Origin of the sequence: Mesorhizobium sp. M0001 (genome assembly GCF_040324255.1) — a bacterium.
Lineage (GTDB): Bacteria > Pseudomonadota > Alphaproteobacteria > Rhizobiales > Rhizobiaceae > Mesorhizobium.
The window spans coordinates 1-57,671 of record NZ_JAMYVS010000021.1 but is presented as its reverse complement, the minus strand read 5'-3'; the positions used below and the strand labels follow the sequence as shown (position 1 = coordinate 57,671).

Below are 57,671 nucleotides of genomic sequence, written 5' to 3'. Positions count from 1 at the left end.
CAGCTTGGGCAAGCAGGATGTCGGCGCGTGGCTTGTTTCCAATGGCTGGGCGACGGCCTTGGCGAGTGGCATCTATGGCAAGGCGGAGGCAGTGGCCAGAGACGCGCAGATGGGGATATTCGGCCCGCCGCAATAGCCGATAATTCGGTGTCGTTGCTTTTGCCGCCGTAGCCTTGCTTTTGAAGGGCTGATTTCGGGCCGATGGTAGGTGATTGCGCCATTACTAAAATTGTATGTTTCCTCGAAACTGAAAGTGCAGCACCTTGGCCTTATGACAGCCGATCAGGCGGGAGATTGGCTAATGATGACACCAATGGCGAATAGCTCGCCCCGGCAATGGAAAGATATCGCATGGCTGACTGCCCTGGGATCGGCGGGAATTCTGCTCCTCTCGGTTGGCCTAAATTATCTGCTTCTGTTCTCGGAAGCCTTGACGCCCTTCGGCCGCAGCATGGTCACAGCGATCCTCTTGCCGGTCATCGTCGGTGGCCCACTTTTCCTGTTCATTGGACTGCAGCGGACCGAGCTCGTCCGTTATCGAAGAGAACTCAACAAGTCGGCGACCTTTGACAGCCTGACAGGCTGCCTCAACCGGACAGTCTTCACGTCGATGGTCGAAAGGAGAGCAACCAGGCCGGAATCGTCTGGTCCAAGATCTGGCGCCTTCCTGGTCATTCATCCCGAACACATCAGGTCCATCAATCTGCGCTTCGGCCTTGGCTGGGGTGACGAAGCCTTGCGGCTCATAGCCTCGACCATCCAGTCATCGGTACGCAAGGAAGATCTGGTGGGCCGGATCGGAACCTCCATGTTCGGGGTCTTTCTGCCCGGTGCGACAGAAGACGACGCCAGGGAGATCGGCGACCGTATCCGGGCGCGCGTGGCCCAAGCCTATTTCGCGCCAAAAGGAACCGCGGACACGCTGACCATCAGCGTCGGCGGCGTGGTGTTTGAAAACGAGTTGGAATTCGAGGACATGTTCCGATCGGCGGAATCGCTGTTATCCGGCGTCGAACGCCAGCCCGGATTTCAATTGTCGCACCTCCACAACTAGCTGAAACAAGTCGTTGCCGGAGGAACACCGCCGCAAATGTCTTGCCGCACGGCTGCGGCAGCGATCATCTTGGCCCTTGTTGCCAAACCGGACGATTGACCCATGGGCGGTTTCAACCCGTGGGAGGTCTGGTTCCTGACGGTGCTGACGGCATCGCCGCGCATCGCTGGCAGTATTTGCCGGACCGACCAAGTTCTGGTTGCCGCTGGTTGCAGCAACCTTGATCGCCTTGATGGCCGGCTATCGGACCATGCTGCTGCCGCCGAACTCCTGACAGGTCGAGACACCCGCCGCGCGAGTAGCATCAGGTTCGGCGCTCAGGGTACGAGCGACAAAGCTTGAGGCACACAGATGCTGGATCCCCACGGCTCTCTCTTCATCGGTGGGGATCACAAGCGCGTCGACGTCGGAACCAGCAAGGCTGATGACCTCGTCGCCTCGCCCATTCAGCTTGTGGTCGATATTAACCGCAAGCCAGCCGGCCACAGCCCCGGCCCTCTCTCGAATATATGGCGCGTTTTGGCGTATGCCTGCCTTGAACACCAGCGTGTCCAGTCCGCCTATCGCAGCGGCCAGCGACCCGATCTCGCGTGCGATACGATAGACGAAGAGATCGACTGCTTCGGCGGCAAGAGGATCATCGGAGTCGATTAGCGTCCGCATATCACCGGATATCCCCGACACTCCGAGCAGGCCGGATTGCTCGTAGAGAAGGGTGACCAATCGTCCGTCTGCAGCTTCCGGTCATTCAGCAAATGGAGGGTGACGCCAGGATTGAGCGCGCCGCAACGCGTGCTCATGACGAGGCCGTCCAATGTCGAAAACCCAACACTTATTCCAGCATTCATGGCGCACAGACTGGCACCGCTGCCGAGATGGGCGACGATCACCTTGCCGCCAGCTGCGGGTCCGTAGCGGGTCCGAAGCTGCGAAGCGATATGGCTATAGGTAAGCCCGTGAAACCCATAGGAAATGCCGGCATCGGTCATCGCATGCGGAAGGCCATAGATCTTGGCGATCCGAGGCCGAGCGTATTCTTATGGATGACGATCTGGATGCGCCCAGGTAGTCGTCTTCATACGTGTCCTCGCCATACGGAGTTCAGAACCCGCCTAATTGCACGTGGTTGCCGCCGATTACCGCACGCATCGTTGCAGGTTCTTTCGAGACCGGGAGGCTTAGCTACTGTGACAGGCGCCAACGAAAGACCGACAAATTGACGAACAGGCCCAAAGCCATTTCACTCTAGCGGAAAGACTTAGCCAATAACGCTCAATTCAAACTTTGAGAATTAAGCGTAATCATTGATGTAGTAAGTTTGTGGGCCCGGAGGGTCAGCGTTTTCTACAGGAAATCAGTACGTTAGTGGATGGTTCGCCAAGCCGTTTCTCTCGTATTCTCTCGTATGGTCTGGCGAACCAAAGGCCCAAGAAGACAACTAGTTCCATGCGAGCTGTATTTGAGCATGGTAGTATGAGCGCTGCCGCATTTGGCCGGAAGCTGACTGGCCGCTTCTGGCGCAAAACGATAACGGACGTTTAACCTGGTCTGGTTCAAGTACCGTTGTCGGGTTCAAATCGCGTGACCACGCCAATGGTACTCCAGTATGGCGCTTCGGAACCTCCAGGTTGCGGGGCCTTGTGATCGCAAGTAAACAGTCGCGGAATTTGGTCACACGAAATGCCAATCGCCGGTTTCGAACGTCCGCAATTCGTGGCGTCAACGATATATTGCACACCGACGGGACCTTACTGACCGATGCCGGCCTGCTCGCCTGGAGGCTGGGGAGGAGCGGCCCGGGGAGTCTCTGGGCCGGCGTCGGTCACCGCTGGCATTACGCTGTTGCCGGCGGAAGCTGACAGTCATTGTGATAAGGGCAATTCGCCCACCTCGTGGTCAAACTGCGCGGCCGTGAATGACCTACTGCATTCCGCGGAGGGAATTCACGTCGGCGCAGAACTCGGCGTAGGGCTTGCTCATTGCCGCGTCATTGCATTCGCGCATGATCATTTCGCGCATGGCCTTAGGCTTGGCCATGAAGACCGCCTTGAACTCGGGCATGGACTTCAGTGTCTTCATCGAGGCATCGGTGTAGAATGGCACGATATTGTCGACGACATCAACCGCGCCGGCAACTGCCATGCTCCCCAGATTGCCGGCCGAGCACCCGCCGCGTGAACGTGCTGCTCAGGGAGAACAATAGCGAACGCGCTCATTGCCTCTCCCTTCGCTGCCCCAGCCAGGCCACGCGCCTTTCTCGTTCGCCGGGCTTTGGGCTTACAATTCCAATCTCGACATAACCAGCTGCACCATCATCACAGAGCCTGCCGCAGAACCGATGAAGCAGTTGCATGATCAACAGCCTCTCATTCTCTACCAGGCATACTATGACGTCTGGCTGGACCCGGGGACCAAAGGACCAGCCTCAAGGACATTCTCAGCCACGACATCGACGGTCAGCTGCAGTTCAACCGCGTTGGACGTGAGGTGAACACGAGCGCCGTCAACAAATTTCCCAACGACCATCCCGGCCTGGTCGGGCGGAGCCGGCGACTTTTTCTGTTCGCCGAAATCGTCAAGCACGCCCCTGCTGGGGCGAAGCTTTCTAAAGCACGCTCCGACCACATATTTTAGGAGGGCGGGATGACAGAGCGTGAGCAAGAGATCGTCGCGAATGCATGGGCACTGGCTACGGGCGCACAACAAATCCTAGAGGCGCTTCTCATCATGCTGAAAAAGTCGGGAACGTCGCGCGAGCTTCGATTGCCGGGTAGCCGGGAAGTGGACCATCAGTTAGGGGTCCGTAGCTAGAGCGTGATAAAGCAGCAAACACACTATCATAGAAACGGCGCTGCCTAGCAGCTGGTCTGCCGTCAGGCCGGAAAAATAGACAAGATGAAACGCCACCAACGCTCTACCAATCACGGTTCGGAACACTGCCGAAATAACCGTTAGTCGGCGCTAATGTTCCGGTCGGGACTCGCTACCGCTTTGGAAGCATTCTGCACTCGGGGGAGAGGGCGTGGGCAAAGTCCAGCGTCATCAAGGTGCGGATCAGGCCGACCGCTGGCGCAAGAACGCAAAGCGGCGGTGGATGTGGCGACGGCAATATCTGCCGGCGCTGGTGATGGTTCCCTGACCGGCTCATCCCAGCTGGCTGGCTGAGTGGCACCCGCACGGCCGGCGCGGGGAGCCTGCGATATCAAGGGCAACATTTCCACCAGTACCGATGAGCGATTTATCACGTTCCAGGGCAGGAGCATTACTGGAAGACGACGATCAGTTTCAGTACAGCGAGCGCTGGCTGTGCAGCGAGGCAGAGGCATGGGCCGCCGGCTGGCGCAAAGCAAGGCGGTAGCGCGGTAGCCACCACCATGTGCAGGCCCACCAGCCCGTCATCATGGTCCGAACCTGATCGCACCCGCCGACCTTGGTCTCAACGTCGTTGATTGGCACTGCCACGCGGCTTTCCTTCATTCGCATGGTTCGCAGAGATTAGCACGATCGCATACTCTCATCATCCGGCGTCGTCTCCCTCACAAAGCAGCGCCGGTAAGGCTCGGCGCCCTTCTTGTTTGTCCCGTGTGCCAAAGGAGGTCGCCGGGCCTGCCGTTGCTCATCTTTGCGGGTTGCTCCTGATGGCTCCGCTTGGCGCCGTGGCCCTGCGTCTTCCTTCGGGTAAGGCCGGCGAGGCGCTTGTCAGACGGCCTGGCATGTAGAATTATGGTCCTCGTTGCGGCGACGCCCTCAATGGAGAGCGCCAATGGCCAGAACAAACCTTCCGAACAGCTTTCCCGGGCTGAAATCGAGCGCTTCCTGGCGGCAGCCGAAGCGCTGCACAAGAGCATCGCCGGGCCGCTCCTGGCGTACCACAGGGAGCACTGCCAAGCTCTACCTGAGGCCCATGGACCCCTGTTGAAGTCGATTGAGACGGTCACCGGTCAGAAGGCGCAGTTCATCCGCTGGAACGGGACAGGACCGGCACAGCCCCGGAGAAGCCTCCGGGCTGGTTCTCCTCGCGCAACTCTCGCGCCGCATCACCTCTAAGAGCAGTTCGAAGACGCTTTCGATTTCGCCGTTGATTTGGTCGGCAGGGATGCCAGGCTTCTCGGCCGCTGTCGTCAATTGGTCTGCTAAGTCGCTGGCGGCGATCGGATCGCCCTGCGCCACAATCGCGGCGCGGAGGGGTTTTATTAGCTCCCCCTCATCTTGACGCCGGCGCCGGCTGCTCCAAAGTCTTGGGCATGGCTCGGGGAAGTATCAAAGTTGGCGACGAGGTCGCAGTCACGGCGATTGTGCGCGGCCGGGTGACGCCCGATCGCATAAGCGTGACGATCCCCTCCTACGACTTCCCGCATTCTGTTGTCGATTCGACTTGGAAGGCTGTGATTGGCCAGCATATGGAATTGATCGGCCCTGTCACACGCATCGACGGGGACAAGGTAACCGTCAGCCTCCGGCCATTGGTGACTGTCGACGCCGAGCACGTGCGCCTGGTCGAAAGCAACGTGGCGCTTCCGCGAGCGCGAAAAAGGCCGCTCGTTGACAAAGTTTAACTTGCCTGCCCACCCAAGGAACGGCCAGTGAAACTTTCCCCATCACATCGGCTCTGGTCGCCTCCCGCTAGCTGCCGGCGCGTTGCGATATCGGCGCAGTAGACGGGTCGGCATTTTCCGAACTTTCCGACATCTCGTCGCGATGACGTTGGCGAAGGCGCTTCAGCAGTTCGCGTGAGGCTTGGATCGCCCTGCGCGATTGATCCATGTTCTGGCGAAACGTGGCGCGTTCCTCCATGGACTTCTGCCACTTCAGCAAGGTAGCCGTAGTCGCAGTGGCCGCTTGAGCGATATCTATGGGCGTTGCAACCATCGCATCCTCCCAAAAAAGGCAATGGTAAACGCAATCTTTATAGGCCCGCCGAAACCCTTTCTTCAATCAAAAACGACCGTACAGATTCATACACCAAATGGTATTCGTCGGGGCGCTCGACGGCGGCTTCGTCGACCTCGGCCTCCATCTCGTCGTTGACGGTTTTGGTCTTGCCAAAACCGTCCATCGCCACACCGTCAAGCCCTGCAGCCAGCTGGCACCTCACGCTCCTTGCCATCCTTGCGCGCTTGGGCGCCGTACATCCAAGCGTAGGTGGCGCGTTCCTGATCTTTCTTAGGCATGGCCATTTGCATCATCCTCCCGGAAATCCAGCAGCCTTGCGTGCCCCAGCTTCTCTTCGCCTTTGAGGGTCTTGACCCAGCCAACCAGTCCGGGCTTCAGCCACTCGGCCTTGTCCTTTTTATGCCCCTTCGGGACCGGGCCGCCAACCTTGCCCTGGACGCGATCCCAAAGCGCTTGCCGCTCATCGGCACTGAAGTTGACGAGTGCGCCGCCTTTATAGAGGCCCTTTTCAGCGATGATCACCTGGGTAGCTTTGCCGCGCTCGCGCTGTGCACCGATGATTTGCATTTCCTTTTCCTCAAAGCACTTGATCTTGCGCCAAGCGCTCGTTTGCCGCTGCGATATGGGCTGCCCTTGAGCTTCGAGACCATGTCTTCTAGCCCGTCTCGTCGACCAGGTGGTAGACGGCGTCACCAGTGCGGCATCGCTCCGCTGAATTGAATGCGCCCGCCGGCAGGGATCATTTCGTGCAGGATCTCGCCGCGATCTTCGGTCGGCATCCCGCGCAGGTCATGATGCGTGGAACCCTGCCGGTTGCTGACCGTTCTCCGTCAATGGAAGCCCCGAACCAACAGAGCCAAACGATCCTCGTGGTTGACGGCGACGTCATCGCCCGATGCGTCATCGCGGACTATCTCCGCCACTGTGGCTACAGGGTGATTGAGGCCCATTTCGCACGTGAGGCGCAACAAGCGTTGAACTATGCGGAGTTCGGTGTCGACACCGTCTTGTGTGACGTTGACCTGCCGGGCAACATGAACGGGTTCCAACTGTCGAAGTGGGTTCGCGAGAACAAGCCCGAGGTCAAAATAGTGCTTTCCGCCGCAGTAGAACGAACTGCGATCGCGGCGGGCGACCTTTGTCAGGAAGGCCCGCACCTTGCGAAGCCGTATGAGCCGGCCAACGTAGTGGACCATATCAGGCGACTGCAGCGTGTTTGGAGCTTACGATCCAGGAACCCTGGTGCAAAGCGCAATTGATCTCTGTCCAGACGCCGAGAGGCTCGTCTGCATACCAATGGTGATTTAGCCCTGCGAACTGGACGCCGCTCAAAGGAAGAACGGCGTATAAGCCGCAGTCCTGCGTGCGGCCGCAACAGTGGACGGTTGTCGCGCGCAGGACGGAGGAAATTCGCCCTCCTGCGCGGGCGGTGAACGGGATACCGTAGGAGCGTCAGCATAGCGCCGGCCACAGGATGGGACGCGGCACCGACTGTCCCCGTCCGGTAGTCCGCATGTTTTGGTCGAAGCCGACCGGCTGAGATCGTGCGCATTTTGGTTCTCGACGGTACGGCCGCTGATCGGCGATGATGCGAGGACCGAGTTGCCTGGAAGAAATCGATCTGGTCTTGCACCTTTTTTGCTTCCTCATTCGCGGGGCAGCTTGTGATTTTCCAGCCTGACAGACCCTCCCCTGTCTATAAGAAATTTCCCGACGCATGAGCGCACGTCCAACACAGTGCGGGCTCCAATGCTCACCGGCTGCGCGAGAATGGTAACCACCTACCTTGAGGGGAGCGCCACGTGCGTAGTCAACGATGCAGGCGCTGCCAACCTCGGCATCCCCGGGAATAGCAGGCTTATAAATGAATATATCGTTGATCAACGCTATCGGCGCAGCCGCCGGGAGATGGACAGACCGCGTTCCAGCTAGGGGTATCGATGTTCCAGGCTAAAGGCATTGGCATGCCCGAATTAGAAAAAAGACCTGAATCCCGTAAAGCAGCAACAAAATGCCGAAAGCTATCCAGAAGCCGGGTCGCGTAAGCAATGCCAGATCTTTTCTTAGCTGCTCCATTCACATCAACTAACATGGCCAAGCGTCGTTCCCGTCCGCTGGGGACAAATTTCAACTAAGCTGATCGTCGCATAATGGCCGCGCCACTGCGGATCGAGACACCTCAGCGCCCCGCATGAGCACGCGCAACTCGATCGGAGGCGCAAGGAGAAAGTTCGGAACGGTTCCAAGAACCCCAAGCAAATTGAGCGCCGCAGCGGACGATAAGGTTCACGCATATCCCCGGCGAACATCCGCACAGCATTGGTCAACATCAACGGCAGAAGGGCGTCCGAAAAGAAACGCATCTCTGCGTCACCGCCTCATCGAGAGTCACCGCTGCGGCATCCTGAATACGGTCGGCGATCCGAAGAGCATGCATTGCGCAAGATTTTCCAGATGAACTGATGCCGAGACCGGCCCAAGCGTCCACCCTAGCCTCCAGCCGGTCATTGCATGAGACTTCGACAGGCTGTTCACAATTATCGTCCGCTCTCTCATTCCGGGACTGAATGCTATTGAGAGGAACTCGCCGTCGAACACTGTGCTGCGGTAAACCTCATCGCTGATGATCCATAGATTGTGCCGCTCGGCAAATGTGGCAATGGTTTCCAGATCCTCCTTGCCGAACACATATCCGCCGGGATTGTTTGGGGAGTTCAGCAAGATCGCCCGCGTTCGATCTCCTACCGCTGAACGGAGAATATCCTCGGATGCCTTCCGCCGCGCATTTTGCAGCGATAGTTTGACGGGTCGGACCACTGCTCCATCGGCGCGTATTGCCGCTTCGTATGTAGATACCAAGGCTCAAGGCAAAGCACCTCGTCGCCAGCTCCGGCAACGGAAGCTTAGTGCGATTGAGCGGCCAGGCGGCCGGTCCCCAATTCGTTCGAATGATGCGCTTGCCTCGCCAATGTCGCATGGTGAGTCAGCCGGCAAACCAAAACACTCAACCGCCGGTTAGGCCCGGCCGCCTGATGCGCCCCACAAGAGGCTGTGCCGGGCCGTTCGTCGGGGCTTCTGCACCTGAGTTGTTAATGTGCCCAGGCAACACACCATTGACGCCAAGACGATGGCAAGAAGGGGAGCCGCGCAGTCCTCAAGAATAAGTCAGCAGGCACCTAGACCGATGTAGGGCCTTCCGATCGCAGCTCTCGGCTCCTCGCGGCGCCGGCGCCCTGGCATCGTTTGATTGAACGAAGACGCTGAGTTGAGCTCTCGATACAAAAGCATCTCAGTCCTCGTGCCTCAATGGTCCGGGCATGCGGCTGCAGGGGATGAAGTCATGAAGTTCAGGGATTTGATCAGACGCGCCGAGGACAATGTGGAGAGGTCGTTCGACGATCTCGAAGCTGACTTGGCTAACGCTGTCGACCAGTGCCTCGATTTGGAGGATGTCGCCGACGTGCCAAACATGGCAGGCGAAAACAACGAACAGGATGACAGCGTACCAAGCGAGGACGGTGCCGGCGACGACGATGATAGCTCGCCGATACCAGCGCATCGGATGACCTCACATACGCAGAGCCGAATTGCTGCCGTGAGCTCGTTTAACGGCTTGTTCCACGATGCCAAGCTCCATTTCGAGGAGATCAACGCAAAAATCTCCGAAATTACAAGCACATGTCAACTGACGTCCGAGTTTTTTCACATCCTTCACGCGGACATTCTCCGTGCCAACGAACTGGAGTTGGCGAATCAAAATCTGATCGCAGATCAAAGGAACTTGTCGGAAACACTCAATGACCTGAACAGACGGTACTGTGAGCGTCAAGGCACCGTCGAGACATTGCAGCAGCGCCAGGCAAGCCTTGTTCAGGAGTGTGAAGTGCTCCGTGGCGCGTTGGCCGCGGCAAGGCTGGAGCTGGTCGAAGCGGCGAACACCACCACAAAGAACGAAGCGGAATTTGGCGACCTCACGAACATGCTTGCCGCCGCAAATGTCGAGGCCGACAGGCGCTCCCGAGAGAACAAACAGCTGCGTGAAAAGAATGTGAGCCTGTCTATTGACCTGGAAAAGGCCATGAAGCGGGAGGAAGAGGCACGGCATAGGCTGGATGCCTTCTCCACGATCCATGCCAACGAAGCTGCGCGAAATTCCGAAATGCTGAGTGCGCTCGGCAAGAGCGAAAAAGAGGCAATCAAATTGCACACCTCACTCGAGGTTGCGCAGGCGAAGCTATGGGAGGTGACCGAAGCAGCCAGGATTATGCAGGCGGACATGGATGGCGAGCTTAAACGCTGCCAGGCTGAGAACCGAGGATTGCGCTCAGAAATTCAAAGTCTCCAATCGCGCTTCGAACTCGCCTCAAACGCAAACAACGAGGCCGCGGCCGAGATCGCCAGGCTCCAGCTACAATGGAGCGACGCCCTGGCCGAAAAACAGGTGACCGACGAAAGGTTGGCCGCACTCACCGAGGAGGCCGAAACCAACAAGGTGAACCTTTCCAAGATCGCCGCAGATTTTGCACAGCTGTCCATGCAGCAGGCGTCCGATCAGATTGAACTCGATGTGAGACGGCAGGAATGCGAGGACTTGCGGGTCGAGATTGCCTCGGTCAATGCTCGGGTCAGGGAATTGCTGCCCTACAAGAGGTCGCATGGAAGCGCGAACGCCTTGCCGCATACATCTGACGTGGCAAATGTAGCGGTGACTGCAGACCGAACGGTGCATGCCGCACGCCGTGTCCGCCGCAGGGCCCTCGCCGCGTCGTAGGAGCAAAGAACCTCTCCTCGTGAGGCAATTGCCCATGTCGATGATCGTGGAACGGTATGCGCTGTTTGTTGCGCAAAAGATGACAGGACACTAACGCTGTTGTCGGGGCAGGACTTGGTGAGGCGGCCAGGAAAATCCTGTTGGGGCATCCTTGTAGCCGGGACAATGTCCCAGACGAGCCTCGCGCGTCGGCCGCAGGCGTCACCCCTGTGGCATCACGTCGCCTACCCTAATATGTCAGCAAGCACGCCTGCCGTGTTCCCGCGGTCGACCGCTCACAGCCGCCATGTCATTCCCGGAAAGCCCTCGACATCTGGTCGGTAAGCGGCTTCAGCAGATAAGACCAGACGCTGTGTTCGTCCGTACTTATGTGAACCTCCGCTGGCATACCGGGTTTGAGCACTTTGGCATCGGTCAGACAGGTGGACTTGTCTTCGACATTGATGCGCGCCGAGAAATAAGAAAGCTGGCGCTGTTGATCTTTTATCAGGTCCGCCGAGATGCGCTTGACAGACCCTTGGCAGGCAGGCGTAGTGCCGGCGTCGAAAGCCGGAAACCGGATCGAGACCCGCTGACCTGGACGAACGTCATCTATGCGCGACGGGGCAATCAGCGCGTCGACGACAAGGTTGCCGGTGTCAGGGACAATCATCATGAGAACCTCGCCCGCGGCAATCACGCCGCCGATCGTGTGAATGGAAGATTCCTGTACGGTTCCCGATTGCGGCGCGCGGATGGTGGTTTTGGCCAGTTCGTCCTGTGCCACAACCTTGCGCTCGCTGAGTTCGGTTTGCTTGGCTTCCGTTTCACGAAGTTCGCTCGTTACGTCACTACGCCTTTGTTCATCGAGCTGAAGAATCTGCAATTCGGTCTCGCTGATCCGGGCCTGCGCCTCGGCAACTGCCGCCGCGAGGCGCCCTGATTCTCCGTGCGCCCGGGTGGCATCCAGTCTGATGTTGCTAAGTCGCTCTTTGGACACCAGTTTCTTTGTAAAAAGCGCCTGTACATCGACAAGATCGCCATCCAGCAGGACCACGGATTGTTCTTCCGCGGTCTGTTGCGCCTTGAGGCCCTCAACTTGGCGTTCGAGTTGCTTTGAGCGGCTTTGCAATTGTGCCTTCTGCCCGTTGAGGGCCGTAGCGCGGCTGTCGAACAGCGTGCGCTCGCCGTTCACCAGCGCAGCCAGCTCCGGCTCGCCCATTCGCGCTTGAAGGCTGAACGGAAGCTGCATCTCCGACAGGCCTTGCCGCTCTGCCTCCAGCCGCACAAGCCGAACCGTTGCCCGATCAAGATCCTTGCTAATTATCTGCAGATTGGCTCGTGTCAGTGTGTCGTCCAACCGTGCCATCACATCGCCGGCCCGTACATGATCCCCGTCTTGCGCGAAGATGCCACCTATCGTGCCGCCCGTCAGATGCTGCACCTTCTTTATGTTGCTCTCGACCACCACGGTCGCCGGCGCAATTACCGCGCCAGCAATCTTGGTCAGACCGAGCCAGAGCCCGCCGCCGGCAAGCAACATAACCGTGACCGCCGCACCCAGGATCAGGTTGGCCCCGATTCCATCGCGCGTGCCCGAAATCGCGTTGCGCCGGCTCCCATTGCCGATCGGGGCCGATGGAGCCATCGTCGCCTCAGACAAAAAAAAAATATTCCTCATGCGTGACCGCTCACCCCTTTGTGCATCGCGACGGCCGCTGCCGGGCGTTCAACCGGCGCAGCAAAGGGGCGGATGACGTTGGCCAGGACCTCCTCGCGTGAGCCGAAGGCGTGAAGCATCCCATTGGACATTACGAGTACCCTGTCGATGTTGGTAAGGGCAGAAGGACGGTGCGCAACTACGATGACGATGCCTCCACGTCTGCGCACTGCCAGGATCGCGCCGGCCAAGGCGGTATCGCCATCGACGTCCAGATTTGAATTCGGCTCGTCCAGAACGACAAGAAACGGATCGCCGTAAAGTGCCCTTGCAAGCCCTACGAGTTGCCGCTGTCCAGCCGACAAGGCTGTTCCTCCCTCGCCCATGCGTGTTTGAAAACCGTTCGGCAATCGCATTATCATTTTGTCGACGCCCGCTGCCTTGGCAGCTGCCAGCACGCCCTTGGCGTCGCCCTTCCCGCCAAATCGCGAAATGTTATCGGCAACCGTTCCATCAAACAGTTCGACGTCCTGGGGCAGGTAGCCAATATGTGCGCCAAGGTGTTCTTGGTCCCATTGGTCAAGCGAGGCGTCGTCCAGCCTCACCGTGCCGCGAAGTGGCTGCCAGACGCCCACCAGCGCGCGCACAAGCGTGCTTTTGCCAGAGCCGCTCGGGCCGACAACGGCCATTCCCGTCCCTGCAGCCAGGCGGAAGTTGACATTGGCTACCGTCGGTTTTTGCTGGCCCGGTGGCGCTATGGTCAGGTCCTCGACCGCAAGCTCCGCTTGGGGGCGCGGAAGTTCCATATGTTCGTCCCGGTCAGGAAAAGCGGCCAGCGCCGTTGCCAGTTGCGAATAGCTTTGCCGGAACGCGGCGAAGCCTCGCCAGTTCGCGATAGCGGCGTCAACAGGAGCCAATGAGCGACCCAGCAAGATGGAGGATGCGATGATCACGCCTGGCGAGGCTTCGCCTCCTATCACCAGGTAGGCACCCAGTCCAAGAACGCAGGACTGCAAGGCCAAACGCAGTGCCCTAGAGAGTGCCCCGGTGGCGCCGACGACGTCGGAAAGCCTCTCTTGGTGCCGCAGATATGCGTTATTGATCTCGCCCCAGCGGTGGGCAAGCCGTGCGGAAAGGCCCATCGCGCGTACGACTTCCGCGTTGCGGCGTCCGGATTCGGCGAGATTGCGTTGCGACACCAGCGTCTCGGACGCGCGTGTCACCGATGTGCGGCCAAGAACTTCCGCCATGACCGTGAGCAGCACGACAATGATCGCACCGCTTGTGGACAACAGACCGAGCGCAGGATGCAGGAAATAGATGATCAGCAGGTAAAATGGAATCCACGGAGCGTCGAAGATGACAGTCGGCCCCATTCCGGAAAGGAAGCCGCGTAACTGATCGAGATCACGGAGGGGCTGTATCCGGTTCGCATCCTGCCCGCCAATGAGCGGCAAGGACAGTGAGAGGCCGAACACCCTCTGCTTCAAATTCCTATGGACACGATTGCCCACTCGAACCAGCAGGCGCAGCCGCACGAAATCCAACAGCCCGTAGACAGCGTAAAGACCCAGCATTCCGATCGTGAACCCGACAAGCGTCGGAACGCTCTGCGAAGGTAAAACGCGATCGTAAATTTGCAGCATATAGACCGAGCCGGTCAGGGCGAGAAGGTTTATGACTGCCGAGAAGACGCCGACGCCTACCAGGCCAGGCACGGTCCCAAGCATTGCGCCTCGCAGATCCGACGAACTCCTTCCACCAGGGTTCATGGGTTTCGACCTCCCGTGAGAGATCGTTGCGCAAGCTCACTGGCCCCACTGGGCACGGACAATCTCTTGCTGTTCAGGAGCGTATCCCCTTAGCCTTCTAATATTACGCCCCACTAACATGATTGGACTTTAGTCAAAATGTAGCAAAATCGTGGCGCTGACCCGAGAAACCCGGAACCCACATATTAAATCGGGGGAAAACTGCCGTTCCACCGTATTTAGACGGGCTTCATGCCGGGCGAGCCACCCAAGAAAACCGCTGCCTGCCGTTTCGGGGCTTTCTCGGGATTTAGCGCTTCCTCGCAACAACCAGGAAGTGTTGCGCCAGCTGGCCAGGAACGCGAAGCCTTCTGCAGGCCTTCTCGACAGGCTGCATCATCATTTCACAGAACCCTGGCAACAGGTTTCCCGGCCGAGGCAGGTAACCGTACGGTATCGTCTGCTCGACGGTGAATCCCGAGGCAGTCAGGAGGGCCTTGAACCTCGCTGCGCTCAGCGTGTTGCGAATGGTGCGTCGAGACACTCGATTGAGCAGCCGGCACGCCAGGCCGACGGGCGACGTCGCATTCATGTGAACGTTGCACACAAGCCGCCCGCCATCTTTAAGGTGCTCATTGATCACTTTCAGTGCATGCCATTTCAGTTCATCCTCTGCGTTCAGGAAAAAACGAAATGCGGTTACCACATCGAACGTCATACCCAACTGCTCCCTTGTCACGTCGACGTGACGCAAACTCACATTGGGCGGTACTTGAGCGCTGTCGAGCATAGTTCTGGAAACGTCGGCGCCAACCACCTCGCTGAAGAGGCCGGCGGCTACCTCGGCGATGCGACCTGTTCCGCATGCGAAATCGAGGCAGTTTCGGCTCGCTCCGCTCAAGGGGCGAAGAACGTCGAGGATCAGGGGCTTTTCGATGTTCTCCCAAAGCGCGCCATAATAGCCGGAACTGTGCGTTTTGTTGTAATGTAGGCCGTAGCCGGGCGCGCAATGGCTGGTCCTGTAGCCGTCCGACACCCAGCCGCCCTGCGCATTGCTCTCCTTGCTGGACGTAAATTCATGCCAATTTCCGGACTCACCGGCGCGCGACCTGGACCGCACAATTCGCGCTGACGGCATATGGGAAGCATAACTTGCAGACTGCGTCATCTGATCCGCGTTCGTTGAGGGTGTCAGGGTCGCTCCCTGGTTGAAAATGCGCCTCACCTTGGATCTCCGTTCAGTTGGGTTGCCCCCCGATAGAACAGTAAGCTCCGCACGGACTGCGCTGACGCCCTATTGGACTGCCACACTTTGCAGTTCACTGCTGAATCTGGCTTCGAGAGTATCCCCCGGCAGCACAATCGCATCTTCGTCAACCAACAGCTTGCGCCATTCATTGCCGATCTTGCGCACGATGGTCACCTGGGCCCGTACCGTTTCGCCGGCAATCGGCAATGGCTGTGTGGATGCTCCGGTCGGCTGCAGCTTCTCGCTGGCGGCATGGAGCCTGGCGGTGACATCCGCCAGCCGGGCGTTGGTGTCCTTCAGATCCGTCAGCAGGCCAATCCTCCTTTGATTGTCGTTGCGTTCGTGCTGTCTGACAAAGTCCTCCTGCTGGCGCCGCGCCCTCATCAGTTCGACCGAGGTTTGAAGCGCGCCGCTTGAAGATAAAAGCAACGCGCGCCTGACATCCGCGAGCCGGGTGTTGGTCAGATTGCCTGCATCGAATGCCTTCGTCACTCGCGCCAAATCTTGCTCATCCGCCTTCACGCTCTCTCCCTCGACTCGTTCGCGTTTCTGCAAAACGCCAATTTGCTCGGCAGCGTCCGTCCGGCCCTTCTCCAGAAAATCCTGCTCTTGCCGGAAATCACTCAGCGCAACCTTTAGCGCCTCTGCTTCAGCCTGAGCCATCGCGGCTACGACGCTCGGCGAAAGAGGTGATCCCTGTGGTGTCTTCTTGTCGAAATCCGCCTGGCCCTGAAGCTCGGCGCGAATGCGGGCAGCGTGAAGGTATTCTTTCGTGTAATCTCCCCAGAGCATTTCGTAATCGCGCTTGAGATCGACCGGATCAGGCCCGGCCTGGCCCGCCCGTGATCGCAAAAAACTGAAGCCGCCGGAAACGGCCAGCGCCTGCCGTACAGTCATGAGCGGACGGTAGGCCTGTTGTCCTGGGGTGAGCACATCGCCCGTTACATAGATCGGGCGATAGTCCGCTATGATTGCTGTGACATCGTCGGGCTCGACAGTAACTGTCTGCTCCCGCCCGTCAGTCAGACGCACGTGAAAAATCTTGCTTGGCAAGAGCTCTTGCATTCGCCTTTGCAATTGAGACGCCGTCAGGCCTGCGACCATGATCATCCCTGCCTCCGGAAGGGCGATATTGCCATCCATCTGGACTACGGCGCGCTGCGTCCGATCAGGGATCGGCGCTATTCCTATCTCGACCGTATCGCCAGGTGAGAGTTGATAGGGCTCGACCTCGCCTGCGCAAGCCATCGAGGTTAGCGACATCATCACGACTGCGCCAAGAACGTATCGTCTACTGAAGGTCATTTGCGACAATCTCCTTCCGGTCGAACACCGGCTTCAAAGGCCATTCAACACGAGTAACGAAATCGTATACCGGGCCACCGGGCACGCCCCAGTTGCTGGACCAGACCACCTGGGAGCCGTCTGGAGACGGAGAGGCATGCGTCTCGCTCCAGTAGTCGAAGGGCGCGTTGTGCGTGTCTGCGACACGGCGGACCTCTCCACTGCCGTCTAGACGCAGCGCAATGACTTGCTGAGCGTAAGGCGCCCAATCCGGGTGCTGCGATAGTTCGGCTGGCGTGCCGCCATAACTCAGAAACACCCAGCCGGGCCTGCCGAGCGACCTGAGTGACGCATGCATGGCCTCGCCATATTTCATCAGCGAGGTAGCCTTGCCATCAGCCAAGTGGCGCTTGATCACCTGATATTTGTCAGGATCCGATTTGCTGATCCCGACATAGATTTCGCTTCCGTCGGAATCGACCGTCATGTCGCCATGGCCTGGTCGATGGTGCTCCATCCACTTCTGGCGCAATATGCCGTCTATGGAGAAGACGAAACTCGCTTCGATTCCGTCCGGTAATTGCTGGGAACACACTATGTTGATTCCGAGTGGTGAGATTGAGCAGGAGCCGGTTGTTCCCGGGAATTCGGCAAGATCGATATCCGGGAATTTCTGCCGTAGCTTGAGATCGTAGGCAAAGACCACCGCTCGGCCGTCATTGTTCGTTGCACGCACCGCAATCCGGCTGCCGTCGCGGCTCGGATTGCCTTTGTTGGGTCCAAATTTGAGGTTGGAGTACGCTCCGGAGGCGAACACGACGTCCTCATGATCGGTACGTGGGGCCCATGTCGCAATCTGCCGGCCCCCGACGCAGATCATCAACTCGGGATCAGTGGGATGCCATTCGCATTCGGTAGCGCGGTTGCGGTGGAACAAAGGCAAGTAGGTTTGTCCGTCGAGAAAGCACAGGCCACCGCAGCCATTGGCGATCAGGAGCAGGCTCTGGTCGGCATTCCAAGCCTGTGCGCTTGAGTAACGGTGGGTGCAGTACTTCTTCCCGCATACACCCGCCCGGCCGAGAACGCCCGGTCTGGTGATCCGTGCGAAAACCATGCCAGACCAAGGATCCCTTGTTTCGTGCACATAGCCCGGCAGGTTGTCCACAACCGCTGTGGCCGCCGCCTCCGCTGCCTTGCTTTGACGGCCGCCGGCAACGTAGATGTTGGGAGATATGGCACCGGCAGCCAGCAACAGCGCCAACGCATGACGGCCGCCCAGGGTCATGTCATGTAACCCACTTCGCGCCGTACCCGGCCTTCACTAAGGCGCTCGCGCCACCACGTGATTGTTCGCTCCAGCCCATCGCGCAGGCTGGTCTGTGTCCGCCATCCAGTCTCACGTTCAAAGCGCGAGGAATCGGCGAGCAAGGCGCGAACTTCGGAATTTTGCGGCCTCAGGCGCCTTTCATCACGACGGACCGGCTTTTTGCAATCGGTCAACTCAAGAACAATGGCCAATACGTCCGAGACGGTCGCGGCGCGTTGGCTGCCAGCGTTGTAGGCGTGGCCGAACTCGAGTTGGGCGAGACCTGCGGTCAGGAACGCTGTCGCGGTATCTTCGACATAGGTCAGGTCGCGGATCGGACTGGTATCGCCGACCATGATTGCAGGACATTTCGGGTCGAGGACTTGCCGGATAATGGTCGGCACGATGGCGCGCTCACTCTGGCGCGGGCCATACGTGTTGAAGGGTCGCATGATGACCACAGGGACATCGAACGACCTGGCGTAGGACTCCGCCATCATGTCGGCGCCGATTTTGGATGCCGAATATGGTGACTGTCCCTGCAGGGGGTGTGTTTCGCCGATCGGCATGGTTTGGGCAGTTCCATAGACCTCGCTCGTCGAGGTATGGATCACCCGCTCCGTCTCCCATAGGCGCGCCGCTTCGAGGACATTCACCGTGCCTAAGATGTTGGTTTCCACATAGGACTGGGCGGCGGCGTAGGAGTATGGAATCGCAATAAGCGCCGCCAGATGAAAAACCGCGGCTTGGCCGCGCATGATCCGGTTAAGGAACGCACTGTCGCGGACGTCACCACGGACGAGCCTCAACTGGCTGCGGATGGTGTCCGGCAGATCGTCTAGCCATCCATGGCTGTCAAAGGAATTGTAAAGGGCAAGGGCTGTGACATCTGCCCCGTTGCGAACAAGCGCCTCCGTGACATGCGAACCGATGAATCCGTCCGCGCCGGTCACCAGGACTTTCTTTCCATTGTAGCTCATCACTGCGCATTCCCTTGGCTGTTTGGAACGCTTCCCTTGGATATTCAAACGTCGATCGGCGGTACCGGAACCCAACCGACCACTGCCAGCACTCCCCGCACCATCCACGCGAGGTCGGAGACGATGGTGCGTCGCGGATAATACGAGAGGTCCAGTGTTGCCTTGGCGGGGAACATGACCTCCCGGTAGAACACGATCGGATCCACGGATTGGGGGAAGTAATGTGCTTCGTGCCGAAAAACGACCTGGGCTGGACCCAGCAGGCCTGGCTTGTATTGCAGCACGGCCCTAAGCTCGCCCCGGAAACAATCGGCGAAAGCCAGGCTCTCGGGTCGTGGACCGACGATCGCCATTTCGCCTTTGAGGACATTCCACAGCTGCGGTAGTTCGTCCAGCTTCGTCGCTGCGAGAAAGCGGCCAACGGTGGTCATGCGTGTATCGCCCACGACCGTCAGCGCAAGGCCTTGAGAGCCGCAGTTCACACCGAATTTGCGAAATTTGTACATGCGGAAGGTTCGGCCGCCGGCCCCGATGCGGGTCTGAGCGAACAAGATCGAGCCACCGCCCTCGAGCAGAAGCGCTCCGGCGATCAGCAGCATCAATGGCGCCAATGCGACGGTAGCGATGCCCGCCACCGCAAGATCGATTGCGCGTCTCGCAAAGCCGTGATCAGGATTTGGAACGAACATCCGGTGAAAGGCAGGGTCTAACGCATTCATGCAGCAGTTCCTCTTTGGGCGCCTGCTTTGAGCGCGCCTGTTTTGAGCGCGGCTGCCAGGGCAGCCACGACTGATTCGGCGGCGGCGGAAGTGACCTGGGGGTGCAGCGGAATTGTGAGCTCTCGCTGAGCGAAATCCTCTGTGTGGGGCAAACTCACGCCGGGAAGGCGCTCGCGGTAGAACGTCATTTGGTGCACCGGCGGGTAGTGGATGGTGGTTTGTATGCCCTGTGTCCGCAACTCGTCGATGACATCCTGCCGGCTCACGTAGCGCGGCAGGACGATCGGCATGATGTGGTAAGCCGATGTCCGGGGTTCGCTAAATGGAATGACAATAGCTGGGCAACGGTCCGCGATCAGGCGTCGGTACAAGACAGCTATGATACGCCTGATTTCGTTCCACTCTTGCAGGTTCTGCAGCTGAACCAGGCCTATTGCCGCTCGCATCTCGTCCATTCGGTAGTTGAATCCAAGCATCGTGACATCATATTGCGGCGTACGACTGTTCAGCCGCTGATGCGTCCCCGTGGTCATTCCGTGCCCGCGGGCCAGGCGAACCCTGTCGAGCAGATCGGGGTCACGTGCAATCACGGCGCCCCCTTCGGCCGTTGTCATGTTCTTGTTGCCATAGAAGCTGAACGCGGCCGCGGCGCCGAAGGTCCCGACTTCCCTAAGCCCGGGCGCGTGCGCAGCGTCCTCGATGATATGCAGCCCGCGAAGCCGGGCGAACCGCTGCCATTGTTCCCGATCGGCGAGATACCCGGCGAAGTGAACGAGAATGACCGCTTTAGTGCGCGTCGTGCACCGCGCTTCGGCTTCCGCAACCGAGATCAACGGCACGTCGACGGACTCGATATCGACGAAGACCGGCGTCGCCCCTACATACAGCACCGCATTCGCCGTCGCCACGAACGTCAGCGAAGGAACCAGTACTTCGTCGCCAGGGCCGATGCCCAAAGCATGGAGGAGAAGATGGAGCGCTGCAGTGCAGGAACCAACCGCAACGCAATCTCGCGCGCCATGCATGCTGGCAAAGGCCTGTTCGAACTCTCGTACCCTGTCCCCCATCGTAAGCCAGCCGCTATCAATCACCTGCGACACGGCTGCCTTCTCTGGCACGCCTAGGATCGGGGCGCTCACCAAGAGCATCTTGACCTCCTGAAAGCCTTGTTAGTGGCTAGACCTCTGCATCAGACCTTCATGCGGCTGCGGCGGCAGCCGCGACCTCGATTGAGGACGACTGATCTTCCCAGGCAATTGCCTGCGCATTCTGGAAGTCATCGACACGACCGATGTCGAGCCAAAGACCGTCATGCTTGTAAACATGCACGGTCGTGCCGCCCTGCATCATCTGCAGCATCAGGTCATCGAACCCAAATGGGATCCCGGACGGAATGAACCGCAGGACATCTGGGTTCATGCAGTAAATCCCCATGCTGACGAGATGGGAAAGCGTCGGCTTTTCCCGGAAGAGCTGGACGGTATTGTCGATCTCGTCGATGACGCCGAAGTCCATCTTGATATGACGGCATGCCGTGGCGATCGTAACGGGATCCCTATGCAAGCGGTGCGCGGCTACAAACCGGCTCAGGCTTAGATCTGTGAGGACATCGCCGTTCAGAACGACAAATGTTTCGTTCAGTTCATCCCTAATCAGAGAGAGAGGTCCGACGGTGCCGAGTGGCTCCATTTCCTGGGTATATTTGATCTTCAAGTTCCATTGCGATCCGTCGCCGCAGACGCTCCGGATCAAATGTCCTAGATACCCTGTCGTAATATATACCTCTTCAATGCCGTTGCGCCGCAGCCACTTCAAAAGCAACTCAAGAACAGGCCTGGCCCCTATCGGCATTAATGGTTTCGGCAGGACCGATGTAAACGGTCGAAGGCGCGTACCCATCCCACCACATTGAATCACCGCTTTCATTCGATCCTCCTGATCTGCAGTTGGCTTTGTTCGGGATCGGTGTTCCATTGTCCGGCCAGGGCACACCCTCAAATCCGGCCAAACCTCGGCGGCAATCCGAACATCATATGCGAAAAGGTATGTGACAGCCGGGGCGGCTGTCGTCGTGCATTTGAATGGCAGGGATTCAAAACGTTCAAGGTATTAGATGGCCACGAGATCAACAGCCGATAGAAGCGCGATTGGGCACTGATCATGACGGCGATAAAACGAAAGCAGTTGCTTTCAAGAAAGCTGCGATCCGCCCGGGCCGGGCCGGCCTACAGGTCCGGCGACAGCGGGTGGCGACATAACAGATGCCACATGATTACGATGGTCCTGAACAGCTGGCTTTGGACCCAGAGATGGGAAACCGGCATCGTTTTGCGGACGGGCACCGCACGCCAGGGTTAAAAATCTATGGATGAGCTTCGCAATTTAGTATTATATTAGACGTTCTGGATGTGCGTGGATGGGACGCTGCGGACATCACTGTGATGCGTTGACCAGTGGATGGCCGCCATTTTAGGACCACCACGGATTGTCGATCATAGGCGAATGGGAGGTTCCAGCGGGTTTTCTCGTCGGGAACCGAGTAACGCGTTGGGGTAGTTGCATGGCTCGGATCGTCATTGCCGACGATCACGGCTTATATCGGCGTGGTCTCCGGCTGGCACTCATGGCTGGAATTCCAAGCGCCGAAATATTCGAAGCTTCGTGTTTCGATGCCGCGGTCAATCTTCTAGAGGAGCAGGCGTCCATCGATCTTGCGATCCTCGATCTGAACATGCCTGGGCTGTTCCATCAGGAAGTGCTCAGCGACTTTATGGCTGCCTATCCTGACACTCGCTTTGCGATCGTTTCCGGGGATGATTCCCGCTCGGAGATACTGACCGCGCTTTCGATCGGACTTCACGGGTATATCGTCAAATCGCAGAGCGACGAAGAAGTCGTGCTGGCTGTAAACGAAATCCTCGCTGGCCGGATCTATGTGCCATCTCTGCTATCTCGAACGTCTGCCGACCAGAGATCGCATGCCCCCCCACCTCCGGTTCAAAATGCCAGCCGCCGGCACGAGGGCTCGGGCGACGTCGCTAGGCTGACGTCTAGACAGAAGGACGTCCTCAAGCTGATGGCAGAGGGGTACTCGAATAAGGAGATTGCCCGCAATCTGGACATTGCCGAGGCGACAACGAAAATCCATGCCGCAGCCGTGCTGCGTGAGCTTGGGGTTAGAAACCGTACCGAAGCAGCTGTGTTGCTCCAAAGCTGGCTGACGAGACAGGCGAGTTGACGTATGCCCCTCGAACCGGCCCGAGTTTGCTTGCAGGAAATCGCAGCAAAGGGCCCACACCATCGGTTAATTGGCCAATTCGGCTTCGACTTGGAGGGGCTCTATTGCAATCCAAATTCCTCAATTTCTTTGCGCGATACACGCAGCGAATATCGAAGGCCATCTTCGGTTATTTCCATATTCGGGGAATGACCGACAAGCGGCGTGCTGTCCACACCGATTATCAGTGACCCGAACCCGCGGCGTACGACTTTTGAACTCTTCCGTCGGCCCGATTCCACCCAATCGAACACGAGGTCGTCACCTTCGTCCTCGGATGCAAATCGCCACTTAACTTCGACCTTGCCATTCGGGTCACCCAGCGCACCATGTTTCACCGAGTTTGTCGTCAACTCGTGAAGGATCATCGCCAAGCCCTCGGCGGCGCCGCTTGGCACAGTGAGGGAAGGTCCACTGATCGTAATGTCGCGTGTCTCCTTGAAGGGCTGCAATTCCCGGTCCACGAGTTCATGGAGCATCCCTGACAGGTTGGCATGACGAGAAAGGATGCGATGGGTCGCCTCCAGTGTTCGAATCCAATCGATCAACATCTCCTTGTATTTGGCAACATCATTGTCGGGAGTATCGATCATGTTGACCAGAGCTCTAATCACTGGAAACACATTGCTGAACCGATGGCGCTCTTCGCGCATTATGCGCTCGCGTCTCTTTACGGCGGCGCGAAGCAAAGTTGTTTGTCGACGTTCGGTCAGATCCGCCGCCACCCCGATGCGCATTTTGCGGTCGCCGTGCTCTTCCTGCCGTCCACGCAATGCAATCCAGCGTGTGTGACCATCCACTTGCCGGACGCGAATCTCGACGTCAAAGTTCAATGCCGACGAAGGCTTTGCCGAGGCGGACAACTTCGGCCAGTCGACGGGATGGATTACGGCCGAGAGTTCTTCCAAGCGGCGGACTGGGGCCGGAGGCAGACCAAGGATGTCCCAGAACTTGCCGGAGCCGGCGACTGTCCCATCCTCAATGTCTATTTGCCATGTGCCCAGGCGCCCGGCAGATACGGCGAGATCGAGCCATTCCTTCTGAGCCCGAAGGGCCTCGCGTGCCGCTTGTCGCTCGGAAATATCGTCAACCACCACGAATACGCTCTCATTTGGCGCCTCGTCCGGCCGCGACGAAGACAGGGCCAGGTGAGCCCAAAATGCCGTGCCATCCTTGCGCAAAACGCGGATATCCGTCGCCGACGCGGTCCCATTGCCCAAATCTTGCAAAAGTTTCCGCACAGTACCTCGATCGTCGGGGAAAATGAGTTCCTCCAGCTCCAGTTGGGCAAGTTCCTTGTGCGCGTAGCCGGTCATCTCCAAAAGCCGTCTGTTCGACTGCAGCAGTTCGCCATGGCGATTGGTATTAGCAAAGCCCAAGGCGGCAGCGTCGATGGCAGCGAGCCTCGCTTCTGCCACCCTGAGCGCGCCGTGCAGATCTTGTCGCAGGCGGTGGAACACGGTTGCGATCAGGCTACCCGAACCCAGAAGGAAGACGGCCCCGGTCCAGTCTCGACCAGTGAGGTGACCGTCCAACAGGTGTCGCATCCACAAGCCGGCGACCGCCATCAGAAGCGTTGCTGCGATGGCAACAAAACGGCCCTCAAGATACACGATGACAACGGTTATGGGGATAAACGCAACAAGCGGCAACGGCTGGCCGCCATATACCGTACTTATCGCCTCGAATGCTATCGATGCTGCAAACACCAAAAGCGAAGCTAGATGAGCCCACGTAGTGCTCGACACATTCGATTTGAGCCAGCGCAGGTCCGAACCCATGCGCAAAGACTACAACTTTCGGTCTAGTCCGTCGAGACTAGGCCGAAGGGGTGGCACCTAATCCCAATGCCCGATTGCCATGACTTTGCCGGCGAATAAAATCATGGTGTCAGGAGCGCTCTTCAGAAAGATATATCCAAGAGACGCTGCGGAAAAACCATTCGCAGATTTCTCGCAGTATGTGGAAATTCAAGTTGAAGCAGCAACTTCATCAGATTTGATTTGCGTCAGTAGCAATGGGTTGGGTGGAAGCGATGACACTGATTGAAACGCGAAACGATGCGCTTGCAGGCAGGCAATACATTGTATTGAACGATACCCGCCACGAAAGGCCGATAAGCCTTGTGGACCGACCGGACGCAAGGGTCGGCGGATCTCGACGACGCAGCCTGGAATCCATCACCGGCATGCTTGATCGTATGGGTTGCGGCTATCTCGTCCTGGACCGAGACAAGAAAGTAATAGAATGGAACGCTGCCGCTCGGGACACCCTCGCACGCCAGGGCGAAGCAACTGATACAGCCGTCGAGCTTGCTGCCGGGTTGAGGCGGCTGGTCGCGAATGTTCCGGTCCACCTCCAGCCGGGCTCACTCTCATGGGTAGTGATCCACAGCAGAGGCGACAGGCCGGTGACCATGAACGAGACGGGGGTCGTTACACCGGACGGGACAACCGTCGTCGCATTGCTGGACCGGGATAACAAATCGGCGGCCAACCCTCGCACGTTGCAAAGGATGTTCGGTTTGACCAGCGCGGAAACGCAGTTGGCGCTACGCCTGGCCCATGGCGACGCGCCCCTGGAGATCGCCCGCAGCTGGCATCTCAGTCGCACGACTATCCGCTCTCAGCTCGCCTCGCTGTTCGCCAAGACCGACACGAGGCGTCAGGCGGAACTAGTGGCTCTTTTGGGGCGCATTTCGGTTTTGCCATGAGAAATCGACTGCTGTCTGCATCCGCTTTGATTCAGACAGCGGCGGCCCGCATTGAGCGCGCTGTCGCGTAGATCACAAGGCCGGCGGCGCCATTTCCGATCGTTCAGGCGCTGCCGAGATGGCGCGGAACGCGGAACCTGGAACGGGAGTGACTTGCCATGGCCGAGGCAGATTCGAAGGTCAACAAGCTGGCGGATATCGTTCACGCGCTGCAGGATGGTGCTGCGTCGAACCTTACGCACACGGGGCCGATCATCGTCACGGGCGCCGCTGGGTTCATCGGATTTCATGTTGCGTCACGCCTTTTGCGGCTCGGCGCCGAGGTCATCGGCGTCGACAACTTCACGCCTTACTACGACCTGAAGCTGAAGGAGGCGCGATTTACACGGCTCTGCGCCGAGCCGAGGTTCACGCCGATGCGCTTCGACCTGGCGGACCGGTCGCTGGTGAAAGCGCTGTTCTGCGAATTCCAGCCATCGCACTTCGTGCATCTGGCCGCCCAGGCCGGGGTACGTCATTCGCTCGTGGACCCGCATGCCTATGTGGAGTCAAACATAGTCGCGTTTCTCAACGTTCTGGAGGGCTGCCGACACGCCGGCGTCAGCCATCTCGTTTATGCCTCGTCGAGCTCCGTATATGGTGCCAATCGACGCATACCCTTTTCCGAGCATCATGGTGCCAATCATCCGGTGAGCTTCTACGCCGCCACCAAGGCCGCCAACGAGTGCATGGCGCATTCCTACAGCCATCTGTTCGGCTTGCCCGCAACCGGACTGCGCTTCTTCACCGTCTATGGTCCCTGGGGGAGGCCCGACATGGCTGTCTATACTTTCACCCATGCCATCGCCGAGGGCCGAACGATCGAAATCGCCAATGCCGGGCGCGTATGGCGGGATTTCACCTATATCGACGACATCGTAGAGGGGGTTGTTCGCGTGCTCGCCAAACCACCGTGTCAGGATCCCGATTGGGACGGTCGCGCTGCCGATCCTGCCACCAGCTCGGCGCCGTATCGGCTCTACAATATCGGCAATGATCGGCCTGAAGAAATCAACCATCTGATCGCGCTCATCGAGACGGCCCTTGGCCGCCGCGCCCTTCGCGTCAACGTACCTTTACCGCAAGGTGACGTCCTGGAAACCCGCGCCGATGTCAGGGACCTCCGCCGCGCCGTTGGCTTCGCACCGGCGACAACACTGGAGGACGGCGTGCAACGTTTCGTGGAATGGTATCGGGAATTCCATGCATGCCCCGTCGGACAGGTGCGACCAACCGGCCTTACGGCAACGGCATAGTGAGCACAACAGCGGCATTTCCTTGGTGTGGCAGGGTCGCGGCTCGCCTTCAATCTGTCTTGGGATACGCCGGCAATGGAAGGGACCCAAGCTGCCGTCCTGTGCCGTGCCCGACCCCCAAAAGGCGCCGCGCATAGCGGGTGAGCGGCTTCTCGAACAGACGGTGGATGATAAATGCCACGCCCAGGGTGATCGCCAAGGCGGAACCGATGAAGGCCCACGGGCCGAGCACAAAGATCAAGCCTGTACGCCAGAACAATATGCGCATGGCGCGGATCACGAATGGATGCATGAGGTAAAGAGCGTATGACGCATCGCCAACGCCAGCGGCCCACCTCGCCGCCAGGCTGTCGTGCCTCAGTTTACCCGGGGGTGCCAAGGCAGCACTCCAAACAATTTCAGACGCCGGAATGCCATACACAACAGAGCGACCAAAGCCGGCCGAGATATCGGGAAACGCCGCCGCAAGCATCAGGGCACCCAGTCCCGTTGCGGCGACACAGGCCCTGATTGGGCCGGAAGGCCGCAGGCCCGAGGCGCACATGACCCCGATCATCGCGCCGAAAGCGAATTCGAGGATGATCGGATTGGTCCAGAAACCCCAAGGCTCTGGCAAAGGAGCCCCAAGAGCGCCCGAGAGCACCATCCCAACCAGGATCGTGAGCAGGACCGTAACTGCCCATCGCATGGGCAGCACGATCGTCGCCGTGAACAGCACGTAAAACAGCATCTCATAATTGAGCGTCCAACCCAACTCGTAGACCGGCTGAACGACGCCGTCAGGGCGACTGGCCGGAACGAATAAGTAGGATTCGACTACAAACCTGAAATCGACGTAGCTCTGGTTGAGAAGATTTGGGGCGGCCACCGCTACCGCAATGTAGAGCGAGGTGAGCGCCCAATATAGCGGGACAATTCGCGCGATCCGGCGGGAAATGAAGAGACGCGCGCCCCCGGGCTTTGCGAACAGCTGTCGCGACGTATGCACCATGATAAGGCCGGAAATCACGAAGAAAATATCGACTCCAGCGCTCCATGGTATCGGATTCCAGCTCTGAAAGGTGCGGCCGGCCTGTAATTCCAGGGTGGCCGCATCATGCTGGGCGTGTCGCAGCGCGACCGAACTAGCCGCGAGGGCGCGCAGGACCTGAACTTGGGTGAGGGTTTCGCGTTGGCTGCGCTCGACAGGCGTCGATCTCTCCGAGCGACGGCGCACTGCAGGCGCCGAGGCGCTCGCCATTCGGGCTTGTTCCATGGATGCTCCGCAGATTGTGAGCACACCCTGGGGCGCCTCCGAAACTGATGCATCCTTCAAATGACGGACACAGCCCGCGAAGTATCGGCTGCCCGCGCGGGTGTCCGGAACAGGTATACGCCGAAGCGTCTGTGCAGCCCTATGGCCTTTGTGCGATCTGGGCTTCGTGACTTCCTGCCCGAACGACGGCAATCACCGTAGCGAAAACAGTGCTCTCATTTGCTCGCCCTCAAGAACCAATGCCATTGACGGGCATCGACCGCGCTCGGCCTGATCGACAGCAAGGCAAAAACCAAGCCTGGCATGATTTTCAGTCGCTTGCGGATATAGACGGCCATGGCAATGCTCCAGATGCTCAGTGCAAGTGCCACACCCACCGCAGCGCCAAGCAGGCCGTACACCGCAACTCCGGCTGCACAGGCAATTATATTGGCCACAGCACCCGCTACCATCGTCGTTGCCGCAGCCCATTCATTTCCAGTCATGGTCAGGAGATTCTGTTGGGGCCCGCACAGCGCGACAAAGACATATCCCAAAATCAGAACCCGTGCGATCGGCGCTCCCGCGCTATAACCCTCACCGAAATAGCTCAAGAACGGCTCGACTATCACCATCATTGGGACGGCCACCAGGATGGCACCGCCAGCAGAAAGCAGGGTTGCGCGCGCGAACAGCTGTTGTAGGCCTCTGCGATCGCCTCTGACGTAGAGATCGGCTGCTGTTGGCGAAAACATGGTTGCCACGGCGATACGGGACAGGCCCACGAGCATCGCGACATTCAAGGCCAGCGCGAAAATACCCGCTTCAGCAATATGGCTTGTCCAGCCCAAAACCAGGACTCCTGCCCGACTGACGAAAACATCGAGCCCAGTGATGAGCATGAGCGGGGGGACGGCAAGCCACCATTCCCTCGAGGCATAACTTGGCTTGGCGTGTCCCAGGCCGGGTGGTTCAAACCTCCTCGCGATGATGAACACCAGCGCCGCTGTGAAAGCGGAACTCACAAGCACCGCCATCGTCACCGAGGGCGCATCCACTGTTCGAAATCCCGACAATGCCAGGAGCGCTACCAACACGAGCAGGAGTCCGTCTCGCATGATGCGCTCCGGCAACAACGCCGAGACAACGCCGCCGAAAGCACGCACAAGCGTGGCTCCGAGAGCATAGGCCGTAACCAAGGGCACAGCCATCATGCCGAGCACGATGCTTGTCTCAAGCCCTCTTTCCGTTGGATCTGAAAGGAACAGGACGGACGCAGCGCCGATCATCCCGAACAAGGTTGCCGCTATCAGCGATCTCTGCAGCGCGAATCTTATCACCCCGCGGGCTAGATCAAGCCTGCCACTGGCCCTATAGGCCGGGAGGAAACGCAACAATGATACATTAAAGCCAAGCGTTGCCAGATAGGCGAGCACTGACGTCCAAGCCTGAACGTAGGAATAGATGCCGTAGTTGTGAGGTCCGATAAGGCGTGCAATTGCCAACTGTGCAAGACTGGTCAAACCAGCGCCACCAATATAGATCAGCAAGGCGAATATGCTTGCCCAAGCCAGCCGCGAGCCCATGTCCTTGTTGCGCGGCGGTGCGGTTGCTGAACCAGTTACATCTGCGCGATGAGCCGGCAACTCAATTTGCTTTTCGCCGACCGACCTATCGAAGCGCGACAATGCAGAAAGTATTTGTCTCTCAATCCGACAAATACTTTTAAAGGTCGATGGACCATCGGTGTTTTCGACGGAGATGATTTCCCGGCCAGATGTTGTCAGGAGGTCATGCATCGCTTCAAAAACGGCGAATGAGCGCATGTTAACGCTCAAGTCGGCCTCGAAAATCCGTTCCGCCGGCGGCTCAAGCTCCATCCGCCGACGAAGGCGACTTTCCACGACCGCAGCTGGCACCAAGAGCCTGACGGTGAGATCGGCCGCCGGTGCGAGGCTGAGCGCCTTTTCCAGCGCTCTGGGGTTGGTGCTCCCATTAAACATCGCAAGCGAACCAATCGCTTGAACATATCCTTGATCGAAGATTATAATTTCGGGCGATTGCTCCGCAGACTTCCAGCAACGCGAAAGGTGCAGGATGTATCGCCAGATTCGCGCGCGCCATATTCGGTTTTTTGGCGGTATCATCCTCACTATTGCAAAGGAATTGGAAATATCATCGGCTCGCCCTGCCGAAAAAAGCAGTATTCTGGCTGTTGAAAACATCGCCGATACGATCCGTGATATGAACAGAAAGATTCCGAGATCATATTTGGCGGCCCTGGTGCTTGGCTTGTAGCTGAGAGCGACCTTGGCGTGATAGCCTTTCCCGCGCAGCTGCTGCGCAAGCGCATGTGCGAAGGTTGTTTTGCCGGATCCTGGAGGTCCGAAAAATTCAATGATCATCGTGTAGCTGGCTCGATTTAGGGGCTCGATCGCTCCCTGGAGCTTCTGTTGAAGATCGCACACGCATCTTCAAACCCTCTCCAACAGAAGATCGGCGTTGTCTCCGAGCCTGGAGCCGGCTAGCCTCTTCAGGTTCACCCGGGTGAGCACACTCCCTACTGGAACGGTGGCGGATCCGCCGGCTCCTATTGCATCCAGAGCACCACGGGCAATGCTGCGCCTCGTCCTTGCCCAGCGAACGGCAAAAAGCACCGAATCGGCCCAGCGCTTAAGCAGCCTGGTTTCAGGCCCCCCGAGGCCCAGGGGACCGTTCATGATGACCACGTCGTAGGCCGAACGCAGCTCCTCGGTGAACTGGCATTTGTCGACGGTGGACAGAAGCGTCAGGAGATCATCGGAAGGTGCTGGAGCGGCCATGAGGTCGATACCGATTTCCGGCATCCTCGTAATTGCATCCTTCAGCACGCAACGTTCATTCACATAGTCGCCGAAGGAGTTCCGGGCCTTGTCGGTGCTGAATTCACCACGAAACCCGTTCGTGAGCCGTACATCCTTGCGATCGAGATCGAGGAAAAGCACTCTTCCTCCCAGCCGCGTTGCCGCCAGCGCCAGGCTCCATGCCAACTCGGTCTTGGCATCGTCCTGGATGCTGGATGTCACGAGAATGATATGCGGCGGCTGTCCCTTTCCCTGAGTTGGCGCCGCAGTGACGAGCAGCGAAGTCACGGCGCGGCTGAACGGCAAGTTCTGCTGGCTCAGAACCAGATGCCGCAGCTTTCTGGCGTTAAGTCCCGCAACCCTGGGAAGCAGTCCTACGCACGGGACCCCAAGCTCGGCCTCGGCTTCGGCTTCACTGCGCAAGGTTTGGTTGAAACCGTTGCGGACCAGGACAATGACCGCCCCCATGAGACCAAAGACGACCATGCCGGGAGGAATCAGGAAAATTGGCGACAATGTCGTGGGGGCCGACGGCGGCCAGGCGGTCGAAAGGACCGCTACGCCTGGCGAAGGAGCGGCGATGCGACGTGTCAAGTCCTGCTGCCGGCTCAGGAGTTCGTTGTAATGCTGCGTCACGATGGCTACCCTAGGTTCAAGGGAACGCAGCCCCGAAAGTTGGCTCGCCGTGTCGGCCACGGCCGCGTCGAGCATCGCCTTGCGACTTTCAAGAGCCGTAGCCTGAGACCGGTAGACATTTGCCTCGGCAGCGATTCGGGCAACGCTTTGCTCCATTTCGCGGGCGATCGCGTTGCGCAGATCGCCGTCGGCGGCGGCACCCGACTGGCGTGCCACCAGGTCCGTCAACACGGGCGACCCGATTTCTTCAGCGATGGCCGTGACCGGGGCGCCCGCCTTGCGCAGGTCCTCAATACGGCGAAGGCGCGCTTCCGACGCGGAAAGACTGGCTTTCGATAGGAATATCTGCCGGCCGAGTTCCGCTGTCTCACTGGCTGCGTTGTTGGCCGCAGTCTGATCGACGGCGCCATGCGTGAGCCGGTATGTCTCCAGCCGATCTGTCGCTTCGACAAGATCCCTTTGTACTTGCGGAAGGCTGGCGACTATCGAATCCAGATGAACCTGATCCGATGCCCGGCTTTTTTGTACCAGATCTTGAATGTAGACCTGGGCAAACGTGTTCGCGACAAGTGCCGCACGCGCCGGACTTGGATCGGTGAAGCCGATGGTGATGACGCGCGATCGCAGCTCTTGTCCGACCCTCATTCCGTTGCGTAGCGCCTTCAGCTCGGGCGCGTCCGCTGCGTCCGGATTTTCCGCCACCTTGTTATCCTGTCTCCAGGCCCTGTTCAGGAGATCGATGAGGAACGAGCTAGCCGCGGGCGGGACGGCATTGACGACGGTCTTTCCGTTACCGTCGACTGGTTGGGCTTTGCGCAGTGCTGCCAGGACCCGACGCAGGTGGCCTTGCGAGGAGAGCATCGTCAGATGATCATCGATGTTCGATTCCAGCGAGTCCTGGGCGGATGCCACGCCGCCCGAAGCACTGCTGCTCGGGGCATCGATAATGACCTGGGTCGTTGCCTCGAACAGCACCGGGCGGGTGAAGCCCGCCAGTCCGGCCAGGATGCCGCCCAGAAGGGCCACGGCAAGCAAGAACCATTTTCGCGTCGTCAGGATGATGACGAGCTGGTGGAAGGGTGACGATTGCGTTGGCTCGCGTGGCGGCCGCATCAAGCGCAGATTGGTTTCAAGTGTCCCAACTTCCATCTGCTTGGCGCGCGGACGCCGGGCGCGGTTGGCTATGGAACCTTCCATCTCAATCCCCTGTCAGTTCGATATGGTAAGAAGGGTGCGTGGCGACCGTCGATGGCCGCATGGCTTCGTTGCGCCACGCCTGAAACATGAGCACCGGCCACAGGTCGCGGAAATTATCTTGGCTTCCATGCAGATGATTGCGCCAGCATGCGTCAACCTTCTCACGGTCGATGACCCCGTCCCCGGAGCGGCCGATCGTGGCAATGATATCGGTTGCCCAGCCGCGCAAGGGCCCTTTCAACCAAGTCCCGACCGGAACGTCGAAACCTTGCTTGGGCCGGTCGACCAGTCGGCGTGGTACATAACGATCAAGCAGTCGTCGAAGCAACCATTTGCCCTTCCCGTTTCGGACTTTGGCACGGGCTGGCAACCGCCAGGCAAATTCAACGACGCGATGGTCCAGGATCGGGCATCGCCCCTCAAGGCTGTTGGCCATGGTGGCTCGATCGAGCTTCACCAAAATGTCGCCCGGTAGATAGCCTGTCATGTCGGCGAATAGGAGACGCGAGAGCAGGCCGTCGAGCTTTGTGGTGTCGGTAGGTGCTGTCGACGGCTTGCGATGAACAAGGTCGTTGGCTGAAGATTTTGTCAGTTGCAGAAAGAGTTCGTCCTCATCTCGCGCCGCGAGCAGGCGGGCAAGGCGAGCCAGGCGGTCACCGCGCAAGCCATGCCGCATATTCGCCGAAAGCGGCAGATTGCCGAAGATATCTTTCTGAGAGGCTTGGGCCAGCAACCCAGCCCCCGATGCCAACAGCCGGCGAAATGACAATGGCAGCTCATGCTGCTTTGTGAGGCGGGTTGCCAGGAAGTGTCGAGAATAGCCTGCGAAGCACTCGTCGCCGCCATCGCCTGAAAGCGCCACGGTTACGTGTTGCCGCGCGAGGCGCGACACCAGCAGCGTCGGTATCTGCGATTCATCGGCAAACGGCTCGTCCCAAATCCGGGGCAGCTCCGGAATGACCTCAAGCGCGGCAGCCGGCGAGAGATGAAGTTCCGTATGATCGGTGCCCAGATGCCGAGCAACCGCGGCCGCATGGGGAGCTTCATCAAACCCACCTTCCCCGAACGCTATGGTGAACGTCCGAACGGGGTTTCGGGACTGTGCCTGCATCAGGGCGACGACAGTCGAGCTGTCGATCCCGCCCGACAGAAAGGCGCCCAGCGGCACATCTGCAATCATTCGTTCCTTGACGGCCAGGCGGAGCAGGCTGTCGAGCTCGGTTGCGAGGTCCTCGTCGCTGGCAGCTATCGGATCGCGCTGTCCCTTGCAGGCGACATCGGCCAGCGACCACCAAGGGTGAATGCGATGCGCAAGCGAACCGGTGCCTCGGGCGTTGGCGAATTGCGCCGCAGTGACCGACAGGACTGATCCAGGTGGCAGCTTGAACACGCCTTGCCAAATGCAACGGTCATCCGGCACCCAGCCTTTGGAAACCATTGTCGTCGCCGCATCGACATCGAGTTCCGGGGTGAAGCCTGGGAAGCGAGTGATCGCCTTCAACTCCGAGGCGAAGACGAGCGCATCACGTGTCAGGGCGACATAAAGTGGCTTCTTCCCCATTCGGTCGCGGGCAAGCTGAAGCGTTCGGTTCTTCAGGTCCCACAGCCCAAAAGCAAACATGCCAGCGAAGCGCGCGAGGGCTGCATCAAGGCCCCAGCTTTCGATCGCGCACAGCATGACCTCCGTGTCGCTGGCGCCGCGGAAATGATGGCCCGCCCCTTCCAGTTCACGGCGCAGATCGCGAAAATTGTATATCTCGCCATTGAAGGTGATGACATACCGACCGCTCGCGGAGAGCATTGGCTGGCGACCCGCTTCGGACAGGTCGACGATCGCCAGTCGCCGGTGGCCGAAGGCTACCCCCCCTTCACGGCTCACCCAGAAGGCCTCACCGTCAGGTCCGCGATGACGAAGCGCCGTCGCCATCGGTCCGATGGCCCTGAGCGCACTTGCGTTGGCTGCATCGGGCGCCAACAAAATTCCGGCGATCCCACACATTCTAGCATCTCCTCTGGCGAACAATCGCAGGGATCGCTTCCGGCGTCCCAGCGGCAAGGCAGAGGGTCAGACAGAACCACACGATCGGATGGCGGATGACCAAATGCGGAGCACTGAAAACGGCGATCGATGCCACGAGCGCCACCAGAGCGTCCAGCTTCGCCCGCCAGGCGGACAACGCAGCCGAGCCGAAGATCCACATCAGGGCTAGAACTGAAATCAGGCCGCCCTGAGTGTAGAGATCCAGGATGGTGCTGTGCGCCTCGAAGGGCCGCGGCAAAAACTGTTGATTGACCACGGGCGGACTATCTAGGTGCGGGCCCGGACCCAGTCCAAGCGATCCCGATCGTGCCCCCTTCTCCAAGGCTGCATTCCAGAGGTAGAGGCGAAGCGCCGCGGTTTGGGCAGTCGCTTCCCCGCCCTTGTCTTTGGTCAGGCTCTTGGCGAAGTCTTCGGCGCTGGAGGCCTCGCTGAGGGCATAGGGCGCTATAGACAGGGCCAGCGGCAGGAAGCCAACGGCCATCAAGACGGCAAGCTGCCTTGAAAGGCTCGCCTTATTGCCGTCGCTCGTCAGCCAGGCCCGGACCCGCAGCCCGAGAAGGATCAGACAAGCCAGGACCGTGGTATAAAGGTAGGTATCGCTTTTTGTCAGCCTTCCGACGTAAACGGTGAATATGAGGCTGCATAGGGCAAGGCATCTTCCCCATTTATTGCTGGTGGTTGTGGCAAGATGCAAGGCCAGTGGACCGAGCAGGGCGCAGTAGAGCGCAAGCTGGTTCGGATTGTCGGACCATCCGCAGAAGCGGTCCCAGTACCAGGGCTCGACCCCAGCCTGATGGAGCCAGCCGAAGCCAAGCCCTACCTGAATGATGAAGCCCGCATTCGCGATAGCAACCATCCACCAGGCGATACGACGCAAACGGAAAGACGCGTTGGGCTCCGCAGCGGCCAGACAGGTGACGCACGCCAACAGCACATAGGCCAGCGTGTCGTGCAACAACGGATCCAGGAACAACGTGGTTGTCAGAAAACCGATGATGTAACCCACGCCCATGGCAAGCGCCAGGATCAGCCAGAAAAGCCCAAGCTTGGCCAGGGCCGGCGTAACCTCCAGTTGGCCGCCAGCAAGGATTCGCGTCATCGACAGCATTATCCAGAGCGTGAGGCACAGTTCGCTGTAGCCGAAGGGCAGCCCTGGGATGCTGAGTTGCGCCGCGTAGGACATCGCGACGCCGAAGGCCAGAAGCGCATCACGCATCATTGCCGCGCCTCACCCAGTCGATGGGGGCTTGGCACCGCCTCTTCCCTCGGATTCGCCTGCGCAGCTTGAACAAGCCTGCTGCGATATCTGCCACCCAGGATTGTCTTGTACAGGTCGCAATACTGGTCGATCACCCACGACAGCGAGAACCGCTCCCGCACGAATCCGACGGAACGGCTGCCCATCGTCTTGCCACGGGCGGGGTCGGAAAGAAGATCGACTATCCGGGAGGCCAAGCCATCCGCATCGCGCGGCGCCACGAGATAGCCGTTCCAGCCATCCTCAACCACATCGTTGCAGCCCGGCATATTCGAGGCGACGATCGGCAATCCGGACAATCCCGCCTCCAGCAGGACACGCGGAATTCCCTCGCGATATTGCGTCGGAAACGCAAAGATATCCGCCATGCCAAGGAGGGCTGGAATGTCGCGCCTTGGCCCCAATGCGACAACGTGGGGAACATGGCGCTCGATATCGGCTCTGCTGACGGCAAACGGACCTTCGGAGTCTTGCGGGCCGACAAGTACGAAACGCGCGTTGGGCCTCTCGCGGATAACGCGAGGAACCGCCTCGATGAGGGTTGGAATCCCCTTCTGCCGCGTGAGCCGACCGACAAATATTATGACCTGGGCCGATTGTAGGCCAAGTTCCTCGCGCATCGTGGCAGCCGAAGGACCACGATACCTTGCCATCGAGAATGCATCGGGGTCGATGCCAGAACTCCGGATCAGTCGCCCTTTGCCGCGAGCCACCAGCCGATAGCGCTCGAAGAAGGCCTGATCATCACTATTCTGGAAGACGGTCATGGCTGTCCAACGAGACGCCACCCCCTGAAGGCCGCAAAAGAAAGGACGCAATGCCAGGGCCCGCGGCTCCCGCGACGAGAATGTCCAACCAAGCCCGTTGATGGTGCGAACGACGGGAACGTGCCCGCGCACCGCCAGTGGAGTTAGGATATTGGGCTTGGTGTCGAAACTTTGAATGATGTCCGGACGCAGTTCGGACATCAGTTCACGGATCGCGCTTACAGCACCCCATTCTGCACCGCCGCTGCCAAAGCGGTCGAACCCAAATCGGCGATGGGCAATGCCATGGGGTGAGAAGGCGGCTCCGAGATCACTCGAAACGGCAGTGACTTGAAAACCCCTTTCGCGAAGCGCCAAAAGAAACGGGATTCTTAGTCTATGATCCTCGCCTCCAACGCAAACCAGATGCGGACTCATCCTGTCGCTCCTGGATGCGATACCAATCGCGTAAAACAGCTGATCCTATCCGCGGTTTCCATGGCCGGTTTCATCGCCCCTGAACACACAACAGCCAGTCCCACGCTAGGAGCAGGCTTTCGTGCTGTCCTCGTCTGTTTGCATGAAGCAAGCTGATCAACGAAGCGGCAATGCAGCCACAATCGCTGTCGCCTCGGTCAGTGAGTTGGATTCATCCGGTCTGACGGTGCAAGGACGACATCTTCGCGTACGACACGGCGGGCCGGATATAAAAAAGGGCTGTGTTCGAAAGGTCCGCGCGCCGCGTTCAAAGCAACTTCCGCCCGCCTTCTCTCGCCGGATCAACATCGCGACCAGGCGGTGTGATGACTCGCACCGCCAGTTCTCCCGATCGCTTCGTCTGGAAGCAGGCTTTCACCCGGTCTCTGGATATGGTCGGACCCACCAGCCGCCTCTTCCCGCGGATGGGCGACCGCGTTGCCATGCTCGCCGTCATCCGGACCGGCACGCCCGCCTTTCCGTTGAACCCGGTGGGATCCAGTTCAGTGCCTCTCCGCAATTGCCAGCGGCGCGCGCCTCGCATGACCTTGTGGAGTACTGCCTTGCTCATTTTGGCGCCGAGGCTTTTTACGAGGAGCATTGAGCGGCTGCAATGGGAGGCTTCGCCAGGGCGCGGTTCCTTTGCGGTCTGAGCTCGAATAAATCCTGCGGAAGCGCGCATTTGGGCGGTGGCTCGCGCAACCCAAGCGCGCATTGGCCGATTGCCGCCACTGCAAACGCACAAGGCGCTCCGGCAGACTTCCTGCAATGCTTTCGTTGCAGGCTTGAGCACCCCATACTTGGATCATCTACATACCTCTGCGTAGCATCGAGGCTGTTGTGTTTTCCGGAGTATGATCAAAGATTCTATCAAGGGGCGCCGGTATTTGATTTGTCGCTAATGGATCCTTTCCCTAGGCAGGTGTGGGGCGCCTACCGAATCGGACGAAGGGTATGTCAATGACAACACTCCATTACGCCTCGGGCGGGTCGGCCTCCGAGGTCGCGAAAGCCGGATTCAATCTTGTTGATGTATCTTCCTTGGACCAGCTCAACGCCTTGCCGGCCGGCCAGAAAGGCCTGGTGTGGCTCAATGAAGCAGATGGTGCAACCTCCTCCTTTATCCAGAAGGTCACGCCCTTCATCGGCAATCCGAAAGTGTTTGGCTTCTTCCTCGTCGATGAGCCGGACCCGACCGGCAAATGGGGAACTTATGCCACCGCCGCTGATCTGAAGGCGGAGTCAGACTGGATCCACAGCCACCTGCCCGGCGCCAAGACCTTCATAACCATGATGAACATGGGGTCTTCCGCTAACCCCGACTTTTCAAACACATTCAATCCTGCCAACACGCATATCGACTATTACGGCTTGGATCCCTACCCGGTACGGACCGGAACAAGCACGATTGACTACAACATGATCGACAGGACTGTGGCGGCGGCCGTCGCCTCGGGCATCCCGCTCAGTCAGGTCGTTCCCGTGTATCAGACCTTCGGCGGCGGCGACTGGACGACCGACACGGGCGGTCGCTATGTCCTGCCCAGCGTTGCTCAGGAAAAGACCATGTTGGACCACTGGGCCAAGGTAGCGCCTTCGCCGGCCTTCGACTATGCCTATGCTTGGGGTTCTCAACAGGGCGACACGGCGCTTGAGAGCTCGCCGACGCTGCAGGCTCTGTTCCTTCAACACAACCAGAGCACCGCAAGCGGTCCTTCGGCCAGCGAACCGACGCCGCCGCCTACCAGCACAGTGCCTCCGCCCACAAGTGTCCCTCCGACCAGCACCGGCGATCACATTTTCTACGGCACGGGTAGCGCGGATGTGCTTCGCGGCACCGCTGGCGCGGACACGATGATGGGCCGCGGCTACAACGACACCTACTATGTCAACAACGCCGGCGACAAGGTGGTGGAACTGCGGCACAGCGGCAACGATAGCGTGCTGGCATCGGTCAGCTACGCGCTGTCGGCCGGCTCGCAGGTCGAGCATCTTGCGACCACCAGCAAATTGGGAACTGCCGCCATCAAGCTCACGGGAAACGAATTCGCCCAAACCATCGATGGCAATTCCGGGAGCAACACTATCAACGGCGGTGGCGGGAGAGACGTTCTGACGGGACATGGCGGCAACGACGTCTTTGTCTTCGATTCGGCTCTCAAGCTCGGCAATATCGACAAGGTCACCGATTTCAAAGTGGGCCACGACAAGATCCAACTCGACCACACTGTGTTTGCCGGCCTGCATACCGGCGCCCTTCCCTCTTCGGCGTTCTACGCCGGCAGGGCCGCGCACGACAGCGGCGATCACATCGTCTATAACAGCACGACCGGCGCGCTTTCCTTTGACAGCGACGGCTCGGGCGGCGCACATCAGATCCAATTTGCCACTCTATCGCCACATCTGGCTCTGACGGCGTCCTCGTTCATCGTGACGTGACCGTGGGAACGTCAGCCTGAGCGAGATGGTCTGACGTTCTTGAATATGGCTGACGGAACCAAGAAGCCCCGCCGAGCTTGTACTTGGTATGAGCGCGCGCGGCATCGAATTCCTGCAGAAATGGGTAGAGGACAAGATCCCACTCTACACCAAGGCCGATCCGGTTCTTGCGGCGAAACTTGCGGACCAAGCAACGGCGGATGCCATCAGAGCGGGAATCCGCCCCGAGGAAATCTCTGAGGAAGTCGGAAGCATGTTGACGACCATGCTCGAAGTGCTCGATCAGCACGATTCGACATGATTGCGCGCTTTGGCGGCAGATGCTGCCCGGCTTGGCGCCAAATGCATAAATGTGTCATGGATCATAGGTCATGGGCCAGCCTGGGGGTAGCATGACCAACATGCTCTCCCAGAACGCGCGCGACGACCCCGTCCACGTCGTGAGGTTCAGCACCATTGACCTGTATCAACGGCCATCGGTCCTGGCGCAGGCACTCGCCGACCTCTCTTGAGATTTCGGCCTGCCTTAATCCTTTGTCCACGCCAAGTTCGAACAGCATAACCTCGAGGAGCGGTTGCTGAGCATGCCTATCCACAAGACGGCGGCGTAACGTTTCCTGCGGCGCGTCGAGTTGCACAACGAGATCCGGCCGCGGCAGGAACGCCAGGCACTTGCGGACCGCCTCCAGGCTTGGAGTTCTAGCCAGCACACCCAGCGCACACAAAGCCTGAATCATGCCCTCTTCGAAGATGAAGCAACCGGGCGACTCCCGCGCTTGGCGCCAGGACTGGCACAGTTGGGCGATGTCGACCTTCATGCGCCATGACCACACGCGGCTTCGAAGAGGGATCGATGCCAGAAGCCGGGCCGCGACACTGTCCTTTGGCAAGGTCGACAGCAAGATAGGACCGGATGTGGCAATCTTCTTGCCAATTCGCCCTATGCCGTGGCGGATTTCCGGAGCGTCATCCTGAGCCGATCCAGGTTCAATCAGGCGATACCCATTTACTGTCTTCACATTGATGCCGTGTCTCGCCAGCCCTTGGCAGAGGCCGCGAAGCAGCGTGGTTTTACCCGCGCCAGGCGGCCCAAACAACTCGATGATCATATGCTCTCGTCTCCGAACGAGCAGTCATTCCCCTACCGATCAAGCTTAGCCGGATTTCAGATCACACCAACGTTCATTTGAATGATTGTTCCAGTCAGTGAATCTGGGCACCGAGCCCGGATTCTAGCGGAGATGCCGATCGCTCCGTTCGCCTGGGCAAGCCGTCTTGCGCTCCACGGAGCTTGCAAGGAAAAACGACCGGTGCTGGACACAAATGGCAAAACTTCTGAAGGACGCTCGGGAAGCGCTGGCTAGGCAAGATCGAGGCATCATCCGAATGATTGATGAAAAGATCTCCGTGGCGAGCGATGTTCGACCGACAGCTTGGCGGGGCCCTGAATGTCCTCAGTGTGTTTGCATTCGGAAGTGGCAAATCAAAACCTACAGGTGGATCTGCGACCCACCCGAAGGTGGTCAGTCGTTCCCGAATATGACCTTGACCAAGGGGGGCCAGTCTGGCGCCGTTACCGACAGATGGGTGCCAAATTTGCAGACATTCCAATCTTCGACCACCTTGGAGATGTCGCCAGGCGGCATCCTGACAAGCTCGCAATCAGCGACGGCGCGAACCGCCTGACTTTTTCTGAGCTTTTCCGGGCGGTCGAGACGCTGGCAACTCATATCGCTGCCGTCGTCCCCGAAGGGCAGGCCATCGGCATCCTGCAAGCAAACTCCGCTTGGTATCCTGTGGCGATGTTGGCGACCATGGCGGCGGGACGGCCTTCGGTTCCGCTCAACACAAGAGATCCCGCCTCTCGCATTTTCGATATAGTCAGTGCCGCGGGGCTCGGCGCGATTATAGGCGCCGAAAATGTTCGCCCGGTCGAATTGGCCCAAGAGATCATCTGGATCGAAATTGCGGCCGCCGTGGCGTCCAACGATCAACACCCAGAACAGCAGCATAAGCCCCCTATGGTTTCGGTCGATGCGCCCGCATTGGTGCTTTACACTTCGGGCAGCACCGGGCGCCCCAAGGGAATCGTCAACAGCCAACGCAGCCTGCTATGGCGGGTCCGGCAATATGTCGATGCGTGCCATATCAGCGCGGATGACGTTTTCCTGCCGCTGACCGGGCCAGCCACGATCGCCGGTTGCCGGGAGATCTTTGCGGCGCTGCTGACGGGCGCCACGTTGCATCTTCTCGAGGTGGAGGCTGTCGGCCTGCGCGCTACGCGCGCTCGATTGCAGTCCGAAGGTGTGACGATCGCCTATCTTGTGCCGGCACTGCTTCGAGCCCTCCTGGCTGAGGCGCCCGCCGACGCTTCCTGGCCGCTCAGAGTGGCCCGGATCGGTGGGGAGAAAGTGTCATGGACGGACATCGCTTTGCTGCGCAAAGCCGTTTCGGACCAGTGTCTGATCCAGATCGGCTACTCATCGACTGAAACCATCGGTTCGCAATGGTTCTTGCCGCCTGACTGGCCCGAGCAAGACGCGTCGGTTCCCGTCGGCAGGCTGCTCCCTGGTATGACATTCGCTATCGTCGACGAAGCGGAGCGCAATGTAGGGCCAGGCGAAAGTGGAGAGCTTCTTATCAAAAGCCGCTATGTCCTGCTTGGTCATTGGGAGAACGGTGTGGTCGTTCCCTCGCAGCCGGACCCCGACGATCCCGAGGCTCGGCTTTTTTCGACCGGGGACCTCGTTCGGCTCGACGATGATGGCATCTTGAGGATCGTCGGCCGCAAAGGGCGCCAGATCAAGATCAATGGTCGACGCATCGAGCCCGCCGAACTCGAACGGGTCTTGCGTTGCGCGCCTTCGGTGGCGGATGCCGTGGTGATGGTAACTGCCGCGCAGGAACTCATCGCCTTCGCGGTTCCCCAGCGCTTCGCAGGCGGCGCTTTTGCAGACGACCTTCGCAAGCTCCTCAGAATGACCTTGCCGGCACCATTGCGTCCCTTGCGATTGCACACAGTTGACGCAATCCCACGCCTGTCGGGAGGTAAGGTCGATTTGGCAACACTGGCCGAGATAGATCGTTCGCACGGAAGGAGGGCGCGAGCCGCCCGGTCGTCCACTCTCGATGCTCCGCCCGCCGGAGGAGCAAAGGACACGCGTCAAATAGTGCAGCACGCGTGGACGCAGGTTCTCAACACAGGCACTGCCACGGGAAACTGGGATGATGCTGGAGGAGATTCGCTGCAGCTGCTGCACTGCGTCATGGCGATCGAAAACGCCATCGGGCAAGAGCTGGGCCTCGAGGCATTCACCGTCGGCATGAGCTTGGACGAGATGGTTGAGGCGGTCGTCTCTGCACGGTTAGGCGAAGGGCGCGAAAAGAAGCACCACCCCCCGATTCTTTTCCTGTTTCCAGGGTCCGTTGGCTATGGTCCGAGCCTGGCTGCGTTCGCAGCCGCCATGGGGAAAGTCGCCCGTGTAAACCCCATCCGATATCCGAGCCTTGCGGCGATACTGGACGGACACAACACCCTCAGCGCCATGGCTGGCGCCGCACTCGAGCAGATAAGCCGCATCCAACCTGCGGGCCCCGTGCGACTTCTCGGCCATTCTCTGGGTGGCGCGGTTGCATTCGAGGTTGCCGCACGGCTCATGAAGGCCGGGCGAACGGTGCGGTTCCTGGGCATCCTCGACACGAGCCTTCTGGACGAGCCGAGCAACCATTGGGAGACTCTTACCCGTACGTTCTATCGTATTCGCACCAACCGCATATCCGCGCACCGGATGGCTTGCAGAGCCCTTGCGAAGATCACCGTCGCCGTGGGCGGCGAAGCGCGTCTGGCCAGGATTCTGGACAGATTTGCCAATGGAGAGTTCAACCCGACGATCTTCAGGACCAAACTGGAACTGCAGGAGGTTTTAAGGGCGAAGTCATTCTTCCAGTGGCTTGAGGCACCGAAACCGGCTCTGCCCCTCTCCGGTACCTTGTTCCGATGTCGCAGGGAGGGAATGCCGCGGGCCTTGGGCTGGGACAGCGTCTTGGCACACCTGGATGTCATTTCGATCACGGGCAGCCACATCGACCTTGTCGTCGAACCAAACCTTGCCACCAACCGTCCGCTTATCGAGACGGCCATCGTGCAGACCTATTCCCCCGCCGAATCTCGCAAAAGGGAGGACTTGTCATCGACATAATTCCGGAATTCAGCAAGGACATGCTGGCGCTCGCTGCCGGCGCGGAGGTCGATCGCATCATTGACACCTTGCGCACTCAGGTTCTCGGCACCCTGCATCGTCGCGGCGTGGTTGTCGGTCTTTCCGGCGGTATCGACAGCTCCGTCGTCGCGACCTTGTGCATGCGCGCGTTCGGGAAAGACAAGGTCCTGGGACTGTTCATGCCGGAGCGGGATTCTTCCGGTGACTCCCTGAGACTTGGCCGCCGCGTCGCGGCACAGCTTGGCATTGAAAGCGTCCTTGAGGACATAGCACCGGCACTGGAGGCCATTGGGGCCTACCGCCGGCAGATCGAGGCGATCCAGACCGTCGTTCCCGATTATGGGGAAGGGTGGAAATGCAAGCTGGTGATCGCGTCGGTTCTGGAGAGCAGCGGGCTCAATATAACCCGCCTCACGGTCCAGGATCCGCAGGGTAAAGTAGATACCGTGCGTCTGCCGCCAGCTGCCTATCTGCAGATCGTTGCTGCGACAAACTACAAGCAGCGCCTGCGCAAGATGACGGAATACTATCACGCCGACCGCCTCAAATACGCGGTTGTCGGCACTCCAAATCGCCTCGAGTACGACCAGGGCTTTTTCGTCAAGCAGGGCGACGGAGCCGCCGACGTGATGCCGATCGTTCACCTTTACAAAACCCAGGTTTATCAACTCGCGGAATATCTCGAGGTGGATGATGAAATCCGGCAGCGGCCACCGACCACCGACACCTTTTCCATGACCCAAAGCCAGGAAGAATTCTATTTCGCGCTGCCCTATCACCTGATGGATCTATGCCTCTACGGCCTGAACCACGGGGTCGCCAGCAATGAGCTCGCGGCGGTTGCTGGCCTCACCGAGCCCCAGCTTCAGAAAGTGTTCAAGGACATCGAAGCGAAACGAAGGGCGGCCCACTATCTTCACGCGCGGCCTTTGCTGTCCGCGGAAGGCGGAGATTGACCGAGCATGTGCGGCATCGCTGGAATCGTGGCGCTGAATGCCACAGCGGCTTCTCCTTCGCGGCAGGCGCTGATGCAGATGATGGGCGCGCTGGCGCATCGCGGCCCCGACGGGCGCGGTCTCTACCGGGACAGACGCGCGGGGCTGGCGCATGTGCGCCTGTCCATCGTCGATCTTTCCAGTGGCCAGCAACCGATGGCGGACACAGGCGATACGACGTGGATCGTGTTCAACGGCGAGATATTCAACTACGTCGAATTGCGTGAAAAACTCACGGCGCTCGGCCACCGCTTCCGAACCCGCAGCGACACGGAGGTCGCGCTACACGCCTATCGTGAGTGGGGAGAAACGGCCTTCGAGCGGATGAACGGCCAATGGGCAATTGCGATCTGGGATTCAGTGGCCAATCGTCTTATATTGTCGCGCGACCGCTTCGGCATTTGCCCGCTGTATTTCAGCGAGCATGCGCACCGGCTTTATTTCGCCAGCGAAGTGAAAGCCATTTTCGCGGCCGATCGAACCATACCTCGCGCCCTTGATCCAGCCGGCATCGATCAGACGTTCACGCTCTGGACGGTCGTTCCGCCGCAAGGAGTTTTCCACGGAATCAACGAACTCGAGCCGGGTCGTGTCCGCATCTATCAGGATGGCACCGTTCGTGAGCGGATTTTTTGGCAGCCTTCCTATCCCGACAATTTCGGATCGCGGCAGGGCGAGTTCCCCGGGTCCTCCAACGACGCGGTGGACCGCGTGTCTAGCGCTCTTGAGGCCGCGACGGCGCTCAGAATGGTGCGCGCCGACGTGCCTGTCGGGTGCTACCTCTCCGGAGGGCTGGACAGTTCGCTTGTGGCCGCGCTCGCGAGGCGCTTCGCGGGCGATCGCTTCCAAACCTTCTCCTTGCGTTTTGCCGACGCCGAATATGACGAGACCCGCTTCCAGCGAATGGTTGCCGAGGCGACCGGCAGTGAGCACCATGAAGTGGTCGTTTCGCGCAGAGATATAGCCGGAATCTTTCCGGAGGTAATCCGACACACCGAACGCCCGATACTGAGGACTGCCCCGGCGCCACTCTTCCTGCTCTCGCGCCTAGTGCGCGAGCGTGGAATCAAGGTCGTGCTGACCGGCGAAGGCGCTGACGAAATGTTCGCCGGCTACGACCTGTTCCGCGAAGGCAAGGTCCGCCGCTTCTGGGGGCGCCACCCGACTTCGACACGACGCTCTCGGCTCCTGGAACGCCTTTACCCCTATCTCACCCGCTCGCCGGTGCAACAGCAGGCGATGGCGCGTCAGTTCTTCGGGCGAAATATTCAGGCTTACGACGCGCCGGGCTTTGCTCATGAAACCCGCTGGCAAACCACCAGGGCCATCAAGCGCTTGTTTACGGCCGATATGCGGGCTCGAACGCAGGGCCGCGACGCCGTGTCCGAGTTGCTCGCCCGTCTGCCCGCGCAGTTTGCCCGTTGGAGTCCCCTTGCGCAGGACCAGTATCTCGAGGTGCAAACACTGATGTCGGGCTATCTGCTCTCCTCGCAAGGCGACAGGATGCTGATGGCTCACTCCGTCGAGGGGCGCTTCCCGTTCCTGGACGATGAACTTGTGAGGCTCGCGAATTCGCTGCCGCCCTCCTTCAAACTCCGCGGCCTCGACGAAAAGCACGTGCTGAAGCGCATGGCGGCACCCATCCTGCCCTCCGAGATCGTAGCCCGCAAGAAGCAGCCCTTCCGCGCGCCCAACGCGCTTTGCTTCGTCGGCGCAGACGCTCCGGATTACGCTCGCGAGGCGGTTTCGCAGAAGGCCCTGCGCGAGGCGAATGTCTTCGATCCAAAGGGGGTCACGCACCTGCTTGCCAAATGCCAGGCCAGAACTGGCGATGGCGACCTGTCCAATGCCGACAACATGGCGCTGGTCGGCGTGTTGTCGACCCAACTTCTTCATCAGCAGTTCGTCGCGGGTTGTCCCAGTGCAACGCTCGAATGCACGCTCAGCGTCGACGTCGACTGCGAACATCGGGAAGAGCGCCTGTATGTTGCATGATGCCGTACCATTGCTGCATGACTACCTCGCCCATTCCGCCGTCCGACACGGAAGTAAGGTGGCGCTGGTGTGCAACAGGCAGCGTGTCACCTACCTCGAACTCGAAACGCGAGCCAACGCGATCGCCTGGGACCTGTCCGCATCCGGAGTCGTTCGCGGTGATCGCGTGATGATCTTCGCCGACAACACCGTCGAGACGGTGGTTAGCTTCTGGGCGGTGCTAAAGGCGAATGCGGTGGTGTGCATCGTCAACCCGCTCACCAAGAGCGACAAGCTCGATTATCTGCTCAACGACTGCCGGCCGACGGCGCTCATCACGGACGGCCATCTGCAAGCGATCTTCCGCGAGCCGGCGCGCGGCTGCCCGTCACTTCTGCGGGTGATCGTATCGGGACCGATCGACGACGTCGAACTCGCCCAGCTGCCGTTTGCCGTGCGCTGGGACGCCGCCCTCGCCAATGGCGCGGATACGCCGCCGGCACGGCAGTGCATCGATGTTGATCTGGCAGCCATCATCTACACGTCCGGGTCGACGGGCGAACCCAAGGGCGTGATGCTGACGCACAGAAACATGATGGCCGCGTGCGCGTCTGTCGCTTCCTACCTGGCGATTGCCGAGGACGAGGTGATCCTCAATGTCCTACCCCTCGCCTTCGATTATGGACTGTACCAGATGATCATGGCTTTTCGTACCGGCGCCCGGCTGGTGCTCGAACGCTCGTTCGCTTTCCCGGCACAGATCCTCGGGTTGATCAGGCAGGAGGGAGTTACGGGCTTTCCCGGCGTGCCCACAATCTTTGCCGCACTCTCCGAACTCAGGTCCCTCAAAGACCAGGATTTCTCGAGCATCCGCTACGTCACAAACACTGCGGCAGCCCTACCCCTCAAGCATATTTTCATGCTTCGCGAGCTGTTTTCGGGTGCACGCATCTATTCGATGTACGGTCTCACCGAATGCAAACGTTGCACCTATTTGCCGCCAGAGGACCTCGAGCGAAAGCCATTGAGCGTAGGGATCGCAATCCCGAATACGGAGATGTGGATCGTTGACGAGCATGACAGGCGGATAGGCCCAGGCGTTGTCGGCCAACTCGTCATTCGCGGCGCAACGGTGATGAACGGGTATTGGGGCAAGCCCGAGGCAACGGCCAGGAAACTCAAACCCGGCCCGCTGCCCGGCGAGCAGGTCCTATACACCGGCGACTACTGCCGGATGGATACGGAGGGTTACCTCTACTTCGTTGGCCGTGGGGATGAGATCATAAAGTCGCGAGGCGAGAAGGTGGCGCCAAGGGAAGTGGAAAATGTACTGATGGACATTCCAGGAGTCCGAGAAGCGGCTGTCATAGGTGTTCCCGACGAGCTCCTCGGGCAAGCGGTGAAAGCTTTTGTGGTGATGGAGCATGGAAGAGCCATTGGCGAAAGGGAACTGCAGAAGGAGTGCCAGAAGCGTCTGGAAAACTTCATGGTCCCGAAATCCATCGTCGTTGTGGCGAACCTGCCGATGACGGACACGGGAAAACTCAAGAAAACGGCGCTGTCATGATACGGGGCCAGAACCAAGTCGCTGATTTAATGGTGACGCCACGGAGGACGAATTCATGTTGACCATCAAGGAACGCACCGGAATCTACAGCGAGCAGATTCGTAGTTTCTTGGTTTCGAATTTCTACGTCAGCGACGTCAAGGCATTGCTGGATGACGCATCCTTGCTCGATCAAGGCATTGTCGACTCGACGGGTGTGCTTGAGATTATCGGCTTCATCGAGGAGACCTTTGGCATTACCGTCGAGGATAGCGAACTTCTGCCTGAAAACCTCGATTCCATCCAGGGGATCGAGCAATACATCATCCGCAAAATGAACTGATGGGTAAGCGTAACGCCCAGAGCAGCCCCGTATTTGGTCTGATTGTCGCAGGATTCATGCCTGCCTCTTGACTTGCCCCAGAACCACCCGGCCCTCGCCCGCTTCGTTCGAGACCGAACGGATGTTCTCGAATGCCTTGCTGCGTTCCAGCAGACCCGCTACCTGTCGGTCTTGGCCAAGCCCGACCTCGAAGAGCAGGATGCCGCCACGCCGCAGGTATCGCGGTGCGTCTTTCAGTACGCGCATATGAATGCTCAGGCCGTAAGGGCCGGCTGCAAACGCCTCGCGCGGCTCAAGCTCGATCAGATGGGCGCGGTCGCCCTCGAGCCGCTTTTCAGAAATGTAAGGCGGATTGCAGACGATTACGTCGATAGTTCCGTCTAACCCAAGGCCGATGAGAGAGTCGAACAAGTCGCCCTGAAGCACCGAAAGACGCTCAGCCATGCCGTGATGTGAGGTGTTGCGGCGTGCCGTTTCGACGCATTCATCGGTGAGATCGCTTGCCCAGACAAGGGCGCTGGGCACATGGTAGGCGATCGCGCACGCCAGATTCCCAGTGCCGCAGCACATATCAACTATGCGCGGAGCCGGCAGGTTCATCTGATGCAACACACCAAGCGCGGTCTTGCCGAGCAACTCGGTCTCAGGTCTGGGGACGAGCGCACCGGGCGAAACCAGCAGTTCAAGTCCCATGAACATGGCGCGGCCGGCGCCATAGGCATCAGCTACACTGAACTCTTTGCTCATGGCCGACCCCATCGCTTGATCTCCCCAGTATAGATCTGCGGCGCTCATGCGCCAGCCAAACCTGCTCCGAAATCATGAATTCTCAAGCCTTTCCTTCGAAAAACTGCAGGCACAAACTCGGTGCATCGCACTTCTGACGCTCATTGACCGATTGCAATCTCAGGTCGCCAAAGATGGAGAGAGAGGTGCTGCTCATGCTTTGAAGAGCCAATGGCGCGGTACGGCGGCTTTTAGATTTTGTGGATCGTGGAGAGGGGTAAACGCCTATCCAACTCTGATGGAGCGGAGGCGCGGACCGCAGCTCCATTGACGCGCTAATCTTCGGCTCCGGTAATTCAGCAAGTGGTCGGTGGAAGCGCCTCCGCTCCAGCATCAGCCTCACCTTGCTGCATGGAGAGGTTACCTATAGGTTTGCGGACATGTCGAAACAACTGTCCGAAGGTCTCGGATCGACATCTCATTTCCGGTCAATCGCAGAGAGGGGCCGTGAGCGAAAGCGTGAGTGTTCTGATTGTTGAGGATCAATGGCTAGTCGCGCAGGACACTGCCGCGCGGCTGCGTCGCGCCGGTTATCAGGTGGTCGGACCTGTGCCGTCGGTATCCGCCGCTCTGCGTCTTGTCGAATCGGACAAGATTGACGTGGCGTTGCTAGACATCCAGCTGAACGGTGAAACGGGTCTGCCGGTGGCGAGGATATTGCAGGCGCGAGGCATCCCCTTTGCCTTCTTGTCGGGATTTGGCCCCGCCGACGTTCCCGCGGCTTTCCGCGACTGCAGATTCCTGCCGAAGCCGGCAACCGATGCTGTCATCCTTGCTGCTGTCAGCGAGTTGGCGTCCCTGCGCACAGCTTCGCGCTGACATTCGCTCCGCCGCATTATTACCGGAGTTGCGCCCTGGCGACCTGGTAGGCCGGACGAGGTCAGTCTCACAAAGGGCAACATTGGCGCTTTGGCCATGAGGACGGCGGACTACGACCGGCGAGGACGGAAATTCAGCGTTCAAAAAGCATCCGCCGGGGTTCCACTTCTCGGCCTGTTGCGGCGATTTGGACTTAGGTCCGATCCCGGTCGCCAGAGGTCGGATTGCGGAACATCTGCCAAGGACCCACGTTCGGGGTTTGAGCACGGAGGTGCCGGCCGATCTCGAAGCGCAAGTTTCACGGGCAACTGTTGGGGAGTGTCGTAGTGCCGATTTCAAACGATATGGGGGACGAGTACCTGGAACTGGAATGTCCAAACTGTTCTCATGTCATCATAAAAAAGGGATCGTGGTTGAAGGTGATATCCAACTTCAACTGCACCCAATGCCATGCAAAAATCAGAATTGGTTATATGACCAAGCTCGCGCTTTTCGAGAAAAAAAGGCAAAGCATGAACCCGGCTGCGCAGTGAGAGTCCTAGCGGCCCGACAGTCGTTTGGGGTGGTGCGTTGAACCGTCGGGCCTGACCGGCCCGATGGCGGGGGAGCCAGGCCGGCTGGGTGAATCGTATACATTAGATCGTGCTTATCAAGCCCAAATACGCGGCGCGACATCGCCTGGTGACGCAACGGTGAACCCCGCGCCCGTATACGCGCTAGCAGGAACGTCGGCGGTCAACATGCCGCTCATTCGTAGAGAGTGCGAACAGCTTCATCAAACAACTCCACCTCGGCTTCAACCTTTTCAGCCGCTTTATCGACCTTGTCGAAACGCTTCAGCATTCGATTGTGGAGCATGGACAAGCGTGCCGCATGGTAGACCACGCTGCGCTTGTAACCTTCAGAGTCGAGTGGTTCGAACAACATTGTCATGGCAGAAATCCTCAATGTTTTTCGTCCTGCAATCCTTCCCTAGTAAACCGCCAGTTAACTCTTTCGTTCCGCTGGTGATGCGAAGGCGCCCGAATGAATAACTCGTTGCGCTGTCTCCAGACTGCACGAGCGTGCTTCGTCTGTCTGAGGTTGGGCCCCAAGGCTTGCGCTTGCCTCGCCTGTTCGGCTCATGCTGCGTCAGTCACGACATCGACGGCCAGCTTCAGTTCAATCGCTTTGGGCGTGAGTTGAATACCGGCGCTGCCAAAAATTGCCGAATGATCATCCTGCTGTGGTGGGACCGCCGAACCCGTCAGGAGCGACGAACCGAGCCGGCTTGGATAGTCGCCCCGCCGCAAGGACGCGAGCGATCGAAGATCACGTCGGCAGGTGCTCTGCCCTCTCTAGGAAGCCGGCGCCGCGCGCACTTACTGAAAAAACCCAAACAGAATAAGAGCGAGAAAGGCAAACAGCAGCGCTGCAGCCGCTAGCAACACACCTTTGTTGGAGCCGCGCCGAGGTTGAGGGTCAGGCACGAGTTTTTTCCGGTTTGGGAGTTCATTCATTGGACATTAATTTGCGGCTGCAAATTAGGTTCCGCTCATGCTTGAATGCCTACAATGCCGCCCCACAGCGCCCTACAGGCGCACGACCTTCGCTAGCCCTAGGCGTATCCGCTGGCCTTCTGCAAAGGACAACGCGAACGATTCCTGATTGAATGACCTGGCAATTTCCTGATCTTTCTCAACCACGCGGACGAACCATTCGCCGCAGGTTTCTGTCACTTCGACGCAAGGCACGGCCTTGCGAAATGGAACCACGTTATCCATCACAGCCGACCTACGAGCAATGGCAACATCGGTCTTGTAAGGCCACCGAATTCGGGATTTCAATAAAAAAGTCGGTACGTGATCATGTAACTTACGGGATCAAGTAATTAGTGAGCAGCGGATCGCATTTGAAGTCCGCTAACGATCACCTATGTGCTCACCGAAGCATTGGGGCTCGGCCGACACGGTGATTTTGAACGCCTACGGCAATTCCTTCTCGGAGAGGTCGCTGACCGGCATGATGGCGCACTGGAGCAAGATGGCGAGCATGGGGCCCGGCTGCACGCTGCATGGACTTCGGAAGACGCTGGGGAAGTACTGGCCAAGGAGGGCGCGACCCCGAAACAATCGGCAGGCATTCTCGGCCACGACGACCTGGACCACGTAGAGCTTTACAGCAAGGACGGAGCAGGAGCGGCTCGCCGTGGATGGAATGGCGAAGCTTCTGAAGCGGTTTGTCTAACCCACTGTCTAACCAGGTTGTCTACCCTCGACGCAAAGCCTTGTGCATGAAGGCGACTGGTGGGCCCGGAGGGTGTCTAAAAATCGTTGATTTTATTAGTTTTTTCTTGGGCCAAAATCAGAAATCTTCCCGTATCGTTCCGTATGTTTCCCGTGACGCTATGAAGTCCACTCCAGCTAACCTCGTTTGAGAACGTTCTGAGGCACGCTCTAGAACGGCCGCAGTGGTGCGGGAAGCATTACGAGTTTTTGGACGTACCTGCTGAGGCAGTTGCTGCGTTCAAAGCTGCCTTGCCAAGGGCGTCTATTTTAACAGCCACATCCGCAATCGTTATGCAGTCCGGCTCGCGCCAGAGCGCTGACATCTGGAGACGCCGGGCTTGTGCAGGGATGGCCCGCGCCTGCTTCCGAGCGCGGGCCGACCATGATGAGTGAGGGGCCATCTTGGTCACCGGCAGGGACCGCTGAGAACGAGCCGGGTGTGACCGAACAGCCTCGGAGCGGGGATGTTCCCGGCTGACCCAAAAAGGCCGAAGGGCGCAATTAGCACCGACTTAATTAGGTCCGGAAAATTTTAACGAATCGTTGACCGCGCTGTCCCAGAATAGGACGGCGCGGTCAAACCCCAACCTTGGCTGCGCAGGCGGCTTCGGCACTCAGTTCCACCCCCGAGCTGTCGGAGCCGCCACCCACCCCACACTTATACCAGCAATGGTTGAATCAACCGTTACTGCACGTGCTTTCATGGCGCTTCCCTGATCGTTAGACTTTGACGGATCAAACAGGGGATTCACAGATTCGGAGACTCGACCGATGGAAACGATCTTCGATGACGTCGGCAACGGCCTCAGAGCGCCCGCACAGACGCATGGCGCCCTGTATGCGCCTTCGCATCGACATGGCCGGCAAGCTGTTCCTTGGCGTCGCAATCGGCCTGGGCCTTGGCTTTGGAATGGCGAACGCGGGTTAGACCCGACCTATCGGTTCGGGCGGTCCGTAGCCAAAACGTTGTAGAGCACCAAACACGCCAGCAACGAAATGACGCTGCCCAGCAGGTCGCCTAGGGTCAGGCCGGAAAAATAGACAAGATCGAACGCCAGTACCGCCATCGCTCCAGCCAATCATGATTCGGGACACTGCCGACATTAACCGTTAGTCGGCACTGTTCCGGTCTGGACAACCTGTTCAATCTTTTCGTTGAACTTGCGCCATTCGCCAACAATCCAAAGTTAGGCGAAGCAATCAAGCTTGCGAATGAATACGCCTCGGGAGACGTCCCCATCGGCCAAGAGGTTTTCGAGGCCATCGGAGCGTCGCGGAAAGAAATGATAGAGAGTTGGCGAAAGAGGCGGAACGCTATACGGTCTGGCAAGCTCGCTCCCACACCACGCAACCTAATCCAAAGTACCGCGAGGAATAGGAATGGCTAAAGTCCGCAAGCGCACCCTGCCCTCCGGTGAAGTTCGCTGGCCGGCAGACTACTTCGATGCCGGCTGCAATCGCCGCGCCAAGCAGTTCGACAAGCGCAAGGATGCCGACGGCTATCCGGTAAAGGTGCGACGTGACCTGCAGCTATGATTCGAATCCAGGTTCCCCAGAAAGCGATTTTTCCGTTTGATCATTAGAACATTTCGTGTCAGTCGGACGCACGGTCGGTAATTTTTGTTCCCGTTTCGAGCTTGCGGATGGCGCTTTCGCCGAGCGCCGGATCTCGGTTGAGGAAGGCTGTGGCCGGTGATCGTTGCGATTTCCGGCACCCAGGCCTCGACGAGCGCCAGGCGCGTTACAGCAGTCCCGCGAATGTATTGAGGGTCACTCCGACCACCCCGGCCGAGGCGCAGGCCTTGCGCCACGATGATCGAAAGCCATCTGAGGTCCATGGCACGCCGTCGCTGTTCAAAAGTATCTGCCCGACCTTGTCGCGCAACGCCTTGAGCGGCCCTCCGACGGGAATGACCACACGAGTTCCGGTCTTGGATTGCTGCAGGCGGATCACCTTGCCGTCATACTGCTGTCAAGTGAGCCGCAGCAGGTCGCCCTGGCGCCGGCCGGTCCACAAGGCCAGTGTGAGCGGCAGATGCAGGTGCGCGGGAGCGCTGGCATAGAATGCGGCCTCGTCGGCGGCAGTCCAGACGTTAGCCACCCTGGTGCCGCGATAGAGGCGCCCGCCCTTCTCGCAAGGATTGGCTGAACAAGGCCGCGACCGTGTCCCCAGGACAGGATCCTCGCCAGCACCTGCCAGCCATAGTCTGCCTGTCGGCGCGATGCCTTGGCGCGCTCGTCGCGCCACTCCATGAAGATGCCGTGCGTGCGGCGGTCGCTCATGCCCGACAGCGGGAAGTCACCGAATTTCTTTCCGATAACCTTGATCAGCTTGACATAGTCGGCTTGCTTGCGCGGCGCCAGGTCATCCAAATCCGAGCTGGCCTGAAATTCATTCATCACGGACAGGAGCGCGCCCTGGCGCGGCTTGGCCTTGGTCGCGGCGGCAGCTTTGTAGGCCGCGATGAATTCGGGATCTCCAGGCTTGCCAGGCAAGGTGGCCCGCCCTTCCAAGCCCACTAGTAGGTGACGAGGCTGCCGTCGGCGAGTTGTTTCGTGCGGCTGTTCAGCCCCTTAAGACGAACGCGCATGATTTTTTATACACTGGTCGATGGGGTTTTCCGGTTCGCTCGTATGTGTAGCGGCGATGACCACGATCTTGCCCGTCGCCTCTACCCTGCCAGGCTCCATGTTGCCTTAGCGTGCGCTCTTGATCCGCGCGCAATATCGGCAATTTTGAAGGAGATCAGTGTGCCGGCCATTTTTGGGTTGCTCCCGCCTTTTCAGCCGCCGCGTTTTCCAAAAGATTGGTGAGGTTTTGGATTAACTGCTTGGAGCAGATCCTTGACGGGCAGCCCCATCACCTTCTCGATGCCAATTAAGACTTCCAGGACAATTCGAGCCGGCCTGAGAATGATCGAAACCGGATATTGATCGCGCCTAATTACCTCTCCTACCGGAGAGACGATGCATCGAAATCAGACCATCCCTGCCCTTCCTGGTCGAAAGACAAGGCCAAGGTGCGGAAATTCGGACTCTTGGGACCTTCTCAGATGGTTACAGCAACCGACACAGTGAAACGCAATTGTCCATGAGATCGGCGGTTGCTGCTACACATTCACCTGACTGGGGCATGCGTTTCTGGAAGGCGGTCCGCAGCCGGTTCCGTGCACGTTTTATTTTGACTGTTAACTGTCACGCTAGTCGAATGTTGACGACTCCCCCTCGGAAGAGTTAATAATCTCCTAATATAAGCATTTTCTTAAAAACATGATCGGCAGCCGACGAGTTTGCCGACGCAAGGGGAGACGCAGCGCGACGACCAATCTCGTCGCAACATCATCATCATCATCATCAACATCGAGCCGCCATCCGTAAACGGTACTGCTGAGTCAGCCGTTCGCAAGGCGTAACATAGCGGTGGCTGGGTGGGCTGACTAAGTCTATGAGCTTTGATAGCGAGTGCTTTGTCTTTTCAGTGCGGTCGGTAAACGGATGTGGGGGCATCTGTGTATGAGTAAGGGGGTTATAATGGCTGCTTCTCAAATCATAAACGCCGACGGAATGTCGACGTTGCTTCCCGATACGCCACAGGGCGGAGACTATACCTACCGCTTAGCCGAAAATGCGCCCGTCCCCATTTCCACCGTTCTGACCATTATATCTCTCGATGGGTCGAGTAGCGATCTGGCCGAAATCACACTTTGCTCTCCGAATGATGAGTTTTCCGCCTCGACCGATCCGAAGAAGCCCGCTGTTGCCTGCGCAGATTCAGCAGGCATCAAGCTGTGTTTGCCGGACTCGCGAGCGTGGGCGTTTGGCATTGGTACACATGCCATTGGTCTGGATGCGAACTCATTTGGTCCGGCGCTCTTTCCCAGGATCAAGCCGTTTGTTGGCGAAGGCGAACTTGCCCTCATAGGTTCACAATTTTTGAGCGACGCCGCTGCAAGCGGCAGGTCAATGTCGGCACTTCTCGATCGACAAGAACAACTAGCGAGATAGGGGACGGGGTATGGCAACGGCAACTGGTACAAGCGGCAACGACAATCTGGTCGGCGGTAGTGGAGACGACGTGCTTTTGGGCGGTGCCGGAAGCGATCGCCTGAATGGCGGTTCAGGCGCCGATACGCTCGATGGAGGCAGTGGTTTCGATACGGTCCTGGGCGGATCGGGAGCGGACACGCTCATCTATCGCGCGTGGGAAAATCAGTACAAGTTTGGTAGCCAAGTCTACGGCACAGGGACAACCGTCGGACAAACAGCCTTTTCCGGCTACGACACCTACGACGGCGGTAACGGCAATGCTGCGAAAGGCACTGCCGAGATCGATACGCTCGCTATCTATCTAAGCAATGATCAACTAGCCAATACGTCATTCATGACGGCGTTTAACACCGAACTTGCTCAGTTTCGTGCCTTCATTGCCGCGAACTCGAACACGAATACCGGCCAAGCAGGTCAGGCAGAATTTACATTCGCCACGATCAACCTCAAGGTCTCCGCGATCGAGCGGGTTGTCGTTCTCGATAACGCCGGGCATGTTCCTGTCTCCGTAAATATTGTCTACCCTTCCTTAAATGATGGTGACAACAACTCGGTCGTGACGTTCACTTTTCTTGGTCCGGTGACGGGCTTCGATTCTGCCGATGTTACGGCAATGAATGGCACGCTGACTGATTTTGTGAAGATTGATGCTTCGCATTATACGGCGAAGTTCACGGCGGCAGACGGTTTTGATGGTCTTGGCTCCGTTTCGGTAACGGCCAGCGGCTACACCGACCTTGCCGGCAACACCGGCGCGGCGGGCTCCGATACGGTCACCATCGACACGCTCAACCCGAGCGTCATCGTCAACATCGTCGACGGCGCGCTCAGCGACACCGACAACAACTCGAACGTCACCTTCACCTTCTCGG

At 58.9% G+C, this 57,671-nt stretch carries 48 protein-coding genes and 2 pseudogenes (1 of these 50 running past the window's edge); 20 read left to right on the top strand and 30 right to left on the bottom strand.

Annotation, left to right across the window (positions count from 1 at the left end; all coding sequences use genetic code 11):
- Nucleotides 1-136, top strand: the end of a protein-coding gene (locus NKK50_RS29695) for a thermonuclease family protein (RefSeq protein ID WP_245260260.1). It extends 578 nt beyond the left edge of the window; only the last 136 of its 714 coding nucleotides appear in the window; its start codon lies off the left edge, out of view; its stop codon occupies nt 134-136.
- Nucleotides 137-301: 165 nt separating this feature from the next.
- A complete protein-coding gene (locus tag NKK50_RS29690) occupies nt 302-1,054 on the top strand; it encodes a GGDEF domain-containing protein (RefSeq protein WP_023687765.1) in 753 nt (250 codons plus the stop codon).
- 240 nt (nt 1,055-1,294) lie between these two features.
- Here the strand turns inward: NKK50_RS29690 and NKK50_RS29685 are convergent.
- Together NKK50_RS29685 and NKK50_RS29680 are read right to left on the bottom strand one after the other, a co-directional pair.
- A pseudogene (locus NKK50_RS29685) lies at nt 1,295-2,043 on the bottom strand (hypothetical protein).
- 931 nt (nt 2,044-2,974) lie between these two features.
- Entirely contained in the window at nt 2,975-3,196 is a 222-nt protein-coding gene (locus NKK50_RS29680; protein WP_023744445.1) for a hypothetical protein, read from the bottom strand.
- A 73-nt stretch (nt 3,197-3,269) separates the two neighbouring features.
- Here NKK50_RS29680 and NKK50_RS29675 point away from each other — a divergent pair, with 73 nt between their 5' ends.
- Complete coding sequence (locus tag NKK50_RS29675; RefSeq protein WP_245265753.1) at nt 3,270-3,545, top strand: SOS response-associated peptidase family protein; 276 nt, start codon at nt 3,270-3,272, stop codon at nt 3,543-3,545.
- 704 nt (nt 3,546-4,249) lie between these two features.
- Nucleotides 4,250-4,412 (top strand): annotated as a pseudogene (locus NKK50_RS31435) (sunset domain-containing protein); the annotation flags it as partial.
- Here the strand turns inward: NKK50_RS31435 and NKK50_RS29670 are convergent.
- The 4 genes from NKK50_RS29670 to NKK50_RS29655 all read right to left on the bottom strand — a co-directional run bounded on the left by NKK50_RS29670 (nt 4,340) and on the right by NKK50_RS29655 (nt 6,514).
- The gene (locus NKK50_RS29670) at nt 4,340-4,516 is read right to left on the bottom strand and encodes a hypothetical protein (protein WP_155929682.1); all 177 of its coding nucleotides are present in this window, start codon (nt 4,514-4,516) and stop codon (nt 4,340-4,342) included. The pseudogene NKK50_RS31435 and the gene NKK50_RS29670 sit on opposite strands and share 73 nt — an antisense overlap.
- A gap of 1,161 nt (nt 4,517-5,677) precedes the next feature.
- Nucleotides 5,678-5,923, bottom strand: coding sequence for a hypothetical protein (locus NKK50_RS29665; RefSeq protein WP_023714697.1), 246 nt, complete (start codon nt 5,921-5,923; stop codon nt 5,678-5,680).
- Between the two features lie 37 nt (nt 5,924-5,960).
- Nucleotides 5,961-6,110 carry a hypothetical protein gene (locus NKK50_RS29660; RefSeq protein WP_023815062.1) on the bottom strand — a complete coding sequence of 50 codons (150 nt, stop codon included), beginning with the start codon at nt 6,108-6,110 and terminating at the stop codon, nt 5,961-5,963.
- 107 nt (nt 6,111-6,217) lie between these two features.
- Nucleotides 6,218-6,514 (bottom strand): ATP-dependent DNA ligase, encoded by a 297-nt coding sequence (locus NKK50_RS29655; RefSeq protein ID WP_023701099.1) that lies wholly within the window; start codon nt 6,512-6,514, stop codon nt 6,218-6,220.
- Nucleotides 6,515-6,693: 179 nt separating this feature from the next.
- Between NKK50_RS29655 and NKK50_RS29650 the strand changes: the two genes are divergently transcribed.
- A complete protein-coding gene (locus NKK50_RS29650) occupies nt 6,694-7,206 on the top strand; it encodes a response regulator (protein WP_023753040.1) in 513 nt (170 codons plus the stop codon).
- Nucleotides 7,207-8,335: 1,129 nt separating this feature from the next.
- Here NKK50_RS29650 and NKK50_RS29645 read toward each other — a convergent pair.
- Complete coding sequence (locus NKK50_RS29645; RefSeq protein WP_081726094.1) at nt 8,336-8,806, bottom strand: pyridoxal phosphate-dependent aminotransferase; 471 nt, start codon at nt 8,804-8,806, stop codon at nt 8,336-8,338.
- A 481-nt stretch (nt 8,807-9,287) separates the two neighbouring features.
- Between NKK50_RS29645 and NKK50_RS29640 the strand changes: the two genes are divergently transcribed.
- Entirely contained in the window at nt 9,288-10,718 is a 1,431-nt protein-coding gene (locus NKK50_RS29640) for a coiled-coil domain-containing protein (protein ID WP_023821907.1), read from the top strand.
- 289 nt (nt 10,719-11,007) lie between these two features.
- Here the strand turns inward: NKK50_RS29640 and NKK50_RS29635 are convergent, their stop codons facing one another.
- From NKK50_RS29635 to NKK50_RS29595, 9 genes are all read right to left on the bottom strand, one after another.
- Entirely contained in the window at nt 11,008-12,345 is a 1,338-nt protein-coding gene (locus NKK50_RS29635; protein WP_023701101.1) for an HlyD family type I secretion periplasmic adaptor subunit, read from the bottom strand.
- Nucleotides 12,346-12,374: 29 nt separating this feature from the next.
- Complete coding sequence (locus NKK50_RS29630) at nt 12,375-14,087, bottom strand: type I secretion system permease/ATPase (protein ID WP_352544284.1); 1,713 nt, start codon at nt 14,085-14,087, stop codon at nt 12,375-12,377.
- A 331-nt stretch (nt 14,088-14,418) separates the two neighbouring features.
- A complete protein-coding gene (locus NKK50_RS29625) occupies nt 14,419-15,333 on the bottom strand; it encodes a class I SAM-dependent methyltransferase (protein ID WP_352544283.1) in 915 nt (304 codons plus the stop codon).
- A 69-nt stretch (nt 15,334-15,402) separates the two neighbouring features.
- Nucleotides 15,403-16,662, bottom strand: coding sequence for a polysaccharide biosynthesis/export family protein (locus tag NKK50_RS29620; RefSeq protein ID WP_023701104.1), 1,260 nt, complete (start codon nt 16,660-16,662; stop codon nt 15,403-15,405).
- On the bottom strand, nt 16,649-17,926 hold the full coding sequence (locus tag NKK50_RS29615) for a hypothetical protein (protein WP_352544282.1): 1,278 nt from the start codon (nt 17,924-17,926) through the stop codon (nt 16,649-16,651). The genes NKK50_RS29620 and NKK50_RS29615 overlap by 14 nt, the downstream gene beginning before the upstream one ends.
- Complete coding sequence (locus NKK50_RS29610) at nt 17,923-18,927, bottom strand: SDR family NAD(P)-dependent oxidoreductase (protein WP_023691489.1); 1,005 nt, start codon at nt 18,925-18,927, stop codon at nt 17,923-17,925. Before NKK50_RS29610 ends, NKK50_RS29615 begins: the two co-directional genes overlap by 4 nt.
- Before the next feature lie 44 nt (nt 18,928-18,971).
- Entirely contained in the window at nt 18,972-19,646 is a 675-nt protein-coding gene (locus NKK50_RS29605) for a sugar transferase (RefSeq protein WP_023681043.1), read from the bottom strand.
- On the bottom strand, nt 19,643-20,794 hold the full coding sequence (locus NKK50_RS29600) for a DegT/DnrJ/EryC1/StrS family aminotransferase (RefSeq protein ID WP_023691490.1): 1,152 nt from the start codon (nt 20,792-20,794) through the stop codon (nt 19,643-19,645). The genes NKK50_RS29605 and NKK50_RS29600 overlap by 4 nt, the downstream gene beginning before the upstream one ends.
- Before the next feature lie 49 nt (nt 20,795-20,843).
- On the bottom strand, nt 20,844-21,572 hold the full coding sequence (locus tag NKK50_RS29595) for a nucleotidyltransferase family protein (protein ID WP_023681041.1): 729 nt from the start codon (nt 21,570-21,572) through the stop codon (nt 20,844-20,846).
- A gap of 634 nt (nt 21,573-22,206) precedes the next feature.
- Here NKK50_RS29595 and NKK50_RS29590 point away from each other — a divergent pair.
- Nucleotides 22,207-22,884: a LuxR C-terminal-related transcriptional regulator gene (locus NKK50_RS29590; RefSeq protein ID WP_023681040.1), complete on the top strand. Its 678-nt coding sequence runs from the start codon at nt 22,207-22,209 to the stop codon at nt 22,882-22,884.
- Nucleotides 22,885-22,985: 101 nt separating this feature from the next.
- Here NKK50_RS29590 and NKK50_RS29585 read toward each other — a convergent pair whose 3' ends face one another.
- Nucleotides 22,986-24,704: a sensor histidine kinase gene (locus NKK50_RS29585; RefSeq protein WP_023689782.1), complete on the bottom strand. Its 1,719-nt coding sequence runs from the start codon at nt 24,702-24,704 to the stop codon at nt 22,986-22,988.
- 254 nt (nt 24,705-24,958) lie between these two features.
- On the opposite strand from NKK50_RS29585, the gene NKK50_RS29580 reads away from it, so the two are divergent.
- Nucleotides 24,959-25,636 carry a helix-turn-helix transcriptional regulator gene (locus NKK50_RS29580; RefSeq protein ID WP_023689781.1) on the top strand — a complete coding sequence of 226 codons (678 nt, stop codon included), beginning with the start codon at nt 24,959-24,961 and terminating at the stop codon, nt 25,634-25,636.
- 158 nt (nt 25,637-25,794) lie between these two features.
- Entirely contained in the window at nt 25,795-26,931 is a 1,137-nt protein-coding gene (locus tag NKK50_RS29575; RefSeq protein ID WP_023830092.1) for an NAD-dependent epimerase/dehydratase family protein, read from the top strand.
- Between the two features lie 49 nt (nt 26,932-26,980).
- On the opposite strand, the gene NKK50_RS29570 is transcribed toward NKK50_RS29575, so the two are convergent.
- The 6 genes from NKK50_RS29570 to NKK50_RS29545 all read right to left on the bottom strand — a co-directional run bounded on the left by NKK50_RS29570 (nt 26,981) and on the right by NKK50_RS29545 (nt 37,324).
- Nucleotides 26,981-28,186, bottom strand: coding sequence for an acyltransferase family protein (locus tag NKK50_RS29570; protein WP_352544281.1), 1,206 nt, complete (start codon nt 28,184-28,186; stop codon nt 26,981-26,983).
- Between the two features lie 215 nt (nt 28,187-28,401).
- The gene (locus NKK50_RS29565) at nt 28,402-30,570 is read right to left on the bottom strand and encodes a polysaccharide biosynthesis C-terminal domain-containing protein (protein WP_031194976.1); all 2,169 of its coding nucleotides are present in this window, start codon (nt 30,568-30,570) and stop codon (nt 28,402-28,404) included.
- Between the two features lie 69 nt (nt 30,571-30,639).
- Complete coding sequence (locus NKK50_RS29560) at nt 30,640-32,841, bottom strand: GumC family protein (protein WP_352544280.1); 2,202 nt, start codon at nt 32,839-32,841, stop codon at nt 30,640-30,642.
- Between the two features lies 1 nt (nt 32,842).
- Nucleotides 32,843-34,840 carry an asparagine synthase (glutamine-hydrolyzing) gene (gene asnB / locus NKK50_RS29555; protein WP_023821914.1) on the bottom strand — a complete coding sequence of 666 codons (1,998 nt, stop codon included), beginning with the start codon at nt 34,838-34,840 and terminating at the stop codon, nt 32,843-32,845.
- A gap of 1 nt (nt 34,841) precedes the next feature.
- Complete coding sequence (locus NKK50_RS29550) at nt 34,842-36,101, bottom strand: O-antigen ligase family protein (RefSeq protein ID WP_023681031.1); 1,260 nt, start codon at nt 36,099-36,101, stop codon at nt 34,842-34,844.
- Entirely contained in the window at nt 36,098-37,324 is a 1,227-nt protein-coding gene (locus NKK50_RS29545) for a glycosyltransferase family 4 protein (RefSeq protein WP_023834090.1), read from the bottom strand. The genes NKK50_RS29550 and NKK50_RS29545 overlap by 4 nt, the downstream gene beginning before the upstream one ends.
- Nucleotides 37,325-38,323: 999 nt before the next feature.
- On the opposite strand from NKK50_RS29545, the gene NKK50_RS29540 reads away from it, so the two are divergent.
- Together NKK50_RS29540 and NKK50_RS29535 are read left to right on the top strand one after the other, a co-directional pair.
- Nucleotides 38,324-39,802 carry a M10 family metallopeptidase C-terminal domain-containing protein gene (locus tag NKK50_RS29540; protein ID WP_352544279.1) on the top strand — a complete coding sequence of 493 codons (1,479 nt, stop codon included), beginning with the start codon at nt 38,324-38,326 and terminating at the stop codon, nt 39,800-39,802.
- A gap of 88 nt (nt 39,803-39,890) precedes the next feature.
- Complete coding sequence (locus NKK50_RS29535; RefSeq protein ID WP_023817752.1) at nt 39,891-40,103, top strand: DUF768 domain-containing protein; 213 nt, start codon at nt 39,891-39,893, stop codon at nt 40,101-40,103.
- Between the two features lie 61 nt (nt 40,104-40,164).
- Here the strand turns inward: NKK50_RS29535 and NKK50_RS29530 are convergent, their stop codons facing one another.
- Nucleotides 40,165-40,911 (bottom strand): AAA family ATPase, encoded by a 747-nt coding sequence (locus tag NKK50_RS29530; RefSeq protein WP_352544278.1) that lies wholly within the window; start codon nt 40,909-40,911, stop codon nt 40,165-40,167.
- Between the two features lie 339 nt (nt 40,912-41,250).
- On the opposite strand from NKK50_RS29530, the gene NKK50_RS29525 reads away from it, so the two are divergent.
- From NKK50_RS29525 to NKK50_RS29505, 5 genes are read left to right on the top strand one after another with little or no spacing between them, the layout of a single operon-like run.
- Nucleotides 41,251-44,001: a non-ribosomal peptide synthetase gene (locus tag NKK50_RS29525; RefSeq protein WP_023744430.1), complete on the top strand. Its 2,751-nt coding sequence runs from the start codon at nt 41,251-41,253 to the stop codon at nt 43,999-44,001.
- Nucleotides 43,992-44,978, top strand: coding sequence for an NAD(+) synthase (gene nadE, locus NKK50_RS29520; protein ID WP_502896574.1), 987 nt, complete (start codon nt 43,992-43,994; stop codon nt 44,976-44,978). Before NKK50_RS29525 ends, nadE begins: the two co-directional genes overlap by 10 nt.
- A gap of 6 nt (nt 44,979-44,984) precedes the next feature.
- On the top strand, nt 44,985-47,012 hold the full coding sequence (gene asnB, locus NKK50_RS29515) for an asparagine synthase (glutamine-hydrolyzing) (protein ID WP_023697128.1): 2,028 nt from the start codon (nt 44,985-44,987) through the stop codon (nt 47,010-47,012).
- Nucleotides 47,002-48,558, top strand: a complete 1,557-nt coding sequence (locus tag NKK50_RS29510) for a class I adenylate-forming enzyme family protein (protein WP_023830100.1) — start codon at nt 47,002-47,004, stop codon at nt 48,556-48,558. The genes asnB (NKK50_RS29515) and NKK50_RS29510 overlap by 11 nt, the downstream gene beginning before the upstream one ends.
- 55 nt (nt 48,559-48,613) lie before the next feature.
- Nucleotides 48,614-48,880 carry an acyl carrier protein gene (locus NKK50_RS29505; protein WP_023670883.1) on the top strand — a complete coding sequence of 89 codons (267 nt, stop codon included), beginning with the start codon at nt 48,614-48,616 and terminating at the stop codon, nt 48,878-48,880.
- A gap of 54 nt (nt 48,881-48,934) precedes the next feature.
- On the opposite strand, the gene NKK50_RS29500 is transcribed toward NKK50_RS29505, so the two are convergent.
- Nucleotides 48,935-49,627: a N5-glutamine methyltransferase family protein gene (locus tag NKK50_RS29500; RefSeq protein WP_023830916.1), complete on the bottom strand. Its 693-nt coding sequence runs from the start codon at nt 49,625-49,627 to the stop codon at nt 48,935-48,937.
- A gap of 486 nt (nt 49,628-50,113) precedes the next feature.
- On the opposite strand from NKK50_RS29500, the gene NKK50_RS29495 reads away from it, so the two are divergent.
- Nucleotides 50,114-50,485 (top strand): response regulator, encoded by a 372-nt coding sequence (locus NKK50_RS29495; protein ID WP_023670881.1) that lies wholly within the window; start codon nt 50,114-50,116, stop codon nt 50,483-50,485.
- Nucleotides 50,486-51,232: 747 nt separating this feature from the next.
- Here the strand turns inward: NKK50_RS29495 and NKK50_RS29490 are convergent.
- The 3 genes from NKK50_RS29490 to NKK50_RS29480 form a co-directional block, all read right to left on the bottom strand.
- Nucleotides 51,233-51,418: a hypothetical protein gene (locus tag NKK50_RS29490; RefSeq protein WP_023681021.1), complete on the bottom strand. Its 186-nt coding sequence runs from the start codon at nt 51,416-51,418 to the stop codon at nt 51,233-51,235.
- 638 nt (nt 51,419-52,056) lie between these two features.
- The gene (locus NKK50_RS29485) at nt 52,057-52,248 is read right to left on the bottom strand and encodes a hypothetical protein (protein WP_023670878.1); all 192 of its coding nucleotides are present in this window, start codon (nt 52,246-52,248) and stop codon (nt 52,057-52,059) included.
- A gap of 1,439 nt (nt 52,249-53,687) precedes the next feature.
- Nucleotides 53,688-53,819: a hypothetical protein gene (locus tag NKK50_RS29480; RefSeq protein ID WP_023707393.1), complete on the bottom strand. Its 132-nt coding sequence runs from the start codon at nt 53,817-53,819 to the stop codon at nt 53,688-53,690.
- A gap of 313 nt (nt 53,820-54,132) precedes the next feature.
- Here NKK50_RS29480 and NKK50_RS29475 point away from each other — a divergent pair, with 313 nt between their 5' ends.
- Nucleotides 54,133-54,288 carry a hypothetical protein gene (locus tag NKK50_RS29475; RefSeq protein ID WP_023744425.1) on the top strand — a complete coding sequence of 52 codons (156 nt, stop codon included), beginning with the start codon at nt 54,133-54,135 and terminating at the stop codon, nt 54,286-54,288.
- A gap of 205 nt (nt 54,289-54,493) precedes the next feature.
- Here NKK50_RS29475 and NKK50_RS29470 read toward each other — a convergent pair whose 3' ends face one another.
- On the bottom strand, nt 54,494-54,706 hold the full coding sequence (locus NKK50_RS29470; protein ID WP_245265752.1) for a site-specific integrase: 213 nt from the start codon (nt 54,704-54,706) through the stop codon (nt 54,494-54,496).
- The gene (locus NKK50_RS29465; protein WP_245265751.1) at nt 54,703-55,248 is read right to left on the bottom strand and encodes a hypothetical protein; all 546 of its coding nucleotides are present in this window, start codon (nt 55,246-55,248) and stop codon (nt 54,703-54,705) included. The genes NKK50_RS29470 and NKK50_RS29465 overlap by 4 nt, the downstream gene beginning before the upstream one ends.
- 1,035 nt (nt 55,249-56,283) lie before the next feature.
- Between NKK50_RS29465 and NKK50_RS29460 the strand changes: the two genes are divergently transcribed.
- On the top strand, nt 56,284-56,757 hold the full coding sequence (locus NKK50_RS29460) for a hypothetical protein (protein ID WP_155923510.1): 474 nt from the start codon (nt 56,284-56,286) through the stop codon (nt 56,755-56,757).
- Nucleotides 56,758-56,767: 10 nt separating this feature from the next.
- The coding region (locus tag NKK50_RS29455; protein WP_352544277.1) for an Ig-like domain-containing protein at nt 56,768-57,671 on the top strand (904 nt) is incomplete at its 3' end.

What these genes read in the sequence shown, in the direction of transcription:
- NKK50_RS29635 (WP_023701101.1), bottom strand. Translation starts at nt 12,345, where the DNA reads ATGGCTCCATCGGCCCCGATCGGCAATGGGAGCCGGCGCAACGCGATT.
- NKK50_RS29590 (WP_023681040.1), top strand. Translation starts at nt 22,207, where the DNA reads ATGGCTCGGATCGTCATTGCCGACGATCACGGCTTATATCGGCGTGGT.
- NKK50_RS29610 (WP_023691489.1), bottom strand. Translation starts at nt 18,927, where the DNA reads ATGAGCTACAATGGAAAGAAAGTCCTGGTGACCGGCGCGGACGGATTC.
- NKK50_RS29540 (WP_352544279.1), top strand. Translation starts at nt 38,324, where the DNA reads ATGACAACACTCCATTACGCCTCGGGCGGGTCGGCCTCCGAGGTCGCG.
- NKK50_RS29620 (WP_023701104.1), bottom strand. Translation starts at nt 16,662, where the DNA reads ATGACCTTCAGTAGACGATACGTTCTTGGCGCAGTCGTGATGATGTCG.
- NKK50_RS29525 (WP_023744430.1), top strand. Translation starts at nt 41,251, where the DNA reads ATGTCCTCAGTGTGTTTGCATTCGGAAGTGGCAAATCAAAACCTACAG.
- NKK50_RS29680 (WP_023744445.1), bottom strand. Translation starts at nt 3,196, where the DNA reads ATGGCAGTTGCCGGCGCGGTTGATGTCGTCGACAATATCGTGCCATTC.
- NKK50_RS29510 (WP_023830100.1), top strand. Translation starts at nt 47,002, where the DNA reads ATGTTGCATGATGCCGTACCATTGCTGCATGACTACCTCGCCCATTCC.
- NKK50_RS29475 (WP_023744425.1), top strand. Translation starts at nt 54,133, where the DNA reads ATGGCTAAAGTCCGCAAGCGCACCCTGCCCTCCGGTGAAGTTCGCTGG.
- NKK50_RS29485 (WP_023670878.1), bottom strand. Translation starts at nt 52,248, where the DNA reads ATGGATAACGTGGTTCCATTTCGCAAGGCCGTGCCTTGCGTCGAAGTG.
- NKK50_RS29530 (WP_352544278.1), bottom strand. Translation starts at nt 40,911, where the DNA reads ATGATCATCGAGTTGTTTGGGCCGCCTGGCGCGGGTAAAACCACGCTG.
- NKK50_RS29560 (WP_352544280.1), bottom strand. Translation starts at nt 32,841, where the DNA reads ATGGAAGGTTCCATAGCCAACCGCGCCCGGCGTCCGCGCGCCAAGCAG.
- NKK50_RS29550 (WP_023681031.1), bottom strand. Translation starts at nt 36,101, where the DNA reads ATGATGCGTGATGCGCTTCTGGCCTTCGGCGTCGCGATGTCCTACGCG.
- NKK50_RS29575 (WP_023830092.1), top strand. Translation starts at nt 25,795, where the DNA reads ATGGCCGAGGCAGATTCGAAGGTCAACAAGCTGGCGGATATCGTTCAC.
- NKK50_RS29640 (WP_023821907.1), top strand. Translation starts at nt 9,288, where the DNA reads ATGAAGTTCAGGGATTTGATCAGACGCGCCGAGGACAATGTGGAGAGG.
- NKK50_RS29690 (WP_023687765.1), top strand. Translation starts at nt 302, where the DNA reads ATGATGACACCAATGGCGAATAGCTCGCCCCGGCAATGGAAAGATATC.
- asnB (WP_023697128.1), top strand. Translation starts at nt 44,985, where the DNA reads ATGTGCGGCATCGCTGGAATCGTGGCGCTGAATGCCACAGCGGCTTCT.
- NKK50_RS29600 (WP_023691490.1), bottom strand. Translation starts at nt 20,794, where the DNA reads ATGCTCTTGGTGAGCGCCCCGATCCTAGGCGTGCCAGAGAAGGCAGCC.
- NKK50_RS29490 (WP_023681021.1), bottom strand. Translation starts at nt 51,418, where the DNA reads ATGACAATGTTGTTCGAACCACTCGACTCTGAAGGTTACAAGCGCAGC.
- NKK50_RS29535 (WP_023817752.1), top strand. Translation starts at nt 39,891, where the DNA reads ATGAGCGCGCGCGGCATCGAATTCCTGCAGAAATGGGTAGAGGACAAG.
- NKK50_RS29595 (WP_023681041.1), bottom strand. Translation starts at nt 21,572, where the DNA reads ATGAAAGCGGTGATTCAATGTGGTGGGATGGGTACGCGCCTTCGACCG.
- NKK50_RS29665 (WP_023714697.1), bottom strand. Translation starts at nt 5,923, where the DNA reads ATGGTTGCAACGCCCATAGATATCGCTCAAGCGGCCACTGCGACTACG.
- NKK50_RS29655 (WP_023701099.1), bottom strand. Translation starts at nt 6,514, where the DNA reads ATGCAAATCATCGGTGCACAGCGCGAGCGCGGCAAAGCTACCCAGGTG.
- NKK50_RS29500 (WP_023830916.1), bottom strand. Translation starts at nt 49,627, where the DNA reads ATGAGCAAAGAGTTCAGTGTAGCTGATGCCTATGGCGCCGGCCGCGCC.
- NKK50_RS29480 (WP_023707393.1), bottom strand. Translation starts at nt 53,819, where the DNA reads ATGGCGGTACTGGCGTTCGATCTTGTCTATTTTTCCGGCCTGACCCTA.
- NKK50_RS29460 (WP_155923510.1), top strand. Translation starts at nt 56,284, where the DNA reads ATGGCTGCTTCTCAAATCATAAACGCCGACGGAATGTCGACGTTGCTT.
- NKK50_RS29505 (WP_023670883.1), top strand. Translation starts at nt 48,614, where the DNA reads ATGTTGACCATCAAGGAACGCACCGGAATCTACAGCGAGCAGATTCGT.
- NKK50_RS29630 (WP_352544284.1), bottom strand. Translation starts at nt 14,087, where the DNA reads ATGCTTGGGACCGTGCCTGGCCTGGTAGGCGTCGGCGTCTTCTCGGCA.
- NKK50_RS29570 (WP_352544281.1), bottom strand. Translation starts at nt 28,186, where the DNA reads ATGGAACAAGCCCGAATGGCGAGCGCCTCGGCGCCTGCAGTGCGCCGT.
- asnB (WP_023821914.1), bottom strand. Translation starts at nt 34,840, where the DNA reads ATGTGTGGGATCGCCGGAATTTTGTTGGCGCCCGATGCAGCCAACGCA.
- NKK50_RS29545 (WP_023834090.1), bottom strand. Translation starts at nt 37,324, where the DNA reads ATGAGTCCGCATCTGGTTTGCGTTGGAGGCGAGGATCATAGACTAAGA.
- NKK50_RS29605 (WP_023681043.1), bottom strand. Translation starts at nt 19,646, where the DNA reads ATGAATGCGTTAGACCCTGCCTTTCACCGGATGTTCGTTCCAAATCCT.
- NKK50_RS29565 (WP_031194976.1), bottom strand. Translation starts at nt 30,570, where the DNA reads ATGATCATTGAATTTTTCGGACCTCCAGGATCCGGCAAAACAACCTTC.
- NKK50_RS29660 (WP_023815062.1), bottom strand. Translation starts at nt 6,110, where the DNA reads ATGGACGGTTTTGGCAAGACCAAAACCGTCAACGACGAGATGGAGGCC.
- NKK50_RS29585 (WP_023689782.1), bottom strand. Translation starts at nt 24,704, where the DNA reads ATGGGTTCGGACCTGCGCTGGCTCAAATCGAATGTGTCGAGCACTACG.
- NKK50_RS29615 (WP_352544282.1), bottom strand. Translation starts at nt 17,926, where the DNA reads ATGACCCTGGGCGGCCGTCATGCGTTGGCGCTGTTGCTGGCTGCCGGT.
- NKK50_RS29580 (WP_023689781.1), top strand. Translation starts at nt 24,959, where the DNA reads ATGACACTGATTGAAACGCGAAACGATGCGCTTGCAGGCAGGCAATAC.